Annotated in this window: 35 protein-coding genes (1 of these 35 cut by a window edge); 18 read left to right on the top strand and 17 right to left on the bottom strand. The window is 71.9% G+C overall.

Translation table 11 applies throughout. From position 1 onward, the window contains the following. Positions 1 to 388: 388 nt before the first annotated feature. Positions 389 to 1,378: an aldo/keto reductase gene (locus tag ACZ6A9_RS31785; RefSeq protein ID WP_468992868.1), complete on the bottom strand. Its 990-nt coding sequence runs from the start codon at positions 1,376 to 1,378 to the stop codon at positions 389 to 391. A gap of 875 nt (positions 1,379 to 2,253) precedes the next feature. On the opposite strand from ACZ6A9_RS31785, the gene ACZ6A9_RS31780 reads away from it, so the two are divergent. From ACZ6A9_RS31780 to tpx, 4 genes are all read left to right on the top strand, one after another. Next, on the top strand, positions 2,254 to 3,096 hold the full coding sequence (locus tag ACZ6A9_RS31780; RefSeq protein WP_468992863.1) for a ParB/RepB/Spo0J family partition protein: 843 nt from the start codon (positions 2,254 to 2,256) through the stop codon (positions 3,094 to 3,096). A gap of 26 nt (positions 3,097 to 3,122) precedes the next feature. Then, the gene (locus ACZ6A9_RS31775) at positions 3,123 to 3,890 is read left to right on the top strand and encodes a helix-turn-helix transcriptional regulator (RefSeq protein ID WP_468992860.1); all 768 of its coding nucleotides are present in this window, start codon (positions 3,123 to 3,125) and stop codon (positions 3,888 to 3,890) included. 125 nt (positions 3,891 to 4,015) lie between these two features. Continuing rightward, complete coding sequence (locus ACZ6A9_RS31770; RefSeq protein ID WP_468992854.1) at positions 4,016 to 5,254, top strand: class I SAM-dependent methyltransferase; 1,239 nt, start codon at positions 4,016 to 4,018, stop codon at positions 5,252 to 5,254. 131 nt (positions 5,255 to 5,385) lie between these two features. Beyond that, a complete protein-coding gene (tpx, locus tag ACZ6A9_RS31765) occupies positions 5,386 to 5,934 on the top strand; it encodes a thiol peroxidase (RefSeq protein ID WP_468992850.1) in 549 nt (182 codons plus the stop codon). Between the two features lie 394 nt (positions 5,935 to 6,328). Here tpx and ACZ6A9_RS31760 read toward each other — a convergent pair whose 3' ends face one another. The 5 genes from ACZ6A9_RS31760 to ACZ6A9_RS31740 form a co-directional block, all read right to left on the bottom strand. Next, positions 6,329 to 7,450: an abortive phage infection protein gene (locus tag ACZ6A9_RS31760; protein ID WP_468992847.1), complete on the bottom strand. Its 1,122-nt coding sequence runs from the start codon at positions 7,448 to 7,450 to the stop codon at positions 6,329 to 6,331. Between the two features lie 33 nt (positions 7,451 to 7,483). Next, a complete protein-coding gene (locus ACZ6A9_RS31755) occupies positions 7,484 to 8,878 on the bottom strand; it encodes an FAD-dependent oxidoreductase (RefSeq protein ID WP_468992843.1) in 1,395 nt (464 codons plus the stop codon). 47 nt (positions 8,879 to 8,925) lie between these two features. Next, positions 8,926 to 9,942, bottom strand: a complete 1,017-nt coding sequence (locus ACZ6A9_RS31750; protein ID WP_468992840.1) for an alcohol dehydrogenase catalytic domain-containing protein — start codon at positions 9,940 to 9,942, stop codon at positions 8,926 to 8,928. A gap of 231 nt (positions 9,943 to 10,173) precedes the next feature. Beyond that, positions 10,174 to 11,169 carry an NAD-dependent epimerase/dehydratase family protein gene (locus tag ACZ6A9_RS31745; protein WP_468992836.1) on the bottom strand — a complete coding sequence of 332 codons (996 nt, stop codon included), beginning with the start codon at positions 11,167 to 11,169 and terminating at the stop codon, positions 10,174 to 10,176. Further along, positions 11,166 to 12,572: a nucleotide sugar dehydrogenase gene (locus tag ACZ6A9_RS31740; RefSeq protein WP_468992832.1), complete on the bottom strand. Its 1,407-nt coding sequence runs from the start codon at positions 12,570 to 12,572 to the stop codon at positions 11,166 to 11,168. The genes ACZ6A9_RS31745 and ACZ6A9_RS31740 overlap by 4 nt, the downstream gene beginning before the upstream one ends. Positions 12,573 to 13,228: 656 nt before the next feature. On the opposite strand from ACZ6A9_RS31740, the gene ACZ6A9_RS31735 reads away from it, so the two are divergent. After that, positions 13,229 to 13,831 (top strand): dihydrofolate reductase family protein, encoded by a 603-nt coding sequence (locus ACZ6A9_RS31735; protein WP_468992829.1) that lies wholly within the window; start codon positions 13,229 to 13,231, stop codon positions 13,829 to 13,831. A 210-nt stretch (positions 13,832 to 14,041) separates the two neighbouring features. Here ACZ6A9_RS31735 and ACZ6A9_RS31730 read toward each other — a convergent pair whose 3' ends face one another. The 3 genes from ACZ6A9_RS31730 to ACZ6A9_RS31720 are packed head-to-tail and all read right to left on the bottom strand — an operon-like array spanning position 14,042 to position 17,550. After that, positions 14,042 to 15,274 (bottom strand): cytochrome P450 family protein, encoded by a 1,233-nt coding sequence (locus ACZ6A9_RS31730; RefSeq protein WP_468992824.1) that lies wholly within the window; start codon positions 15,272 to 15,274, stop codon positions 14,042 to 14,044. A gap of 53 nt (positions 15,275 to 15,327) precedes the next feature. Further along, on the bottom strand, positions 15,328 to 16,881 hold the full coding sequence (locus ACZ6A9_RS31725) for a 4-hydroxyphenylacetate 3-hydroxylase N-terminal domain-containing protein (protein ID WP_468992820.1): 1,554 nt from the start codon (positions 16,879 to 16,881) through the stop codon (positions 15,328 to 15,330). A gap of 3 nt (positions 16,882 to 16,884) precedes the next feature. After that, a complete protein-coding gene (locus ACZ6A9_RS31720; RefSeq protein ID WP_468992815.1) occupies positions 16,885 to 17,550 on the bottom strand; it encodes an O-methyltransferase in 666 nt (221 codons plus the stop codon). Positions 17,551 to 17,748: 198 nt separating this feature from the next. On the opposite strand from ACZ6A9_RS31720, the gene ACZ6A9_RS31715 reads away from it, so the two are divergent. The 7 genes from ACZ6A9_RS31715 to ACZ6A9_RS31685 all read left to right on the top strand — a co-directional run bounded on the left by ACZ6A9_RS31715 (position 17,749) and on the right by ACZ6A9_RS31685 (position 24,817). Continuing rightward, positions 17,749 to 19,197 carry a nucleotide disphospho-sugar-binding domain-containing protein gene (locus ACZ6A9_RS31715; RefSeq protein ID WP_468992812.1) on the top strand — a complete coding sequence of 483 codons (1,449 nt, stop codon included), beginning with the start codon at positions 17,749 to 17,751 and terminating at the stop codon, positions 19,195 to 19,197. 59 nt (positions 19,198 to 19,256) lie between these two features. Then, on the top strand, positions 19,257 to 20,438 hold the full coding sequence (locus ACZ6A9_RS31710; protein ID WP_468992809.1) for an acyl-CoA dehydrogenase family protein: 1,182 nt from the start codon (positions 19,257 to 19,259) through the stop codon (positions 20,436 to 20,438). Positions 20,439 to 20,627: 189 nt separating this feature from the next. Continuing rightward, positions 20,628 to 22,220, top strand: coding sequence for an MFS transporter (locus ACZ6A9_RS31705; RefSeq protein ID WP_468992807.1), 1,593 nt, complete (start codon positions 20,628 to 20,630; stop codon positions 22,218 to 22,220). Positions 22,221 to 22,850: 630 nt separating this feature from the next. Continuing rightward, a complete protein-coding gene (locus tag ACZ6A9_RS31700) occupies positions 22,851 to 23,306 on the top strand; it encodes an SgcJ/EcaC family oxidoreductase (RefSeq protein ID WP_468992798.1) in 456 nt (151 codons plus the stop codon). A gap of 41 nt (positions 23,307 to 23,347) precedes the next feature. Further along, a complete protein-coding gene (locus ACZ6A9_RS31695) occupies positions 23,348 to 23,830 on the top strand; it encodes an SgcJ/EcaC family oxidoreductase (RefSeq protein ID WP_468992803.1) in 483 nt (160 codons plus the stop codon). A gap of 34 nt (positions 23,831 to 23,864) precedes the next feature. Continuing rightward, a complete protein-coding gene (locus ACZ6A9_RS31690; protein WP_468992798.1) occupies positions 23,865 to 24,320 on the top strand; it encodes an SgcJ/EcaC family oxidoreductase in 456 nt (151 codons plus the stop codon). A gap of 41 nt (positions 24,321 to 24,361) precedes the next feature. After that, on the top strand, positions 24,362 to 24,817 hold the full coding sequence (locus ACZ6A9_RS31685) for an SgcJ/EcaC family oxidoreductase (protein WP_468992794.1): 456 nt from the start codon (positions 24,362 to 24,364) through the stop codon (positions 24,815 to 24,817). Positions 24,818 to 25,528: 711 nt separating this feature from the next. On the opposite strand, the gene ACZ6A9_RS31680 is transcribed toward ACZ6A9_RS31685, so the two are convergent. From ACZ6A9_RS31680 to ACZ6A9_RS31670, 3 genes are all read right to left on the bottom strand, one after another. Then, positions 25,529 to 26,839, bottom strand: coding sequence for a cation:proton antiporter (locus ACZ6A9_RS31680; protein WP_468992791.1), 1,311 nt, complete (start codon positions 26,837 to 26,839; stop codon positions 25,529 to 25,531). Positions 26,840 to 27,597: 758 nt separating this feature from the next. Then, the gene (locus tag ACZ6A9_RS31675; RefSeq protein ID WP_468992787.1) at positions 27,598 to 28,677 is read right to left on the bottom strand and encodes a glucose-1-phosphate thymidylyltransferase; all 1,080 of its coding nucleotides are present in this window, start codon (positions 28,675 to 28,677) and stop codon (positions 27,598 to 27,600) included. A gap of 1,018 nt (positions 28,678 to 29,695) precedes the next feature. After that, complete coding sequence (locus ACZ6A9_RS31670) at positions 29,696 to 30,061, bottom strand: acyl carrier protein (RefSeq protein WP_468992784.1); 366 nt, start codon at positions 30,059 to 30,061, stop codon at positions 29,696 to 29,698. Between the two features lie 304 nt (positions 30,062 to 30,365). Between ACZ6A9_RS31670 and ACZ6A9_RS31665 the strand changes: the two genes are divergently transcribed. From ACZ6A9_RS31665 to ACZ6A9_RS31650, 4 genes are all read left to right on the top strand, one after another. Continuing rightward, positions 30,366 to 31,598, top strand: coding sequence for a helix-turn-helix domain-containing protein (locus tag ACZ6A9_RS31665; protein ID WP_468992781.1), 1,233 nt, complete (start codon positions 30,366 to 30,368; stop codon positions 31,596 to 31,598). Between the two features lie 227 nt (positions 31,599 to 31,825). Next, on the top strand, positions 31,826 to 33,385 hold the full coding sequence (locus ACZ6A9_RS31660) for an aromatic amino acid lyase (RefSeq protein WP_468992889.1): 1,560 nt from the start codon (positions 31,826 to 31,828) through the stop codon (positions 33,383 to 33,385). A 213-nt stretch (positions 33,386 to 33,598) separates the two neighbouring features. Next, positions 33,599 to 33,988, top strand: coding sequence for a hypothetical protein (locus ACZ6A9_RS31655; RefSeq protein ID WP_468992779.1), 390 nt, complete (start codon positions 33,599 to 33,601; stop codon positions 33,986 to 33,988). Positions 33,989 to 34,140: 152 nt separating this feature from the next. Next, positions 34,141 to 35,178 carry a carboxymuconolactone decarboxylase family protein gene (locus ACZ6A9_RS31650; protein WP_468992776.1) on the top strand — a complete coding sequence of 346 codons (1,038 nt, stop codon included), beginning with the start codon at positions 34,141 to 34,143 and terminating at the stop codon, positions 35,176 to 35,178. 180 nt (positions 35,179 to 35,358) lie between these two features. On the opposite strand, the gene ACZ6A9_RS31645 is transcribed toward ACZ6A9_RS31650, so the two are convergent. From ACZ6A9_RS31645 to ACZ6A9_RS31625, 5 genes are all read right to left on the bottom strand, one after another. Then, positions 35,359 to 36,663 (bottom strand): prephenate dehydrogenase, encoded by a 1,305-nt coding sequence (locus tag ACZ6A9_RS31645; protein WP_468992772.1) that lies wholly within the window; start codon positions 36,661 to 36,663, stop codon positions 35,359 to 35,361. Positions 36,664 to 36,858: 195 nt separating this feature from the next. After that, the gene (locus tag ACZ6A9_RS31640; RefSeq protein WP_468992769.1) at positions 36,859 to 37,662 is read right to left on the bottom strand and encodes a TIGR03084 family metal-binding protein; all 804 of its coding nucleotides are present in this window, start codon (positions 37,660 to 37,662) and stop codon (positions 36,859 to 36,861) included. A gap of 154 nt (positions 37,663 to 37,816) precedes the next feature. Further along, a complete protein-coding gene (locus ACZ6A9_RS31635; protein ID WP_468992884.1) occupies positions 37,817 to 38,287 on the bottom strand; it encodes an acyl-CoA thioesterase in 471 nt (156 codons plus the stop codon). A gap of 158 nt (positions 38,288 to 38,445) precedes the next feature. Next, entirely contained in the window at positions 38,446 to 40,104 is a 1,659-nt protein-coding gene (locus ACZ6A9_RS31630; protein ID WP_468992767.1) for an FAD-dependent oxidoreductase, read from the bottom strand. Beyond that, on the bottom strand, positions 40,101 to 40,631 hold the full coding sequence (locus tag ACZ6A9_RS31625) for a DUF5987 family protein (RefSeq protein ID WP_468992764.1): 531 nt from the start codon (positions 40,629 to 40,631) through the stop codon (positions 40,101 to 40,103). The genes ACZ6A9_RS31630 and ACZ6A9_RS31625 overlap by 4 nt, the downstream gene beginning before the upstream one ends. Positions 40,632 to 41,010: 379 nt before the next feature. Here ACZ6A9_RS31625 and ACZ6A9_RS31620 point away from each other — a divergent pair, with 379 nt between their 5' ends. Both ACZ6A9_RS31620 and ACZ6A9_RS31615 read left to right on the top strand, forming a co-directional pair. Continuing rightward, positions 41,011 to 42,081: a ParB/RepB/Spo0J family partition protein gene (locus tag ACZ6A9_RS31620; protein ID WP_468992761.1), complete on the top strand. Its 1,071-nt coding sequence runs from the start codon at positions 41,011 to 41,013 to the stop codon at positions 42,079 to 42,081. Then, positions 42,078 to 42,435, top strand: partial view of a helix-turn-helix domain-containing protein gene (locus ACZ6A9_RS31615; RefSeq protein ID WP_468992758.1) — the beginning only. It continues 416 nt past the right edge of the window; the window shows 358 of its 774 coding nt (coding positions 1-358); the start codon lies at positions 42,078 to 42,080; the stop codon falls past the right edge of the window. The genes ACZ6A9_RS31620 and ACZ6A9_RS31615 overlap by 4 nt, the downstream gene beginning before the upstream one ends.

The raw sequence follows: 42,435 nt of genomic DNA, 5'->3' as shown, positions 1-42,435 counted from the left end.
GGGGGCGGCGGCCCCGGAGATGAGGGGAGACCCGCGGCGCGTGCCCGGCCGTCAGTCGAGCACCCCCCCGCCGGCATGCGCCCCCACCGCACGCGGCAGTGACGGACCCCGGCAGACACCGGGGGCGGCTCCGCACGGCCCGGCCACGCCACCCCTTCCGGCACCCGCATCGGCAGCCGCACCCCCTCAAAGGGCCCGGGGGAGAGGGGCGGGGAACAGAGGGAGAGGGGGGAGGCCGTCGTCGTGGCGCGGGCGGCCTCACCCACCCGCGCGCCGCACTTCGCCCCCCGGCCGTGCCCGCAGCGCACTCCCCTTCACAGCCACCCGGCCGGGGAGAGCCGCCGCCCTGCGGCAGCGCCCGGCCCGGGACGCTGAACGGACCCGTGCCTCAGTCGATCCACGCGCGCGGCGCGGGCCCCCCGTGACCGACCGGCGGGAAGATCTCCTCCAGCTCCCGCAGATCCCCCGGCGACAACTCCAGATCGAGCGCCCGAAGGGCGCCCTCGACCTGGCCGACGGTACGCGGCCCGATCACCGGGACCATCGTGCCCGGCCGCGAGAGCACCCACGCCAGCCCGACCTCCGCGGGATCACGCCCCAACCCGGCACAGAACCGCTCGTAACGCTCCACGGCAGCCCGCCCGGCCGGCAGCGCCGACGCCGCACGCCCCTGCGCCGACTTGGCCGCCGTGCCCTCACGCGCCTTGCGCAGCGCCCCGCTCAGCAGCCCGCCGTGCAGCGGCGCCCACACCATCACGGCGAGACCGTGCGCCCGCGCCGCGGGCAGGATCTCCAGCTCCGGCTGCCGGGTGAGGAGGTTGTACGCGCACTGCTCGGACACCAGCCCCACCAGACCGCGCCCACGCGCCGTGTGCTGGGCGTCGGCGATGTTCCACCCGGCGAAGTTCGACGACCCGACGTAGCGCACCTTGCCCTGGCGGATCAGCTGGTCCATGGCCTGCCACACCACCTCCCAGCACACGTCCGGGTCGTAGCGGTGCATCTGGTAGAGGTCGATCCTGTCGGTGCCCAGACGGCGCAGTGACGCCTCACAGCCCCGGATGATGTGGTGAGCGGACAGCCCCCGGTCATTGGGGCCCTCACCCATCTGCTCACCGACCTTGGTCGCGATCACCACGTCGTCACGCCGGCGGGGCGAGCGGGCCAGCCACCGCCCGATCAGCTCCTCGGTGTAGCCCCGGTGCACACGCCACCCGTACATGTCGGCCGTGTCGACCACGTTCATGCCGTTCGCCAGCGCCGCGTCGAGGATCCGGCACGCCTCGGGCTCGTCGGTGCGCCCGCCGAAGTTCACGGTGCCGACGGCCAGCCGCCCGACCCGCAGCCCGGTACGGCCGAACGGGACCTGCCGCCTCACGCCGCCGTCACCGCCACCCTGCCCGGGCCCGGTCGCGTATACGACGGGACGGCGTGGCCGCCGGCACGCCCGTCGACCTGAAGCACGCTCATGCCGCCGCCTCCCACGCCGCCGGTCGGATGTCCGCCCGCCAGTGTGGGCCCCGTTTTGGTGCGGCCGCATCTCGCTGCGTGCTCCGGCCGCCCCGCCCGCACGCCGAGGAACACCGGCCCCCGGGCGACAGGGGCGCCCGGCACGGACAGCCACGGCCCCCGAAGCGGGGCGACGCCGGCCGTGACAACACTGCGCGAGCGCAGCCGGCGCTCCCACGCAGCGAGGGGCCCCGGCCACCCGGGGCGCCGGGCCCCCGGGGGGAACGGCGGCGCCCCCGCGCCGGCCGGTGACCGCTCCCGCCCCCGGCATCCCGCCCTGCCGGCCCACCTGCCGCGATGCCCGCCGGCCGCCGTCCTCTCCGGATGATCCGCCACTCCCGCACGTACCGGTCCGGAACACCGGGCCGGTACATTCACCCCGGGCCCCGGGGCGAATCCGCCCGAGCAGCCGGCCGGCCTTCCCTCCGAAGAACTGCCAAAGTCTCCCTGTCTATTCGACGGGCGCTTACGGGAAAACGGCCGACCGGTAGGCTTCTGGCCGATTCATCGCCCATCTGTAGCCCGTCCGCACCGGAAGCGGATCGGTGCCCCTGCATGGAGGGCCTCATGAAAAGCTCTACCGACGGCGCCATGGGACTTCCGCCCCACTTCACTCAGCCCGTACCGGTCGCGGATCTTTTACCTGCGGATTCCCCTCGTCTGAGCGGGATCGACGAATCTCACGCACAACGACTTGCCGAAGTCTACGCATTGCTCCCGCCGATAATGGTCCACCGCCCCACCATGCGGGTGATCGACGGGATGCACCGCCTCAGAGCCGCGGCCATCGTCGGACGGGACGTCATCGACGCCCAGTTCTTCGACGGAGCCGAGGACGAGGCGTTCATCCAGTCCGTCACCCGCAACATCGCCCACGGTCTGCCTCTGTCGCCCGCCGACCGCAGGGCGGCCGCCGGCCGCATCCTCGCCGCGTTCCCGGCCATGTCCGACCAGAGCCTGGTCGTCTACACCGGACTTGACAGCAAGACCGTGGCCGAGGTGCGCCGGCGTCAGGCCACCCGCCCCCCGCGGCCGAACACCGGCGGCGCGAGCACGGTGCGTCCGCCCGGCCGCGTATCCGACCGCGGACCGGCCGCCGAACGCACGGCGCGCCGGCCGGAACCGGAGGCGGGAGCCGTCGCCCGGGAGCCCGGGCCGGCACCGGGCACCGCCCGGGACGAGGGCCGGCCGCCGCACCGGGGCGAGGAACCCATGACCCCGGTCCGGCACGGCACCCCCGCCCCGCAGCGCCCCGCCGGCAGTCGGATTCCTCCGCCGGCGGCGGGAAGCACCTCGGGCCCGGCGCGGCCCGCGGCGACCCGCGGTTCCCTGGACCTCCTGCGCCGCCTCGCCGCCGATCCGTCCCTGCGGGACTCCGAAGCGGGCCGCGACTTCCTGCGCTGGCTCCACGCCCACTTCTTCACCGACGAGGCATGGCGCAGACGCATCGACGCCGTGCCCCCGCACTGCACGGACACCGTCGCCGAAGTCGCCCTGAAATGCTCGGACATCTGGCTCCGGTTCGCCCGGGAATTGTCCGACCGCCGGAAATTCGCCCCCGCACCCCCCGTACGGACCCGCGACTGAACGCATCGGCCCCTGAAGGGATAACCATGAACACCGCCTCCGTCGAGAAAGCCGTCCGTCTCGTCATAGACGAAATGCACATCCAGCTCGGTCAGGATCTTACCCTCGACGACATGGCTCGCACCGCGATGTTCAGCAAGTTCCACTTCACCCGGGTCTTCCGAGAAGTCACCGGGACCTCCCCGAGACGTTTCCTGTCCGCGTTACGGCTGCAAGAGGCGAAATACCTCCTTCTCAACACCGAGAGCAGTGTGGCCGATATCAGCAGCCAGGTCGGATACAGCAGCGTCGGCACTTTCAGCTCACGCTTCAAATCGTGCGTCGGCGTCTCACCGAGCAGGTTCCGGGAACACAGCGGCAACGTCACAGCCCTGACGGCGGATCCGCCCGCCGTCACCGGCCACCCCATCGCGCTGCGGGGCCGCATCGTGCTTCCCGGCGACCGGCCCCTGGGCCAGGTCTTCGTCGGTCTCTTCCCCGGCTCCATCTGCCAGGGCCGCCCCGTGCGCCACACGCTCCTGGACGGGCCCGGCCCCTTCGAACTCCACGACGTACCCCCGGGGACGTGGCACGTACTGGCCCACTCCGTTCCCTACGGCAGCCCGTCCGCCCCTGCCGGCCGCGCCGGCCAGGGCGGCAACGCCCTGTCCGTCGGCCGGTACGGGCCGATCAGCGTACGCACCGGTGTGCTGATGATGCCCGCCGACATCGTCCTGCACCCGGCCGACCTCCTGGACCCGCCGGTCCTGATCGCCCTGCCCGCCGGCAGCGCCGGTGTCCCGGCGGCGGCCTGAGAGACGAGCCGAAGTCCCGCCACGGGAGCGCGCGGACACGCGGCAATCGCAGAGATGCCCCTGCCACGGCGGACGCCGAACAATCGGAGGTCCGTACATTGGTCGGCCGGTGTGAGGAGCCCGCTGTGAGTGACGGTACAACGTTCTGTCAGACGTGCGAAAACGTCGCGGTCAGCAAGTTCCTGACCCTGGGTATGCAGCCCGCCTGCCTCTTCCCGGAGAACACGGCACAAGCACAGAGCGAACCGTCCTGGCCGCTCGACCTGGGGTTCTGCCCGCAGTGCAGCCTGGTCCAGATCATGGAACCGGTCGACGAGCGGATTCTCTTCTCCGGCGACTACCACCACCTCGCCGGACTGACCGGCGGCTACCGCAGGCACCTGCAAGAACTCGCGGACGAACTGGCGACACTCCACGATGTGCGCCCCGGCCCCACCCAGCGGCGCCCCTACGTCATCGAGATCGGCAGCAACGACGGCAGCCTGCTGGACGAGCTGGCCGAACGCGGCTTCGACGTCCTCGGAGTCGACCCGAACGGCACCGAGACACCGGGCGGATCGCCGGTCGTCAGGGAGTACTTCAGCTCGCAGACAGCGGCACAGCTGCTGTCGGACACCGAACCGGCGGACGTCGTCGTGGCGCTCAACACGTTCGCCCACATCACCCACCTGCACGACTTCCTGGACGGGGTGGGCTCGATCCTCGGCGATCAGGGGATGTTCGTCTCCGAATCGCACTACCTGCCCGACCTCCTCGACACCCTGCAGTACGACTTCGCCTACCACGAGCACTCGCGGTACTACTCGCTGACAGCGCTCCAGGAGGCCTTCAGGGTCCATGGACTCGAAGTCTTCCGCATCGAACGGATCGCCACCCACGGAGGATCGGTCCGCGTGTACGCCGGCTTCGAGGGCGCCCACGAGGTGCACCACTCCGTGACCGAGCTCCGCGCTCACGAGGACACCCTCAAGCTCACCGACGAGGCGGTCTACCGGAGGTTCGCCGCCCGCGTGGAAGAACACCGCGGACGACTGCGCGACCTGCTGGACGCGCTGACGAGGGACGGCTCGCGCGTGGCGGCCGCCTCGTCCCCCGCACGAGCGGTCACGCTGCTCAACTACTGCTCGCTGGGACCGGACGAGATCGACTTCATCTCGGAGATCAGCCCGCGCAAGATCGGCAAGCTGTCCCCCGGCACCCACATCCCGATCGTCCACCAGGACCGGCTGTGCGGCCCCGAACAGCCGGAGTACGCCCTGCTGCTCTCCTGGCACATCGCTGACGAACTGATCTCCCGGCTCCGCGAGGAGGGGTTCAAAGGGGACTTCGTCGTCCCGCTCCCGGAGCCCCGGGTGATCAAGTGATCAAGTGATCACGGGATTGGCCGCGCCGCCGCCACGGACGTGCCCCGACTCCGGGACCACGTCCGCACCGCCTCCGCCGGCAGCCTCACCACGTGCGCCACGGACGGGACCACACCGCTGAGAGGGAGAACATGACGAGCATCGAACGCACAGGCGTCACCACGTTCCGGGGAACCCCGGTGACCCTGCTCGGCCCGGAGGTCGCCGCCGGCGACCGGGCGCCGGACTTCACCGTCCTGGGCCACGACATGGCACCGGTCCGGTTCTCCTCGCTGAGCGGCACCACACGGGTGATCTCGGTCGTCCCCTCGCTGGAGACACCCGTCTGCGATCTGCAGACACGCCGTTTCCACGAGGCCGTGGCCGGACCCGGCGGGGTGCCGGTGCTGACGGTGTCGGTGGACCTGCCGTTCGCCCAGGCCCGCTGGTGCGGCGCGGCGGGGGTCGAGGGCGTGCGGACCCTGTCCGACCACCGCGACCTGTCGTTCGGCCTGGCCTACGGCGTGGTGATCAAGGAGTTCCGCCTGCTGGCCCGCGCGGTGTTCGTGGTGGACGCCGCGGACACGGTGGTCCACGCCGAGTACGTCCCCGAGGTCGGGCAACTCCCGGACCTCGACGCCGCGATGACCGCGGCCCAGAAAGCCGCGACCGCGCGCAGCTCCGCCGGCCGCACCGCTTGACCACCCCTTTCCGGGCGGTCCTCCCGCGAAGGCCGCCGCACGGGCCCTCCCCCTCCCACCCGTGCGGCGGCCTTCGCCTGCGACGCCACCCCGCCCGGGGCACGGCCACGGGCGGGGCCGCAGCGCATCCGGCCGGACGCAACCCGCGCGGGCGGACGACACGGAAGAGCAAGAGCACCGGGACCACACCCCGGGCCCTGGCGAAGCCGTCACCGCCCCCTGCCTCACGGCAGGCGGAGCACGCAAAGACCGCCGCCTCCCGCGAAGCGGCGGTCACACACGCCTGCCCGCACCCCGGGCGGGAGCCGCGTGGAAGACGGACACCAGCGGCCGCAGCCGCGCCCGGCGCGGCCGGACCGACCGATGCGATCGGACGGCGGCCGCGCCGTAGCGGTCAGGCCGCGGCGCTCTGACGGCGCTCCCGCTCGGCCACCGCGCCGTAGTAGCGGGCGATCGCGCGGAAGGACTCCTTCGGCTCCACCCGGTAGGCCGACAGGTGGTCGAAGGGGTCCTCGCGGATCGACTTCGTGATCGTCATCGACGCGGTGTCCAGGTCGTGCTTCGGGTCCGGGGAGTGCGGGTGCGTCGGGTGGACCAGCTCGGTCACCGCGACGCTGTAGATGCCCAGCTCGTCGAAGAGGCGCAGCGACTGAAGATGGAAGTCGGCCTGGGCCTGCTCGTCGCGGACGAAGCCGGGGAACACCGTCGGGGGCTCCACCGTGCGGTCCACGATGTCGAAGCCCAGCAGCCCCTTGGTGTGGCTGTCCTTGTACGTGAACGACCCGTACTCGGAGATCATGACGGGCTTGCCCCACTTGAGGTACGCGTTGAGCTCCTTCGCGTAAGCCTCCCGGGACGGGTGCGGATAGTAGTACTCGACCAGGCCGATGTAGTCGACCAGCGACCAGTCGACGTCCTCGAAGGGTCCGCCGGAGTAGGTGATCCCGCCCTTGAACGCCGCCCGTCCGACCGCCGCGGCCTTCGCGAGGAAGGAGTTGAGCTTGCGCGCGATGTCCTCACGGTCGAGGGGGCCGGCCGGCTTCAGGAAGTGGTGGTCGGCGTCGGGAAAGGCGTTGCCCATGCGGTTGTGGTAGAACTCGCCGGGCATGATGCCGGCGGTCTGGATCGAGTGCGTGCAGCCGATGCTCAGATGAATGTCCGCTCCCCGCCTGCGGAACGACTCGCCCAGCTCACCGACTTCGCCGATGAAGTCCAGCACCTCCTGCTGCGTGCCGTCCATGAGCCGCGGCTGCAGCCACACGTGCAGACTGCGGTCGAGCGCGTACGCCACCGTCGCCCGGAGCCGGTCGAGCGCGGTGCCGTAGACGGTCACCGAATTGGCGTTGAGCTCGTCGGCCACCAGGTCGATCTCCGACCGCATCAGCTCGTCGCTCCACACCATGCGGGACAGGTCGCCCTGACCGGTCTGGTGGTTGGAGCCGACGTCGTAGGCGACCCCGCGGTAGTGCAGCCCGCTGCCGTTCGGCGCGAGTATCGTGCGGTCCTCGTTCGCCACAGTCATCTCCTTTTCTGCTGGTTCCCCGCCGTCCTACGCGGCGTCGGGGAGTTTCCTGCCGGACGGCTGGGGTGGCGTGACGGGCACGCCGCCGTCCGGAGTCGGCATGCCGCGGGAGGCCTTCAGGACGCGAGCCATCATCCGCGGCCGCATGAGGGCGGTGGGCGGGTCGATGAGTCCGGCGACCCGCATGAAGCCCCTGGCGACCTCGGGGTCCTTCGTGGCCGCGTACTGCACCCGGCCCACATAGGCGTTGCCCATGCTGCTCTTGGCCGTGCGCCTGCCCTCGACCCCGGGGAACGCCAGGTCACCGCCCGCGGACACCTCCCAGGGGTTGTCCACGACCTTGCCGAGCGCCTTGAGGTAGGCCCCCGGCTCGAACCGGCCCCCGCGCAGGTGCTCGCGCAGCGTCATGACCTCCCAGGCCGCCACGCTCATGCCCTGCCCGTACACCGGGTTGAAGCTGCACACGGCGTCGCCGAGCACGGCCAGACCGGCCGGGAAGCGGCGCATCCGCTCGTAACGGCGCCGGACACTGGCCGGGAACCCGAAGGAGGCCGGGGCGTCGATCGGTTCGGCGTCCTTGATGCCCTCGTACACGTCCGGTACCGGCAGCGACCGGGCGAACTCCAGGAAACCCTCGGGGTCGGTCGGCGGGTGGTCGCCGAGGATCCCGGTGAGCGACACGATGCACATGTCCTCGGTGGACAGGCCGAAGAACGCGCCGCGCGGGTGGGCGGGCGAGGCGACCGGGTTGATCGACCACGTGTCCTGGAACGAGCCGGGCACCCGGTGGTAGAAGCGCGTCGTGTAGGCGAGCCCGATCTTCACCCGCTCCTCGGAGGGACGCTCGTAGCCCATCTCCGCCAGCCACACCGGGGTGCGCGAACCGCGGCCGGTGGCGTCCACGACGAGGTCCGCACCGAGCACCACCTCCTCGCCCGTGCCGTCGACAGGCCGCACCCGCACGCCGACGACCCGCCCGTTGTCCGGGGTGGACACCAGGCCGAGGATGCCGTGGCGCTCCAGGTAGGTGACGCCCGGCAGCGCGGCGACGCGGGTGCGGATCTCGTGTTCGAGGACCGGCCGGGGCGGGGTGACCGAGAGCAGCCCGGTCTTCGTGTACGGCAGCCGGCGGCCGTTGAAGTACCAGCGCATCTCGCCGAGGTCGCCGACCGGGTAGCCCTGCCGGCGCATGTCCTCGGTGAAGCCGGGGAACAGCTCCTCGAGGATCAGGTGCCCGCGGGCGTGCAGGCCGTGCGCGTGACGGGTGTGCGGGGCGCCCTTGCGGGTGGTCGAGACGCCGAGGACGGTGTCCCGGTCGACCACCACGACGTCGTGGTAGAACTCGGCGAGCACCCGGGCGGCCAGACTCCCGGCCACGCTCCCGCCGAGAACGACGGCGCGGGTTCCGACGTGGTCGCGCATGCGTGTTCCTCCTGCTTCTCGCCCCGCTCGCCGGGGTGTTGGATGGGTCAGTAGCGGACGACCGCGCGGAACCGGACCTCGCCCTTGTCCACCTTGGCCACCGCCTCGGCGATGTGCTCCGCCTCGAAGGTCTCGACGACCGGCCGCACCGCGCCGGCCGCGACCTGCGCCAGCGCCTCCTCGAGCACCGGCGTCCCCTCGTGCGTGGCCCCGACGATCCGCTGCCCGAGCCCGAAGAACGGCAGCGCCGGCGGGAGGGTGAACACACCGGAGGTGTCGATGCCGGCGAGGACCAGCCGCCCACCGGGACGCAGACCGGCCATCGCGTCGGCCGCCGCGGCGTAGGAGGGCGCCGTGGCCAGCACGACGTCCGCGCCGCCCGCGGCGAGCAGGCCGGCCCCGTCCGCGACGACCTCTCCCGCGCCGAGCTCCACGGCGACGTCGTGCTTGTCGGGAGAGGAGGTGATCGCCACCGTGTCGTGGCCCGCGGCGCGGGAGTACTGCAGCGCCAGGTGGCCGAGCGCGCCGACACCGAGGACCGCGACACGCTCGTGCGGGCGGGCCTGCGCGGCCCGCAGGGCACTGAGCGCGGTGTAACCGGCGCACAGCACCGGCACGGCCTGCTCCGGGCTCACACCGGCGGGGACAAGGACGGTCTCCCCGGCCCGCACGGCAAGATACTCGGCCTGCCCGCCCGGCACGGTGAACCCGGTGGAGACCGGCGCCGCGCACAGGAAGGCGGCCCGTGCGGACAGCGGTGCGCCGAGCGCGCAGTAGGCGCACTCTCCGCAGGTGCCGCGGATCCAGGTGGTGCCGACGAGGTCGCCGACCGACCGGCTGGTGACACCGGCCCCCACCTCCACGACTTCACCGACCGGCTCGTGGCCGGGGATGGCCGGGTCGGTCGACGGGAACGGCAGGACGCCCTTGCCGGCCAGCACGTCGTTCGAGCACACTCCGCTGGCCAGCACCCGCACGAGGACCTCGCCCGGACCCGCAACGGGCGTGGGGACCTCACGCACCTCCCAGGGGGCGCCTGCCTCCGGGATCACGACTGCCTTCATCGACAACCACCTCGTCCTCCGTCGAACCGGGCGCCGGCGCGACCCGCGAGGCGACGCTCGCATCCGCGGGCGCCGCCCCGCACCTTCGGGCGTGCGGCATCACCGGCCCTCGCCAGCACCGGCCCACCCCCTGCGTACGGCGGCACCGGCTCGACCGCCTCCGGCCGCGGGAACGGCGCACGGCCCTCCCCGCCGGGAACCCGCCCCGGGATCCCGCCCCCCGGGATCTCTTCACTGAGCCCCGCTGTCGGGCAGGGCGAGCCACCAGCGGCTGGCCCGCGCCCACTCGATCGTCCTGACCAGCCCGTCCCGCAGGGACGTCTCCGGCCGCCAGCCGAGGACCCGGCCCGCCTTGGCGTTGTCCGGCACCCGCCGCTCGAGGTCCTCGTAGGACTTCCCGAGCACGGTGGCGGTGTCGACGTCCACGACGGACGACGTGCCGGTGAGCTCGGCCACCAGGCGGACCACCTCGCCCACCGTCGTCTCGGCCATGCTGCCCAGGTGGAACACCTCACCGGCCGCGGCCGGCTCGTCCGCCGCGCGGATCGTGCCGGCCACCGCGTCGTCGACGAACGTGAAACAGCGGGTCTGCCGGCCCTGGTCGTACACCACCAGCGGGCGGCCGTTGAGGGCGCGGTGCACCGAACGGCTCACCACGTACGCGGGACGCTGGCGCGGCCCGTAGACGTTGAAGTAGCGCACGATCGTCGCCTCGAGGCCGTGCTGGCGGGCGAAGGCGAACGTGAGGTGCTCGGCCAGCGCCTTGCTCGAGGAGTAGGACCACCGGTCCGACGCGGTCGAGCCGAGCACCCGGTCACTGTCCTCCGACCACGGCACCGCCGGGTTCTTGCCCAGCACCTCGCTGGTGGAGGCGAGGACGAACCTGGCACCTGCCCGGGCGGCGACGTCCAGGACGGTGCGGGTGCCCGAGAAGTTCACGTCGATGACGTCGAGCGGCCGCGACAGGTACTGGTCGACGCCCACCACCGCGGCGAGGTGGTAGACCACGTCCACGCCGCGGCCGGCCCGCTCCAGCGCGCTGTGGTCGCGCAGGTCGCCCTCGACGACCCGCACTCCGTCCCGCGCGGCGCCGCGCGGGACCACCGCGTCGAACACGGTCACCTCGTCGCCCCGCTCACGCAGCCGCTCCACCAGGTGGTGGCCGACGAACCCGGTACCGCCGGTGACGAGGACACGCTGAGGTGTGCGGTGTGCGTGCCCGTTCACCGGACCGCCTCCGCCGCGTGGGCGGCGAACCCGCCCGACGGGCCGGCCACGGCCGGACCGCGGCCGATCCCGCGGTAGACGTACCCGGCCGCGGTGAGCTCCGCGATGCGCTCCTTCGGGTAGTAGGCGCGGCCGTCGAACAGCACGCAGTCCGGCGCGACCGGCAGCGCCGCGTAGTCGATGCCGGCGAAGTCGCGGTGCAGCGCGAGGACCGCGACGCAGTCGGCGCCCAGGACCGCCTCCTCGACGGTGGCGCTGAGCGGGATCCCGAACATCGCCTCCGCCTCCTCGGCGTCCACGAGCGGGTCGTGCAGCCGTACGGTCACCCCCGCCCGGGTGAGCGCCCGGACCGTGTCGAGCACCGGCGTCGCGCGCAGGTCACCGGTGTCGTTCTTGAACGCCAGACCGAGCACGGCCACCGTCGCCCACGCGCCGGCCTTGCCCTGCGCGGCCAGTGCGTCGGTCATCAGACGCGCGGCGTACTCCGGCATGCCGGAGTTGACCTCCCGGCCGGCGCCGGCGGTGCGGATGTCCACGCCGAAGCGCCGCGCGGTGTTCCACACCATCCACGGGTCCTTCGTCAGGCACGATCCGCCGACCCCGACGCTGGGCAGCATGATGTTGACGTTCCCCGTCCCCTTCTGGATCGTGTTCGCCGCGGCGATGACGTCGAGCACGTCCACGCCGTAGGGCGCGCAGAACTGGGCGAGCTCGTTGGCCAGCGCGATGTTCAGGTCGATCCACCAGTTGCTGGCGAGCTTGACGATCTCGGCGGCCTCCAGCGAGTCGCACGGGATCACCTCGACCCCCAGGGCCCGCTGCCAGAACGCGGTGGCGGCGCGCACGCTGTCCTCCTCGTACCCGCCCGCCACGATCGGGAAGGTGCTCAGCTCCCGCAGCGCCGTCCCCTCCGCGAGCCGCTCCGGGGTGAACGCCAGCCCGAAGTCGACGCCCCCGGTCAGTCCGCTGCTCTCCAGCAGCGGCAGCACGACCTCACGGGTCGTGCCCGGCGGCACCGTGCTCTTGACCACCACGAGCTGGCCGGGGCGCAGATGCCCGGCCAGGGCGAGCGAGGCGCCGCGCAGTTGCTCGTCGGCCAGCGACCCGTCGTCGCGGACCGGGGTGCCCACGGTGATCAGGACGACGTCGGCGGCCGCGGCCGCGCCCATGTCGGTGGCGACCCGCAGCCGGCCCGATTCCAGACCGGCGAAGATCTTCTCGGCGAGCCCGGGCTCCTCGAGCCGGAAGTGCCCGCGCTCGACCTCGTCGACGAGCCGCGCGTCGGCGTCCACGGCGACCACGTCGAACCCGCGGTCGGCCAGGGTCGCCGCGATGCACGAGCCGACGTATCCGAAACCGATCACGGCGACCGTGGGTTGACCGCTCTCAGGCAGGAATCGCATTCCCGTCTCCAATCCAGTGTTGCCGGACGCGGGCCGGGCCCGCCCGGTGGCCCCTGGACCCATCGTGGACAAAGGGCACGGCCGGTGGCGTCTTCTCCCGTGCCGGGCCGGGCGGGGCGGCCACGCCCTCGATCCGGCGGCCCACGCGGCCACCGCACCGGGCGCCCGGGCGCGTCCGTCGAATATCCGCACGGACAGCGGGAAACCGAGGGGAAGTCACACGCGGTGGCCGACGTGTCCGCCGGCCCCCCCACGCACCGGGACACACGTCAGGAGGAACACAACCACCATGCCCGCTCATATGTGCTGGTCGGCCCCCTCGTGGTCGCACGAAGGAGTGACCGGCGCGCCGCTACGGGGGACGCCCACCGGGCCGTTGGTAGGTTCACCGTGCGTGACCTCGAAAGCGGCAGGTTCCGGACGCCCGTACCCGGCCACCGGCGCACCGGCGGCAAGCCCGCGCCGGGGTACGTCCTGGTTCCCGTCCGCCGCTCTCGCTGACGCCTGCCTTCGCTGACCGGGGCGCGGACCTGGTGGACCCGCACGCACCGCACCCGGTCACCGGCGGCACCCGTGGCCTTTCACCGCACGCGCCGGGGCAGCCCCGGCCGCAGCCCGAGCCGCACGGCCCCTCACACCGACACGAAGGACACGAAGTGACAGCGCAGACCGACGGCCGCCGGGTCGTCACCAACATGTCCCTCTCCCTCGACGGCCACTACGCCGCACCGGACGACCCGCTGGACATGGGCTGGGTGATGCCGTACGCCGTCACCGACGTCGCCCGCGACCACCTGACCGGCCTGTGGCAGACGGCGACGACGGCCCTGCTCGGCCGGGTCAACGCCGAAGGGTTCCTGAAGTTCTGGCCCACCGTCATCGGCGCGGAGGGCACCGACCCGCGCGACGAGGGCTTCGCGAAGTGGCTCGTCGACGTCGACAAGACCGTCCTCTCCTCCACCATGGAGAAGGCACCGTGGGAGCGGACGACACTCGCCGACAAGCCGGCCGCCGAGGTGGTCGCGGACCTGAGGGCCACCGAAGGCGGCGACATCCTCGTGCTCTCCAGCGCGAGCGTCATCAAGGCGCTGCTGGCGGCCGACGAGGTCGACCGGCTGGCCCTCACCGTCTTCCCGGTCTTCCTCGGCGGCGGGCCCCGCCTCTTCGACGACGGCCTGCCCACGGGACGGTGGACGCTCGCCGAACAGGCCGCGGGCGAGCACGGCACCCTGTCCCTCGTCTACGACCGGGTCCGCTGAGCACGCGCGCAGGCCAGGGCGCACCCAGCGGGCCCGGCACACCCCTGCGCCTTTCGGCCAGGCCGCCCCGCCCCGGCACCCCGGACCCTCGTACGCGACCACGCCACCGCGCCCGCACCTCCGCCGCTCCCCCCCGGGGGAGCGGCGGAGAGCAGCGCGCACCGTACGCGGCGGACCGCGTGATCCGGCGGGCGCCGAGGACCGGACGGCTCAGGCAGCCGCTCGGACCGCGGAGGCGGTGTAGCGGATCGGCAGGGCCTGCAGGCGATGCACGAAGTAGCTCGGCTTCCACTCCAGGCTCGACTCCGGCACCGCCAGTTCGATGTCCTTCAGGCGGTCCAGCAGCGTGGTGAAGAAGACGTCGCCCTCCAGCCGGGCCAGCGGGGCGCCGAGGCAGAAGTGGATGCCGTGGCTGAACGACAGGTGCGGCTTCTGCCGGTCGATGTCGAACCGGGTGGGCTCCGGGAACTCGCGGGCGTCGTAGTTCGTCGCCGGCATCGAGATCACCACGTGCTCGCCCGGCTCGACCACGACGTCACCGATCGCCACGGTGTCCTTGGCGAAGTGGTACGCCACGGTCACCACCGGCGGGTCGATCCGCAGCATCTCCTCGACCGCCTGCGGAACCAGCGAGGGGTTCGCGCGCAGCCGGGCGGTCTGCTCGGGGTTGCGGATCAGCGCCAGCAGACCGCCTGCGATCATGTTCACCGCGGTCTCGACCGACCCGGTCAGCATCAGGAAGATGTTCGCCCGCAGCTCGATGTCCGACAGCGTGGCATTGTCCTCCTGGCCGTGCACGATCGCGGAGATCATGTCGTCCCCGCCGCTGTCGACCTGCCGGTGCTTGATCAGCTCACCGAGATACCGGTCGAAGTACTCGCCCGCCTCGGCCAGTTCGTTCTCGTCCGAGCTCACCGAGAGGCCCGTCACGACGCCGCAGTAGTACCGGAACTCCTCCCGGTCGGACATCGGCACACCGAACCAGTCGCAGATCACCGAGTTCGGCAGCGGCACCGCCAGCGACTCGATGACCTCCGTCTCGCCCGCCGACGCGACCGCGTCGATCAGGTCGTCGGTGATCCGCTGGACCTTGGGCCGCAGGTTCTCCAGGTACCGCGGGGTGAAGGCCTGGGAGACCAGCTTCTTCATACGGGTGTGCCGCGGCCGGTCGTTGAAGACCATCGAGTGCCGGAAGAACTCGTTGTTGTACAGCGCGAGGTACTTCTGCAGGCTCTCGTCGGCGTGCACGTTGCTGCGGGCCAGCCGGGGGTCGGACAGGGCGCGGCGGGCCTCCTTGTACCCGGTCACCAGCCAGCCCGGCATGCCGTCGGGCAGCAGCACCCTGTGCACCGGCTTGTCGCTGCCGAGCCTCCCGAGCAGGGCCACCGGGTCGGTCATCTCGGGCGCCGTCAGCGCGATCGGGCAGCCGTCTCGCTCAGACATCGTTCTCTCCTAGGCGTGGATCTCAGTCTCGGGTCACAAGAGGGGGGAGGGGGCTAGCGGGACAGGTCCGGCACGGTCCACCCGTCAAGGTCGTACTCGGCCAGGCACCTGTCGACGAAGGCGCGGTAGTCGTCGATCTGCCCGGACGCCAGCTGGCTGAACAGCAGCTCGATCCGGGTGTTCTCGTGGTTGCCCGCGTAGTTGCGCTCGTACAGCTCGTGCCGGCCCGCGAACTCCGTGCCCACCGAGTCCCACAGCAGCTTCATGACCTTGGCGCGGGTCACCGCGTCGATCCCGTTGGAACCCCGCAGATACGTGTCGAGGTAACCGCGGATGTCCGGGTTGGCGAAGTCGTCCGTGCTGGAGTTGACGTAGATCAGCGCGCTCGCCACGTCCTGCAGCACGATCTCCCGCACCCGCGGGTAACCGATCTGCGTGAACCACCGGTAGGCCTGCCCGTACTGCGAGTTGGGCAGCAGCGCCCCGTTGCGCCACGGCACCGGGTTGCGCGCGGCCGCGTCCGACAGGCCCCAGAAGAGGTTCCGCCACGCCAGGACCTCACCGACCCGCGTCTGCACACCGCGGAAGTCCTCGGTGCCGGTGATCTCCAGCGCCTTGGACAGCAGGCCGGCGATGAACTCGAGCTTCACCGCCAGACGCGTGCAGCCCTGGAACGTCGAACGCTCGATGAAGCCCGACTGGCCCGTGAACGTCTGCGCCTTGCCGATGTCGCCGTAGACGAACACGTTCTCCCACGGGATGAGCACGTTGTCGAGGACGAGGATCGTGTCGTTCTCGTCGAGCCGTGAGGAGAGCGGGTAGTCGAAGGGCGAGCCCGTCGCCGACGCCTGCTTGGTGTAGGACGGGCGGCAGATGAGCTTCATCCCCCTGGCGTCCATGGGGATCGTGGCCACGAGCGCGAACTCCCGCTTCTTGACCGGGAGCCCGTAGTGGGCGATGAAGTTGTAGTGGGTGAGGGCCGAACCGGTCGCGACGACCTTGGCGCCGCTCACGACCAGGCCGGCGTCGGTCTCCCTGTGCGCGTGGACGAAGACGTCCCCGACCTGGTCCGGCGGGAGCCTGCGGTCCACCGGCGGGTTGACCAGCGCGTGGTTCCAGTAGAGGACCTTCTCCTGCGACTCGCGGTACCAGCGGCGCGCGTTGTCGTCGAACGGCTTGTAGAACTCGGCGTTCGCACCGAGCGTGCCGAGGAACGAAGCCTTGTAGTCGGGACTGCGGCCCATCCAGCCGTAGCCGATCCGCGCCCACTGCGCGATCGCCTGCTGGTCGGCGACCATGTCCTCGACGCTGTGCGGCGTGCGGAAGAACCGGTGCGTGTAACCGTCGCTGCCGGTGTCGGTGGGCGCGGTCAGCAGGTCCTTCGTGGCCGGGTCGTGCAGGGCGTCGTACAGGCGTGCGGTCATGCGGACCGGGTTGCGGAACGCCACGTGGTCGGTGACGTCCTTGATCCGCTCGCCGTCGAGGTAGACCTCGCGGCCGTCACGCAGACTCTCGATGTACTCCTCGCCGGTCAGCGGGCGGGTGCGCCGGCGCTCGCCCGCCCCGTGCGGGTCGCGTTCACTGCCGTGGGATGCGGTGGTGGTCATGGCTCAGAGCTTCCGCGCCAGCGTCACGCCGTCGGCGAAGGGCAGCATCACGGTGTCGAACCGCTCGTCCACGGCGAGCTTCGCGTTGACCTCGCGCAGCGTCTCGGCCGCGTAACGCCGCAGGTCGTCCTCGACCTTCTCCGGCGCGAAAACCGTGCCGTTGAGCAGGACGTTGTCCAGGATCAGCAGGCCACCGGGGCGCAGCAGCCGGGCGGCGGTCTCCACGTAGTGCGGGTAGGACAGCTTGTCCGCGTCCACGAACACCAGGTCGGCCTCGCCGTCGCGGACGAGCTGGTTCAGCGTCCTGCGCGCGGGCCCGAGCACGAACCGGATCCGGTCGGAGACACCCGCCGCGTCCCAGTGCTTGCGCGCGATGTGGATCCAGTCCTCGGTCACGTCGAAGGTGTAGACCCGCCCGCCCGGCGCGAGACCGCGGGCGAAGCACAGCGCCGACAGCCCGGTGAACGTGCCGATGTCGACGACCGTGCGCGGCGCCATCGTCTTGGCGAGCGTGGTCAGGAAACCGGCCTGCTCCACCGGGGTCAGCATCTCGTACAGGTCGCCGAGCTCCTGGGTGTCGTTGATCACCGCCGCCACGACCGGGTCGGGCTGCGTGCACGACGAGACGATGTAGTTGCTGGCGTGCTCGTCGACCCGAAACGTACTCATGCGGCCTCCCACGGTGCCGGTCGGATGTCCGTTCGCCAGTGTCGGGCGGCCTCTGACACGGCCGCATCTCCTTGCGTGCACTGCCACCACGGGTCCGCACGCGGGGAGATGCGGGTGCGGGGCGGCCGCTCACAGGATCGGAACGCTCACCTGCCCCGTGGGAAGTGGTGGGGTCCCGCCGCCGATTGGAGAACGCCCATGCGTGTCCTGTTCACCATCTACCCGAACTCCCTCGCCCACCTGTATCCGGTGGTGCCGCTGGCGTGGGCGCTGCAGAGCGCCGGCCACGAGGTGCGGATCGCGACGCACCACAGCTCCGCGGAGATGATCCTGGGCACGGGCCTCACCCCTGTTCCGCTCGGCAACCCCGAGCAGGTTCCCGTCCGGCTGACCGAGGACTGCAGCCAGCCCGCCCACCCGGACCTGGTGCTGAAGTACGCCGACGTGATGGGGCTGAGCAAGGAGGACCGCGAGCACTGGATCGTGTTCTTCCAGTACCTCATGAACCCCATCTCCGACTACGTGCGAGTGGACCGCGAGGAGGCGAGCGACCTCGTCGACTTCGCCAGGACCTGGAAGCCCGACCTGATCCTGTGGGATCCCACCCACCCCGCCGGCGGTGTCGCGGGCAAGGTGTCGGGCGCCGCCCACGCGCGCCTGCTGATCAGCCAGGACCAGTTCGGCTGGTCCCTCGACCGGCTGGCCGAGAGCGCCGACGCGCTGCGCGCCGCGGGTCTGGATGAGAACCCGCTCGCGAGCCTGCTGGCGCCGCTGGCCGAGAAGTACGGGCTGGAGGTCGACCGGGAACTGCTCGTCGGGCAGTGGACGGTCGACCCGATGCTGGAGGACTTCCGCCTGCCGACGACCACGAAGAAGCTGGCGATGCGGCAGGTGCCCTACGTGGACCCGCAACTGGCTCCGGGCTGGATGTACGAGCGGCCCGAGCAGAGCCGCTGCGACTGCTGCGGCCGCCGGGGCGCACGCCGGGTGGCACTGTCGCTCGGCGAGTCGACCCGCCGGTTCATACCGGGTGACTGGGACCGCGCGCCGAAGATCCTCAAGGCGTGCGAGGGCCTGGACGACATCGAGTTCATCGCCACCCTCGACAAGATGCAGCTGGCCGACGTCGAGAAGGTGCCGAGCAATGTGCGCACGTTCGACTGGGTGCCGCTGCCCGCGCTGATGCCGACCTGCTCGACCCTCATCCACCACGGCGGCAACGGCACCTACGCCGCCGCCGTCGCCCACCAGGTCCCGCAGCTCGTCTGTGACATCGCGGGCGAGTCGGTGCTGCTGAAGCTGATCGAGGACAAGCCGGACGAGCTGCGCACCGGCACGTACCGCAACGGCTACGAGGCGGGCGTCCGCGAGGACACCGGCGCGGCCGGTATGCACTGGGAGCTGCCGGCCAAGAAGATCGAGGCGACCCCGGTGTCGGACTTCGTCATCGCCAAGGGCGTGGGCGGCCGCCTGGACCACCGTGCGCAGAGCGTCGAGGAGATCCGCGAGCTGATCTGGCGGACCGCCCACGACCCGGCCTTCCACCACGCGGCGGTCAACCTGCGCAACGAGTGGCTCGCCATGCCCAGTCCGAGCGACATCATCCCGGACCTCGAAAAACTCATCGTGCAGAACCGCCGCATCTGAAACACCGCCACCGTCCCGCACCGACCCCCGTGTCGCCAGGCGACACCTCCGGAGGCACCGTGTCGACCACGCAGAAACCACAACGCGAAGAACTCGTGGCCCGCGCCGCCGCGCTGGTACCGCTGCTGCGGGCGAGCGCCGACCGCGCGGACGAGGAGCGGAGACTGTCGCCGGAGGTGATCGAGGCCCTCGCCGACGCCGGCGTGTTCCGCCTGCGCGTGCCGGCCCGCTACGGCGGCTACGAGGCGGACACCCGCACACTCGTCGACGTCACCACCCACCTCGGCCGCGGTGACGGCTCCGCCGCCTGGGTCGCACAGGTCTACTCCATCCCCGGCTGGATGGTCGGCATGTTCCCGGACGCCGTGCAGGACGAAGTGTTCGCCCTGCCCGACGTGCGGGTGTGCGGCACGCTGAGCCCGTCCGCGACCGCCGCTCCGGCCCCCGGCGGCATCGTCGTCAACGGCGAGTGGGGCTTCATCTCCGGCGCCCACCACGCCCACTGGCAGGTCATCATCTCGGTGCTGTTCCCCGAGGAGGGCGAGCCGCACCCGGTGATGGCCCTGGTGCCGATGTCCGACCTGGCCACCGTCGACGACTGGTACGCCAGTGGCCTGAAGGGCAGCGGCAGCATCACGACGACGGCCCGGGACCTGTTCGTACCGGCCGAACGCGTCGTGCCGCTGCCCGCGGTCCTGCAGGGCCGGTCCGCCTCGGCGGCCGGCGCACGGATCCCGATGTACCGGACACCGCTGCTGCCGGTCGCCACCGCCTCCACCGCCGGCACACTGCTCGGTCTCGCCAAGGCCGCCTGGGAGGTCTTCCACGAGCGCCTGCCCGCCCGCAAGATCACCTACACCGGCTACGACAGCCAGAGCGCCGCACCGGTCACCCACCTGCAGGTCGCCGACGCGGCGCAGAAGATCGACCAGGCGGAGTTCCACGCGCTCCGGCTCGCCGGGACCGTGGACGCCAAGGCCGCCGACAACACGCCGTGGAAACTGGAGGAACGCGCCCGCGCCCGCGCCGACGTCGGCACGGTCTGCTCCCTCGCCCAGTCGGCCGTGGAGACCCTCGCGGCGGCGAGCGGCGGATCGTCGGTGTACCGGCACGTGCCGATCCAGCGGATCGCGAACGACCTGCGCGCCGCCGCGCTGCACGCCCTGATCAACCCGACCACCAACGCCGAACTCTACGGCCGGGTCCTGTGCGGGCTCGAGCCGGACACCCCCTACATCTGACAGCGGCCCAGACGCCTCGATGCCCGTCCCCCCACCGTCCAACCATGCCCAACGAGAAACCGCAATAAGGAAGTTGTCGCGTCCACCGTGAGCCTGAAATTCTCACGGAACGTGCCCGTCGGTTTCCGCGGCACGGATGTGGATCGTCCGGATTTCGAATGGCTAGCACCATTTGGTTAGGAGAAAACAATGACCGTCACAGGCGTAGCCCCACCCAGCGCCGGACGGCGGCAGTGGTGGGCGCTGGTCGTTCTCGCGCTGCCCACCTTCATGGCGGCCATGGACATCACCGCCTTATTCCTCGCACTGCCGCACATCTCCGCGGACCTCCACACGTCCAGCACGCAGGAGCTGTGGATCACCGATATCTACGGGTTCCTCATCGCGGGCTTCCTGGTCACGATGGGCACGCTCGGCGACCGGGTCGGCAGGCGCAAGGTCCTGCTGGTCGGTGCGACGGCATTCGGCATCCTGTCGGTGGTCGCCGCGTACTCGACGAGCCCGGAGATGCTGATCGTCGTCCGTGCCCTGCTGGGCATCGCCGGCGCCACGATCATGCCGTCGACGCTGGCGTTCATCATGACGATGTTCCAGAACCCCAAGCAGATGAGCGCGGCGATCGGCGTGTGGGCCACCTCGATGCTGGCCGGCATCGCCATCGGCCCGGCCATCGGTGGCCTGCTGCTCGGCGCCTTCTGGTGGGGCTCGGTGTTCCTGGTCGCCGTACCCGTCATGCTCGTCCTGCTGGTGACCGCTCCCAAGCTGCTGCCGGACATCAAGAGCCCCATGGCGGGCAAGCTGGACCTGCTGAGCGTGCTGCTGTCCCTGCTCGCGATCCTGCCGGTGATCTACGGCCTCAAGGAGACCGTCACCCAAGGCTGGTCGGCCCTCCCGGTCCTCGTCTTCGCCCTCGGCGTGGCGTCCGGCGTCGCCTTCGTCATGCGCCAGCGCCGCCTGGAGAGCCCGCTGCTGGACCTGAGCCTGTTCGGCATCCGCACCGTCAGCGGCGGCCTGGTGCTCGGACTGCTGTTCGCCATGATCCAGGGCGGTATGGGCCTGCTGGTCACCCAGTTCCTGCAGATCGTCGGAGGCTACTCGGCACTGCAGACCGCCCTGTGGCTGCTGATCCCCGCCGGCGTCATGGTGATCGGCATCCAGCTGACCACCCCGATCAGCCAGAAGGTACGCCCGGGTGTCGTCCTGATGACCGGCCTCGTCATCGCCTCGATCGGCATGTTCCTGCTGACCCAGGTCGACGTCGTCGGCGGCACGGCGATGCTGGTCATCGGCACCAGCATCGTCTACCTCGGCGGAAGCCCCATCGGCGTCCTGGTCAACCAGGTCGTCATGGGCGCCGCACCGCCGGAGCGCATGGGCTCGGCCGCTTCGCTGCAGTCGACCGGCGGCGAACTGGGCGTCGCACTGGGCATCGCCACGGTGGGCACCATCGCCACCGGCTTCTACGCCAACGCCCTCGACGTGCCCGACAACGTCCCCGCGGAGGCGGCCGACGCCGCGCAGGAGAGCATCGCCGGCGCGGCCGCCACGGCGGACAACCAGTCACCCGACGTCGCCGACGGCATCCTCACCGCCGCACACGAGGCGTTCACCACCGCCCTGAACTCCACCGCCGCGATCTGCGCCATCGCCTTCCTCGGCCTCGCGGCGCTCGCGTACGCCACCATCCGGCACGTCCCCGTCCCGACGCCGCCGCCCGCACCGCCGGCCGATGACGCCGCGGCCGACACCGAGAAGGCCGACGAAGGCGCCGTACACACCTGACAGACGGGCATCACGCCCCACACCACCCGACCACAGGCCGGCCCCCGTGACCACGGGGGCCGGCCTGCCCTCTGCCCGCACACCAGCGGGCGCGCTCCTCGCCGATCCCGTTCCCGACCCCCCGGTCCCGACCGCCGCGCCCACCGGCCCCGGCGGCGCGGTGAGTCGCCCAGAAACCCGGCAGCATCCCGGAACCGGCCGCCCACCGGGCCCACACACCCCCAACCCGGGCCGGAGTACGGAACCGGCTGGGCGAGACCGTGCCGCACCGGCCCGACGACGCCGCGGCACCGGACACACCGTCTCCCGGCTGCCGTCGGCTCCCGCCCCGCCGGAGGGCGGCCCCCCGCGACTCCCCGGTCCTCCCCGCCGCCCTGTGCCGCCACGAACGATTCCCCCGCCGCACCCCGCCCGCCACCGCCCCCCGGGGATGCGCCCCGGCACCTGAACGCGCGCGCACGCCGCCCGCGGGACGTGCCCCTCTCACACCGACGAGCCGCCGCCCGCCCCGCGCCGGCACCGGGCGGCGGAGGTAGGCAACTTGAAAGATGTCCAGGCCGTCAGGGAGGAGCAACTCTCTTCTAGAAGCGTTCGCCAGGCCTGTCCGAGTCCGTTGACGTGGAGGTTGTGATGTCTGTGGTGGTTTCCGAATTGGACGCCTATTACGGCTCGTTCACCAGTGAGCGGGAGAAGGAGGCCCTGGGCGTTCCGCTGCGCCTGGTCGCCGCGTGGTCGAGGAACGACGCGGACGGGGTGGCGGAGCAGTTCACCGAGGACGGCATTCTGATTCTTCCCGGTGACGTGCTGAAGAAGGGCCGTGAGGAGATCCGCTCGTTCATGGCGGCCGCCTATGCGGGGCCGTTCAAGGGGACGGGTGTGACGGGCCAGCCGGTCGACGTGCGGTTCGTGAGCGACGAGGTCGCCCTGCTGCGGACGCACGGGGGGATCCTGGCGCCCGGGGAGAAGGAGATCGCCCCGGAGCTGGCGGTGCGGTCGACCTGGGTCGTGGTCAAGCGCGAGGGCGAGTGGAAGCTGGCGGGCTACCAGAACAGCCCGCGGGGCGCCGGCGCGACCCTGCGCTGGTGACGACCGGATCCCATCCCCACCCACACACGAGGAGAACACACATGTCCACTGCGGTGTCCACATGGGGTAACGCCTCAGAACTGCTTTCCGCCGACGGAGTCGAGGAAGACCCCGCGTACTACCGGGAGTTCACTGCCGAGGACGAGAAGGCCGTCCTCTCGGTGGCGATGCGGATCCAGGCCGCCTGGGCGGCCAACGACGCGGACGCGTTCGCCGACCTGTTCACGGAGAACGGCAGCCTGCTCATGCAGGACGAGCAGCTCACCAGCCGCGAGCAGATCCGTGCCTTCATGGCCGCGGGTTTCGCCGGCCCCTACAAGGGCGCCCGCGTGAGCGGCGGCCCGCTCCTGGTGACCTTCCTCAGCGACGACGCCGCCATGGTGATCACCGAGGGAGGGATCATCCCCGCAGGCGGTACCACCGTCTCCCCCGAGCACGAGATCCGGGCGATGTGGGTGATCGTCAAGGACGCCGACGGCACGCCCCGGCTCCTGTCCCACCAGAGCAGCCCGGTCAAGGGCTGATCCGGGCCGGATCCCCGTCGACGTGGAGGTTGTGATGTCTGTGGTGGTTTCCGAATTGGACGCCTATTACGGCTCGTTCACCAGTGAGCGGGAGAAGGAGGCCCTGGGCGTTCCGCTGCGCCTGGTCGCCGCGTGGTCGAGGAACGACGCGGACGGGGTGGCGGAGCAGTTCACCGAGGACGGCATTCTGATTCTTCCCGGTGACGTGCTGAAGAAGGGCCGTGAGGAGATCCGCTCGTTCATGGCGGCCGCCTATGCGGGGCCGTTCAAGGGGACGGGTGTGACGGGCCAGCCGGTCGACGTGCGGTTCGTGAGCGACGAGGTCGCCCTGCTGCGGACGCACGGGGGGATCCTGGCGCCCGGGGAGAAGGAGATCGCCCCGGAGCTGGCGGTGCGGTCGACCTGGGTCGTGGTCAAGCGCGAGGGCGAGTGGAAGCTGGCGGGCTACCAGAACAGCCCGCGGGGCGCCGGCGCGACCCTGCGCTGGTGACGACCGGATCCCATCCCCACCCACACACGAGGAGAACACACATGTCGACGAAGGCGGCGGCGCTGGTCGGCCAGGCCAAGCAGTGGGCCGGCTACTACGGTCCGTACTCCAACGGAGAGGAAGGCGCCGCGTACACCGCGCCCCTGCGCGTCCGGGCCGCATGGGAGTCCCAGGACGCCGAGGCGGTCGCCAGCATGTTCACGGAGAACGGCAGCCTGCTCCTGGGGGACGAGCAGCTCACGGGCCGACAGCAGATCAGGGACTTCCTGGAGAAGGCATTCCAGGACCAGTACCGCGGCACGCGGATCCCCGAGGAGCCCCTGGAGGTCAGGATGCTCACCCCGCAGGTCGCGCTCGCCGTCACACGGGGCGGGCAGGTGGCCGAGGGGGCCGAGACCTGGACGCCGCAGGACGAATACCGGGCGATGTGGGTGCTCGCCAAGCACGACGGCGACTGGAAGGTCGTCTGCCGCCAGACCAGCCCGGTCAAGGGCTGACGGCCGTCCGGCGCGTTCCCTTCCCGCACCGGCCGCACGCACCGCGGGGCAAGCGGCGCGTGCACGGCCGTGTGAGCGTCGGACGGGACCGCTGCCCCCGGCTCTCTCCCCCGAAGACGACGCGGCGGCGCAGGCACACCGGTTCGGGGCGGACGGGACGGCACCTCGGCAGCACGGGCCACCGTGCGGCACCCGGCCGCGGACCCACCCAGCAGCAACGCGTGAAGGCGCCCACCGGCACCCGGTAGGTGCGGCCGGCAACAGAGCCGGCCGCACCTACCGGGTGCCATCGGCGTTGCCGCCGCCCGGCACGCGCCGCGCCGCCCGGCCACCGTGGCAGACCACCGGCCCGGCCCCCGGCCGCGGGCAACCGCTCCGGCGGACCGCGCCGGCTCCTCCTTCTCCACGCCGCGCGTGCGCGGCCGCGCACGCGAGACCGCCCGGCCGGCTCCGCCGGCTTCCCCGCAGCGGCCGGGACGGCAGCACGCGAGCCGCCCTGTCCCGGCCGCCCGTCCGGCGAGCGCACGGCTCCACCCCGGGCCCCCGATACCCGCCGGCCTCGCGGACGGCGGGCCGGGACCCACGCCTGCGGGGCGCGACAGCCGGGGAACCCGAAGACCCTCCGGGCGCCCGCCACGCGCGGCTCGCCCGCCCGGACACGGCGGGGCCCGTCACAGCCTCTCGGCCCGCGGACCCCGCCCAGGGCGTCCCTCAGCTCCGCTGCCCGTCGAGGACCTCGCCCCGCGCGTGCAGGCGGAGGTGCTCCTCCTGGGAGTACTCGACGCGGCTCATGGCCAGGCGCAGCAGTGGCGGCGCCATGATCGAGGTCACCACGGCGACGAGCACCACGATGGTGTACGTGGCGGTGTCCAGGATCCCCAGTCGCAGGCCGACCATGGCGACGATGATCTCGATGACACCGCGGGCGTTCATCCCGGCGCCGAGCGCCAGCGCCTCCCACTTGCTCAGTCGGCTCAGCCGGGCTCCGAGGTAGGCTCCGGCGAATTTGCCGGCGACCGCGACGACGAGCACGGCCAGAGCGGCCGCCAGCACCTCGGGCCGGCTCAGCGCCCTGAGGTCGACCCTCAGCCCCGCGGTTGCGAAGAACAGCGGAGCCAGCACGGCGAGGACGACCGTGCGGAGCCCGGCCGTGCGCTCCGCGGTGAACTCCTTGGCCGAACCGATGAGGATGCCGCAGACGAACGCCCCGAAGACCGCTTCCAGTTCGAGGGACTGGGTGCCGGCGGCGGCGAGCAGGACCAGCACGGTGAAGATCGCGACGATCCGCTCCTGGGAACCGGCGTTGAGCCGCATGGCGGTCCGCACGAGGGGACGCCCGACCACGACCGCCAGGAGCAGGACGAGCAGCATGCGCATCAGGGTGAGGGCGATGTCATCGGTTCCGAGACCGCCCACGGCCATCGCGGAGACGATCGACAGCAGGAACCAGCCGAAAGCGTCGTCGATCATGCCGGCCATGAGGGTCAGCTGGCCTACGTTCCGGTGGATGAGATTCATGTCCATGAGCGTCTTGGCGATGACCGGGATCGCGCTGACGCACATGGCCACGCCCAGGAAGAGCGCGAAGACCGTGGTGCCGGACCTGCCGGGGGAGAGCACCTGCGCCAGCGGGTAACCGATGGCGATGCCGAGCCCGAGGGGAATGATCAGCCCGGACAGGCTGATCCGTAAGGCGGTGCGGCCCCGGCGGCGCATCAGGCCGAGGTCCATCTCGGCCCCGGTGAGCCCCACCAGGAGCAGGACGGCGATCTGCCCGACCGCGTCGAGCAGGTGGAGCTGCGCCGGATCGGCCGGCAGCAGCCAGCCGGAGAGGTCCGGGGCCATCCATCCCATCAGCGATGGCCCCAGGAAGACGCCCGCGGTCAGCTCCCCCGTGATCGGAGGCATTCCCATGCGCACGGCGAGGCGGCCCAGCACCACGGCCAGGAGAAGCAGCACGCCCACCTGGAGCAGGAAGACGAGCAACGAGTGGGAGTCCAAGGACTCCACCGGGGCTACCATCAGAGAAACTCCTCGGTGATGTTTTCCACCCGTCCGGCCGGCACTGTCAGCGGTGGGGGTGTGGCCGAACGGCCTGGAGAGGGGGATCCAGCTTTCGTCGTCGCGAAGGCGGGGCCGGACACGGTGCCGGGACGGGCGGCGTCGGTGCGCGCGCCGGCGGAACACCGTGCGCCCACACGCGTGTTGCCGCCGCCCCTGTCCGGGCGGTGGGGCGCGTCGCCGCGCACCGCCGCCTGTCGCCGCCGCGGGCGGCCGGGCACTGCGCGGGACGGCTCGCGACGCGTACGCGGCCTTCGGCGGCGACCGCCCGTCGTGTGCTCGACAGCCGGATCGTCCGGTGGGCCCCTCGCTCGGCATCGTTCAGCGGACCATGGACATGTGCCCGGCCTCCCGCTTGGGCCGGTGCCCGGCGGCCTCCCGCCGCACAGGTGGCCCGCGGTCCTTCGCCCGGGCGGGACGGATGTCCACGTCGTGCGGTGTGTCGGGCCGTCTCGGCCGCGTCCGTCCCGTGCGGGGAGCGGAACCCGGCGGGCTCATCGGGGAACGCGGCATCGGGACCGGCCCGCCGGGTGCCGGCCGGTTTCACGGTCCCGGCGGCCGCCGGGACGTCCCGCGCAACGCTCCCCGGCGGCAGCCGGAGCGGCGGCGGGTGAGCCGGGACGCCCCGGGCCGGCCACCACCGCGGCGGGGTGCTCCGGCGTGCCGGCGTCCTGGGGCGGCCCCTGGCCACCCGTCACGGGTGTCTCCCGGACCGCACCTCAGGCAACGGTCATCTCGATCCGCGCGTGGTCGCCGATCACGAGGCGGTGGCCCAGGTCGCCCTCCTCGCCCGGGCCGACCGCGGCGAACCGGCCGACGAGGGAACCGCGCAGACCTCGGGGTGTGCAGATGTAGGCACCCTGGAGCACGACCGAGTCGGACACATGGGTGTTGCGCACCACGCAGTCGTGTCCGATCGAGGTCCCCGGCCCGATCCAGCTGTCCTCGACCAGCGTGCCCGCCCCGATGATCGCCGGTCCCTCGATACGGGAACGGACCACCCGGGCACCCGGCTCGATGACGACCCGGCCGTGCAGTTCGCTGGCCGCGTCGATCTCACCCCTGATGTCGGTGCGCAGCTCGCCGAGCAGCCGGCGGTTGCACTGCAGGACGTCGTCGGCCCGGCCGACGTCCTTCCAGAAGCCGTCGTACCGGCGGGCCACGACATCGTCCCCCCGGCCGATCAGCCACTGGACGGCGTCGGTGATCTCCAGTTCGCCGCGGGCGCTGGGCGCGATGGCATCGGTCGCCGCGTGAATGTCCGCCGTGAAGTAGTACAGGCCCACGACGGCGAGGTCGGTGCGTGGCTGCGAGGGCTTCTCCACCAGACGCAGCACCGAGCCGTCCGTGTCCACCTCGGCCACACCGTAGGCACGGGGGTCCGCCACCTTCTGCACCACGAGGCCGGCGGCCGGACGCCGCTTGCGGAACTCCTCGATGATCGTGGTGACCGCCTCGTCCGTGTCGGCGAGGATGTTGTCCCCCAGATACATCAGGAAGTCGTCGTCGCCCAGGAACGGACGGGCCGTCTGCACCGCGTGGGCCAGGCCCAGCGGCCGGTCCTGCCGCAGATAGGTGAGGTTCACGCCGAAGCGGGAGCCGTCACCCATGGCCGCGGAGATCGCCTCCGTCCAGTCACCGGTGAGGAGGCAGATCTCCGTCACACCCAGTTCACGGATGTGGGCGATCACGTGCTCCAGAACCGGTCTGTTCGCGAGCGGGATGAGCTGTTTCGGCGTGGAATACGTGAACGGACGGAGGCGGACGCCGAATCCGCCCGTCAGCACCAGAGCCTTCACCGGCCATCGCCTCCTGGTCTCATATGAGTAGGCGGTTCAACACCGGTCCCATCCCACCTCGCGGACCCCGGGCTGCTCATCTTCCGAAGTGCCGTGAACGGCAGTGCGGCGCGCGGCCGGCCGGCTCGGCCGAACCGGGGTGCGGTGCCGTCCGTCCGACGGCTGCGGCGCGCGGCCCTGCCGGAACCGGCTCCAGGGGCGGCGGCCGGATCACGGTTGCGTCAGGGAGCGGGCAGGGCCCGCGGGTTCACCCCGTGCCGGCAGTGTCTCGTCGAGCGGTGCGACGCATGCCCGGCCACACGGTCGACGGTGGCCGGACCCCGGGCGGGAATCCGGACGGGCCCGGGGGGCGGAGCCTGTGGCGAACAGTGGGGTGCTCCCCTCACCGGGGGAGCGGAGCGGCCGCTGCGGCGCACGGGGCCGTGGGTGATGCGCCCCCACCGTCTCGTCGGCTCAGGGCCAGTCCAGCTCGCCGGGATCGTCGGGGCCCTCGAGGGCAGGGCTGCCCGGGGCGGCGTGCCGGACGGTGAGCGGGGTGGTGCACATGAGGCCTCCTCGGAGATGAGCGTAAGCGACCACTGGCGCTGGGTTCCGTGCTCGTTCGGAAGCTGAAACTAGCGAGCTGACCTCGCGTTTGACAAACGCTTGTCAAACTTAGGCAACTTGCCAGTATGGGCGGGATCTTGTCCCGCGCAGCGGCCCGTTCCGTGCGGTGGAAGGCATGGCGGCGCACGGACGGGGAGGTCGCCCCGGGCCGGTCTCCGGGCACGCCTCGCCGCGAGCGGATCGTGGTGGTGCGTGTCAGGTCCTGCCGTGATGAGGACCGGGCCCACGCGGGGAGATGACGGTGCACCGGCCGGCGCCGGCGAGAAGGGACCGCCACGTTCGCACGCGGGACGGGGACGGGGGAGGGGACGGCACGCAACGGCGGCGAGCGGCGGCAACGCGACAGCCGGGTGCCGTGCAGCCTCGCCTGCGGTCTCCTTGCCCGGAGCCTCCTTCGGCCTGGCGGGCCGCCTCAGGAACGGGTCACGCACCGGGTGGCCGGCCGGTCACCGGCCGCACCCTCCCGGCACTCCCTGGCCCGCGCACTGTGCACCAGTGCGACCTGATCGCCCAGGTTCCGCCATGACATGTCGTACGGCGACACCGTGACGTCGAACTCCTGCCCGACACGCCTCACCAGGCGGGAGAACAGCAGCGAGTCCCCGCCGCGGACGAAGAAGTCGGAATACTCGGTGAGGTCCGAGCGGCCGAGCAACTCGCTCCATGCCCGGACCATGAAGTCCCTCACGTCATAGGCCGGGTCGGTGGAGTGACCGGGGCCCGGGGCGTCGTACGCGGTGGCCGGCGCACCTGCTGCTTCAGAGGGATCAGGGGCCATTTTCGCTACTCCTGTCGGCTGCACAGAGCGACGGTGGCCGGGCGCGCCCGCACCTCCATGTTGCCAAGCAGCGTACGTCAGACACGCCCGTGTTGGCAGTGGACTTGCCTATGGATTTGCCAAGCTTCCATGAGTACGCGGTGGGTCCGCGTGGGCGGGAGGCATACCCTGCGAGCGCCTCGGGTTTGCCAAAGAAGGTGGTGGGGCGGTGTCGTTTGGCACGCCCGGTGAGGAAGCTGTGACACACTAGTGGCAAGTGGTCCGGCTGGAACCTCCGCAGTCCATCCACCATTGGGGCAATCACGTGCTGGAACAGTCATCCTTCGGCCGTCGACTCAAGCAGCTGCGGACCGAACGGGGCCTCTCGCAGGCCACCCTCGCCGGCGACGGCATGTCGACCGGATACCTGTCGCGCCTGGAGTCCGGAGCCCGACAGCCCACGGACCGCGTCGTGGGCTATCTGGCCGAACGGCTGGGTGTGAGCCCTTCGGAGTTCGAGGAGCCCCGGGCGACCTCGCTGGCCCGGATTCTGTCGATCGCCACCTCCCTCGATTCGGACGAGACCAACGAGCAGCTCGCCGAGGCACTGGAGTCGGCACGGACGCAGGACCCGATGCTGCGCTGGCAGGCCCTGTGGCGGCTCGCCGCGTGGAAGCGCCGGCACGGTGAGAACGCCGCCGAGCGCGCTTACCTCCACGAACTCGTCGTGCTCAGCGAGGAGACCGGTCTGGCCGAACTGCGGTGCAGAGCGCTGACCCGGCTCGCCAGGTCGCTGCGCACGGCCGGCGAGATCGCCCCGGCCGCCGACGCGGCGGCCACCGCCCACCGCCTGGCCCGGGACAACGAGCTGTCCGCCCAGGACCTGGCCGCGGTCCTGCTCGTCCTGGTCTCCGTGGAGGCGGAGACGGGCAGGCTCCCGGACGCCCGGCAGCACGCCGACGAGTTGGCCGTCCTGGTCGAGGGCCGCAGCGACGCGCTGTGGGCCGAGGCCATGTGGACCGTGGTCGCCGTACGGGTGCGCCAAGGCGACTTCGGGCCCGCGCAGGAGCTCCTGGAGCAGGCCCTCGACCGGTTCGACAGCGGCGAGGACGTGACGCTGTGGCTGCGGTTGCGGCTCATCGCGGCCGATCTGCACCTGCAGAAGTTCCCGCCCGAACCGGAGGTGGCCCAGCGGTACATCGAGGACGCGGAGGCCGCGCTGCCCTTCTGCGGCACCTCCGCGATAGACCACGAGCTGACCGCCCTCAGAACCCACCTCGCCTTCCACGAGGGCAGGTTCGAGGACGCCCGGGCCCTGCTCGACCGGCTCGGCCGGTCCGATCGGCGGATGTCCTACCGCAGCCGGATCAGGCTCGAGGTCCTGGAGAACCAGCTGCGCATCCTCGAGGGCGACGAGGACGCGGGCGTGGCCGGGCTGCAGCGGCTCGCTCTGCAGGCCCAGGAGTCCTCCAACATCCACCTCGCGGCCACGATCTGGCGGATCGCCGCGGAGTGCCTGCTCAAGTCCCGCGGCAAGGTGCCGGGCGCCACGGCCTGACCCGGTTCTTCGCCCACCGGACACACCAGCCTGCTCCCACTGCCCGCGGTCCGACTGCGCACGGAAGGAGACGCGGCCGGATCGGCGCGAGGCCGAGAATGAACTGTCGCGGCGGGCAGGCGCGGTCCGGCCCGACGCCGCCCGGCCGGGTCAGGCGACCGGCACGGCGCAGCCGCCGACGCATCCGCCGGGAGCGGTGGCACGATGCAGGGAGTGAGGCGTTGTCCGTGCTGCAGAGCGACATGGTGCCCGTCTTCGCCGACGGCGAGACCCTGACCGTCGGCGGAGTGCGCCGGGTCGCCGAAGAGGGCGCGGCGGTGAGCCTCAGCCGGAGCGCGATGGCCAGGGCGCGCGCCAGCAGGCAGACCCTGGAGGACCTCGTCCGCCGGGACGTGCCGGTCGACGGAGTGACAAGCTTCGACCGCGGCGCAGCGGTGCGGGTCGGCGCCGGCGAGGTGGCCGAACACCAGGCCAACCTGATCCGCAGCCACTGCACCGGCGTGGGACCCCTGTTCGCCTCGGACGAGGCCAGGGCCGTCGTCGTGACCCTGCTGAACTCACTGGCCAAGGGATACTCCGCGGTGCGTCCCCTGATCCTCGAGCGCCTGGCCGCATATCTCAACGGCGGGCTCACACCGGCCGTCCCCGAAATCGGTTCCCTGGGCGCCGGCGGGGACACGACGCCCCTGGCCCACGTCGCGAGCACCCTGATCGGTGAGGGACACGTCCTGCTGGACGGCAAGCGGGTGGAGACGGCGCGGGTCCTGCGGGAGCGGGGCGTGCGGCCGCTGCGGCTCAGCTTCAAGGAGGGCCGGGCGCTGACCGGCGGCACGTCCGCGATGACCGGTCTCGGCTCGCTGGTCGTGGCGCGGGCGCTCGACCAGGTACGGCAGGCGGAGGTCGCCACAGCCCTGGTGACCGGGGCGCTCGGCGGTCCGGCGGACCACTGCCTCACCGCGGGGCACGACCTCGCCCGCCCTCACCAGGGACAGATCGACACGGCCGCGAACCTGCGGGAGTTGCTGCGCGGCGGCGCCACGACGCCGTCCGCGGGCGGCGCACCGAGCGGGTCACGCGCCCCGTGGGCGCATGCGCTGCGCGCCGTCCCGCAGGTGGTCGGAGCCGTGCGGGACACCCTGTACCAGGCGGTGAGCACCCTGGAGAGCGAGCTCAACTCCGCCCAGGACGATCCGCTGTTCCTGCCGGACCAGGACGCCTTCCACGGGGCGGACGGCCACGGTCAGCCGGTCGCCTTCGCCCTGGACTTCGTGACCATCGCGCTCGTCCAGCTCGGTGTCCTGGCCGAGCGGCAGTTCCAGCAGGTGCTGAACGCCGGGCCCGGCCACGGGCTGCCCCCGTTCCTCACCGCCGCCGACCCGGCGCTGCACAACGGCCTCGCCGGGATGCGGTTCCCGGCGGCCGCCCTGGTGGCGGAGAACCGCACGATCGGCCCGGCCAGCACACAGGGCGTGCCCTCCACGGGCACGGTCCACGATGTCGTCGGCATGGGCCTGGTCGCGGTCCGCGGGGCACGGAAGGTACTGGAGAACAACAACCGGATCCTCGCGATGGAGTTCCTGGCCGCCGCCCAGGCCGTGGATGTCTCCCGCCGGTTCGGCGACCTCGCTCCGGCGGCGCAGGCGGCCTACGACGCCGTGCGGTCCCTGGTGCCGATGCTGGGCGTGGACCGTCCTCTGGCCGAGGACGTCGAACTGATGGCCACCGCCCTGGCACAGGGTGAGGTGCTGCGGGCGATCGGCCGGTACGCGAACGTCGTGCCGCGCTGAGGCTTCCCCGCCCGCCGCGCGGGGCCGTCGCGAGCAGACCGGTCACGCCTTCCACCCACTGCACGACGGACGTGACGCCCGGCTCTGGTGAGAGAGGTGAGGAAGATGAGCGACAGACGGCGAGGAGGAAGCCCGAGAGCGAACGACGCATCGGGAGGCCACGGCGGCGGGTCCGGCGCACCGGCCGCAGGCACCGCCGGCGAAGCCCCGGCCGTGGCAGTCCTGAGCGCCACGGCACGCGCGTCCAACGCCTACACCGCGTCCGCCGCGCAGAGCGCCGCCACGGCACTGGTGCGGATGTTCGTCGGCCAGGGGACCTTCGCCCCCGAACTCTGGGAGCCGCCCGAGGCACCCGGCACGCTCCCGGCCGGCCCCGTGGACACCGACGCCCAGCCGGCCGGCCCGAGGCCGGCCCCCGCCGCGGCCGGACCCGCCCCCGAGGACGGAAGGCCGGACGGCCACCGGACGGCATACACACACGCCGTGCGCACGGTCCGCACCCCGTTCCGCAGCAGCCCGGAGGATGCGGCGGACGGTGAGGACCGGGGAGGATCGCTCACGCGCCCCCGCCGGGTCGTACACGCCGACGGCAGCAGCCGGTGACACCGTGTCCGCCGGTGTCCGCCCGTGTGCGCCCGGCCGCGGCAGGGGCCGCCACACCGTGAGCACGGCCCGGTCACGGGCCGGAACCGGTGGTCCGGCGGTCGCGGACGCGGTCCCGAACCGGGCCGCGCGTGATTCAGGAGGTGTGTGACATGAGGCCCGTCGTCAAAACGGTGCTGCGGGGTGCGCTCAAGGACGTGCGGCACGTACGGGCCGTCCCTCCGGGGCGTGCCCGGGAGCCGGTGGCCCGGGTGTACGCACAGATCGAGCGGGACTTCGGGGTGCTCGCCCCGCCACTGGCCCTGCACTCGCCCGCACCCCCGGTACTCGCCGCGAGCTGGCTGCTGCTGCGCGAGACCCTCCTGGTCGACGGGCGGGTGGGCCGCGCGGCCAAGGAGGTCGTCGCCACCGAGGTGTCACGGGCCAACTCCTGCCCGTACTGCGTGGACGTCCACCACAGCACCCTGCGGGAACTCCCGGACCTGCCGGCCGCCGCCGACCGCGACGCCCTCGGCGCCTGGGCGGGTGCCGGCGGACTCCGTCCGGCACCGGGACAACCGCCTGCCAGGCCGCCGTTCGGCCCGCAGGAGGCACCCGAGCTCTACGGCGTGGCCGTCACCTTCCACTACATCAACCGCATGGTCAGCATCTACCTCCCCGACTCACCCGTGCCCGACCGGGCGCCCGGGTTTCTGCGCGGTCCGATCCTGCGCGCGGCCACGCGGTCGATGCGGCCGGTCGGCGACGTCCCGCTGCGGCCCGGCGCGTCACTGGACCTGCTGCCCGAGACACCGCTGCCGGCCGGCCTCGAATGGGCAGCCCCGAACGGGGCCGTGGCAGCGGCGCTCGGCCGGGCCGCCGGCGCGGTGCGGGGCGCGGCGCACTGGGTGCCGCAACCGGTGCGGGACCTCCTGGACGCACGCCTCACCACGTGGGACGGCGGCCCCATGGGCCTGCGCCGCGCCTGGCTGGAGGAGGCCGTCCAAGGCCTGCCCGCGGCCCAACGGCCGACGGCGCGGCTCGCGCTGCTCAGCGCGTTCGCCTGCTACCAGATCACCGACGCCGACGTCTTGCTCTTCCGCGAACAGCACCCCACCGACCGGGAGCTGATCGAGCTGACGTCGTGGGCGGCACTGTCGGCCGCGCTCTGTGTGGGCCGCCGCTTCGCACCGGCCCCCACGCCCTCGTGACGCGGGCGTCCACCCGAACCTCGCCCTGAGCCGCGCCCGCCCCGCAGCGGCCGGCACGACGAACGCCCCCTGCGGGTACGCGCGGCCGCCCACGCGACCCCTTCGCAGGCCCCCGCACGAACGTGCCCCGCGCCGTTTCGGGAACGAACGGCGCGGGGCAGCCGGGGCGGAGCGCCCCGCTCAGCCGGCGAACCGGTGGATGCGCGGGACCGGCCCCGACGGCCTGCCGGGACGCACCTTCAACGGCCCGTGCTGCGCACGGCGCGGTGCCAGGTGCGCGGGGACGGACCGGGTGCCGGAGAGCGGCAGGATCCACCCGTCCAGTCCCGCACGCTCCGCCTCGTCCCCGGGCGGCCGCCGCCCGCGGCCTCCGTCCGGATCCCCGCCCCCCTCACCGGCGGCGACATGCCCGGCGGCCGGAGCCCGCCCCGCACCGGCGTCGCCGGAGGCCGCCTCCTCACCCCTGGCCCCTCGACCGGCGGGGGGTTCTCCCCGGGCCCCGGCCGCCGCGCCGGTGCCGGCTCCCCGGGCGGCCGCGTCCTCCCCGGCAGCACCGCCCTGCGCCGGGTCCGTGGACGCCTCGCGCACCGCGCCACCACCGTCGTGCACCGCCTCCGGCGCCCCGCCGGCCGCCACGGCCTCGAGCAGGGCGGTCCGGCCGAGGTTCCCACGGCCGAGGAGATCGGAGACCAGGGCCGACCCGTCACTGCTGTGATCCCTCAACTCGCCCGACACGGCGGACAACTGCCCGGCGATGCGGTCCACCACGTCGGCCACCGCCTCCGGGTTCTGGGCGAAGATGTCGCTCCACATCCGCCGGTCGCTGCCCGCGATGCGCGTCGTGTCCCGCAGACCGGCGCCGGCGAGCGCGAGGACCTCACGGTCGACATCGGCGAGCTGAGCCGCCAGCACGGAGCAGACGAGCTGGGGGACGTGCGAGACCACGGCGGCGGCCTCGTCGTGCTCCTCGGGCGTCATGTCCCGCCGGCGCCCTCCGCACAGCGACACCAGCGCGTCGACCGCCTCCAGGGCCTCCGGCTGAACGGTGGGGTACGGGCACAGGATCCACGGCCGCCCGGCGAACAGGTCCGCCTGCGCCGCACCGGGGCCGGCCTGCTCCCGGCCCGCCATGGGATGCCCGGGGACATAGCCCATCAGGTCGCTGCCGCGCACCTCTGCCTCCGCCCAGATGATCTTCTTGGTGCCGGCGACATCGGTGTAGGCGCAGCCGAGCCCGCGGGCCTGCGCCGTGTAGAGGGCGTCGGCGACGGTGGCCGGCGGGGTGGCGATCACCACGACGTCCGCGGGCGGCGTGGCCCAGGTCAGCTCCCGCCCGGCCCCCCTGCGGCGGGCATGGTCCAGGGCACTTCGGTCACGGTCCTCCAGGGCCACGTCGACTCCGGCCCGGGTGAGTGCGAGCGCGATGGACGTACCGATCAGCCCGCATCCGATCACCGTAACGCGCCGCAGGCCGGTGCTGGTCATGGTCTCCTCCTTGACGAGCGTGTGTCTCGGGTGGGGTGCGGGCGCCACAGGCCCGGGCGGCGGGGGAGGGGAGGACGCGTACCCCGGCACGGGCCGCGGGACCGCCCGGACCGACGCCCCCCGGCCCCGCCCGCGCCGGGGCGGCCGCAGGCCCGCGCTACGCCCCGGCCGCCCGGTCCGTACGGTCGGTCCCCCTCACGCCGCCGGGGCCGCGAACTGACCCGGCTGCCGGCCCTCGCCGTGCGGACCGCGGTAGGCCTGGGCGATGTCCAGCCACTGCTCCGCGTCAACGCCGGTCGCCGTCAGGGCGAGGTCGTCGCGGTGCCGGCGGCGGGTGACCAGGAGGCAGAAGTCGTGGGCGGGCCCGCTGATCGTCTGCTCGGCGTCCTCGGGGCCCACGGTCCACAGCTCGCCGGAGGGAGCGGTGAGTTCGAAGCGGAAGTGCTCGGAGGGCGGAGTCAGACCGTGGGACTCGTAGCCGAAGTCGCGCGTCAGCCAGGCGAAGTTGACCAGGTGGAGCAGGCGGCCGGTGGGCTCCCGGCGGACGCCGAGCGTGTCGGCGATGTCCTGTCCGTGGGCGAAGAGCTCCATGATCCCGGCGCAGGCGAGGACGACCGGCGGCAGCGGATTGACCAGCCACGGCACGAACGAGTCCTCCGGCACCCGGCCGAGCGCCTCCACCGAGGCCTCCCCACCGGCCCGGAAGCGGGCGAGCAGTTCCTCGGGCGGGAAGGAGTTGAACTGCTTCAGGGCCGAGTTGACGGCGCCGTCGAAGTTCTCCGAGGCCCCGGAGGTCATGGCCTTGAAGCCCTCCGGGTCGGCGGCAGCGGACCTGGCCAGGGTGAAGACGAAGGTCAGATGGGCGATCTGGTCCGCGACGCTCCAGCCCGGGGCGGGCGTCGGGGCGTTCCAGGCCTCGTCGTCGATGTTCTCGACCAGACGGGCGACCTCGTCGATCTCGGCGGACAGGTCCTTGAGCACGTCGTTCAGGGCGGTCATCTGCTTGCTCCTCTGCCTGTGAGGGGGCGGGTTCCTCGAAGCAACCCACTGGTCCGGGGAGAAGGACTCACTCATGCGGCAAGTCCTGCGGAAAGGGGTGGTGCCGAAGCCGGGCGAGTCCTGTGGAGCAACCCACCGGGCCGTAAGAAGAGCGCTAGGCGGCGTGACCGGCCAGCGGGAGGGTCTGAACGGTGGCCCGGGCCGTGTACGGCTCCAGCGCCCGGGCCAGCGCGCCCGGGATGAGGGCGGGGACCGTCGCGGTGTTCGGGCCGCGCATGCACGCGATCCGCTGCCTGCCGCGGGCGACCAGGACCTCACCGCCGTCCTCGGTCACCTTGACGTAGTCGAAGGTGAACTCCAGCTGAGTCTGCCCCAGTTCGGCCAGCCGCATCCGGATCGACAGCTCGTCGAAGGCGGTGATCTCGGCGAAGAACTCGCAGTCCACCTTCAGCGTGAACAGCTTGAGATCGTCCTGCACCTCGCGCAGCACCGCCGGCGCCTGCTGCTTGAGGAAGAGCTCCCGGCAGCGGCCCTGCCACCGCAGGTAGTTCACGTAGTAGACGTTGCCGACCAGATTGGTCTCCTCGAAGCCGACGGTGTGGCGGTACTCGAAGTAGTCGGACATGGTGTTCACCCCTCGTTCGCTGTGCGTGGTCTGTGACATGCGGTGTGTTTCTTCAAGCAACTCACTCGGTGGAGATGTCCGCCCCCGGGCGGTCCCCCCTCGCGGGCACGGGGGAACCGCCAGGGTGCGGTGGGTGCCGGGGTCCCGGTGGGGGAGGGCTACCTGCCGGTGAGCGACGGCAGCAGCGGCAGGACGTTCCTGCGCGCGCTGCGGGATCCGTCGGGCGCCGGCGCGCCGTAGGTCACGGCGACCCCCTTGCGCTGGGCCGCACGCACGATCCCGGGGATCGCGCGCTCGGCGAGCGCGGCGATGGTCATGGCCGGATTCACGGTCAGGGCACCCGGGACGGCCGAGCCGTCGGTGACGAAGATGCCGGGGTGGCCGCGCAGTTCGTTGCGGTCGTCGAGCGCCGAGGTGTGCGGGTCGTCTCCCATGCGGCAGGAGGCGAGGGGGTGCACCGTGTAAGCGCCGATCAGGTCGTTGGTCCAGGGCATCACCTTGGCCAGGCCGTCCTTCTCCAGGATCTCCTTGACCTCGGCGTCGGACTTCCTCCAGGCGCTCCACGTGTTGTGGGTGGGCTCGTAGCTGAGGCTTCCCCTGCCGAGCATCTGCTGCGAGATGCGGTGGGCGTTGCCGGTGGCGGGGGGCGGGCCGAAGACTCCCTCGTTGTCGTCCTCGATCATCGTGAAGATGGTGAGCCACGACCTCCAGCGCTTGAGGATCTCCTTCTTCTGCGGACCGAACCACGCCGGCCCCGTGGCATCGGCCACCTGGGCGAGGATCGTCCCCAGACCCGGCGGGAAGTAGAGCTGCTCCAGGGAGTAGCGGGAGTATTCGGGCAGAGACGCGTCCAGCCGGTCCCAGTTGGCGACCGTGGGGCCCTTGCCTATGTGGTTGGCGGCGTAGGCCAGTCCGTTCCCGCGGTCCAGGCCCAGGATCTCGGCGGCCTTGTCCTCGTCGATGACGGCGGTGTTGAGCCGCTCGCCGTTGCCGGAGAAGTACCGGCCCACCGACCGGGGCATGGTGCCGAGCGTGGCCTCGCTGCGCTGCAGGATGACCGGTGTCGCGCCGGCGCCCGCCGCCAGGACCACGATCTTGGCCTCGATCGTCCCCTGTCCCACGTGGATGCGGTAGTCCTCCTCGTCCACGATGTCGAAGTGCACGCGGTAGTCGCCGGCCTCGGTGCGCGATATCCGCTGCACCTCGTGCAGCGGCCGTATCCGGGCACCGTGGGCGAGCGCCGCGGGCAGGTAGTTGACCAGCAGGGACTGCTTCGCCTCGAAGCGGCAACCGGCCATCATGAAGTTGCAGTTGACACACTTGGAGTTGTCGATGGCGACCGGCAGCGGATTGGCGGTCCGGCCGGCGTGATCGCAGGCCGCCGCCCACAGTCCGCCGGCGTAACTGACGTCGCTCCACTCCTGCTTGGTGATGGACAGCGATTCGGCCACCCGGTCGTACCAGGGGTCGAGGGTGTCGCGGCTGACGGCTTCGGGCCACATCCGCCGGCCGATGGAGCCGTGCCGTTCGAAGACGAAGCGGGGTGCCCGCGGCATCGCGGCGAAGTAGACGACACTGCCACCACCGACACAGTTGCCGCCCAGGACGCTCATCCCGTCGCCGACCGTGAAGTCGAAGGCCCGGGTGTAGGAGGAACCCAGCTTGTAGTCGTGCTCGAACTCGCTGCTCTCCAGCCAGGGGCCGCGCTCCAGCACGGTGACAGCGGCGCCGCCCGCGGCGAGGTGGTACGCGGCGATCGCGCCGCCGAAACCACTGCCGATGACGAGTACGTCCGTGCGTTCGGCTGTGCCGGTCATGCGGGGCTCCCGGTGGACGTCGTGTCGGGGTGCAGTCGGGCGAACGCGCGGCCGTAGCCGAAGTCGCGGAAGCGGTACAGGCCGTCCGGGTCGGGCCTGCCGATGCCCATCGCGGTGAGGCCGGGGTGGCCCTCCTCGACCGCTCGGGCGGTCGGCAGATGCGCCGCCGAGTCGAAGGCCATGTTGCAGAACAGCGCGAGCATCACCCAGAACTCCTTCTCCGGGTGACCGGGTTTCGTCAGCCGCACGACCAGCTCGGCCCGGTCCTCGTACCCCAGCGCCACGAAGGGGGGCACGTCCTGGTCGAGCGTGAGGCCCCGTTCCTTCGCGTAGGCCTCGGTGTGGCCGTTCAGCAGCCGAGTCAGCTCGTCGAGTCCGTCGTGGACCCCGGTGGCGTCCCAGGCGAGCAGGTCGAGCGCACCGGCCTGGACCGCGCCGCCGCCGGTGGCGACACCGGCGACGGCACGGTCCCCGGCCCAGCGCTTCTCACCCGGAACGATGGTGTCCGCGTACGCCTCGAGAGTCATGGTGCGGTACTCACCACTGAGCGCCACATGCGTCCCATGGTTACTCAACTCGGCCTCCATTCTGCCGCTTTGTAGGGGAACGCCCTTGCGGCGCAAAAGGAAGTTACGTCGATTCGGTGCGTTCAAGCAACTGCCCTAAGTCGCAGCGGGAGCGAATTGAACTACCCATAGTTGACGCGTCGGTTCCGCATGATTTCTTACGCCTGGCCCACGGTCACTAGGCTGCCCCTCCGGATACATTCCTCAGCCGCACGTGACATTTTCCTGCGCTGGCATCCGCGCTCGCGGAAGTGCATCTCGGTCTCATGTTGGAGGAAACATGAAAGGCGTCGGCGGTTCACAGCCCGTACCGGAGCACTCCGCGCGCACCACGCACCGCGTGCGGATCGATGACCTCGTCCCCGCGGACTCACCGCGTCTGAAGGGCATCGACAAGGCTCATGTGCGCCGGCTCTCGGCCATCTACCCGCTGCTGCCGCCCGTGCTCGTGCACCGCCCCACCCGGCGGGTGGTGGACGGCATGCACCGCATCGGTGCCGCCGTGCTGCGGGGCCTGGACACCGTCGACGTCCAGTACTTCGACGGCGCCGAGGACCAGGTCTTCCTGCGATCGGTGACGGCGAACATCGCGAACGGCCTGCCCCTGTCCGTGGCCGAACGCAAGACGGCCGCCTGGCGGATCCTCGCCTCGCACCCGAGCCTGTCGGACCGCGCCGTGGCCGCCTACGCGGGCCTCGACGCGAAGACCGTGGCATCGGTCCGGGAGTGTTCAACCGCGGGATCTCCCGCACTGAACACCCGCACCGGCACCGACGGCAAGGCGCACCCCCTCGACCGCACCGCCGAGCGTCTGCACGCCGCCGAGCTGATGACGAGCGATCCCGAACTGTCACTGCGGGCCGTCGTCAAGGAGACCGGCCTCTCGCTCGGCACCGCCCACGACGTGCGACGACGGCTCCTGCGCGGCGAGAACCCGGTGCCGCCCGGACGGCAGAGCAAGCCCGTACGGGCCGCCGCGCGCAGCACACCGACCCCAGCGCCCAAGACACCCGGCACAGCCGCACCTGCCGTCCCCGACCGCCCCCGCGCCGCCGTGCCCGCCCGCACCCCCAAGGCCGGCCTGATATCCCCCCGCTCACGCGGACCCCTGGACAGCCTGCGCAGCCTCGCCAACGACCCGTCCCTGCGCCACTCGGACAGCGGACGCGACTTCATCCGCTGGCTGCACACCCACTTCATCGTCGACGAGGCCTGGCAAAAACGCGCGGACGCGGTCCCCCCGCACGCCACCGAACCCGTGGCCGAACTCGCCCGGCACTGCTCGGACGCCTGGCGCCGCTTCGCCGAGGACATGTCCCGGCGCAAGCACACCGTCGACACCCGCGCCACGGACATGCCCGACTCAGCCACCTCGGCGTTGACGCCGCGCCACCCCGGAGGATCACGGTGACCACGACGACCGTCGAGCACGCTGTCCGCCGAGTCATCCGCTATATGCACATCAACCTCGGCCAGGACCTGACGATCGATGACCTGGCGCGCACCGCGATGTTCAGCAAATTCCACTTCACCCGCATATTCAGGGAAGCGACGGGGACCTCCCCGGGGCGTTTCCTTTCCGCCCTGCGGATGCAGGAAGCGAAAAGACTCCTACGGGACACGGATTTCAGTGTGGCCGATATCAGCAGCCTGGTCGGTTACAGCAGCGTCGGCACCTTCAGCTCCCGTTTCAAGGCCTGTGTCGGGATCTCGCCGCGCGCTTACCGCGAACTCGACGCCTCCTTACCGAAATTACCCGCCACGA

The sequence above is a fragment of the Streptomyces sp. NPDC041124 genome (assembly GCF_055592385.1).
Note: the sequence above shows the minus strand (reverse complement) of the source record. Positions and strands in the feature narration are given on the sequence as shown.

Excerpts from the sequence above, each read along its gene's own strand:
- ACZ6A9_RS31640 (WP_468992769.1), bottom strand. The coding sequence starts at position 37,662 with ATGACCGCCCTGAACGACGTGCTCAAGGACCTGTCCGCCGAGATCGAC.
- ACZ6A9_RS31700 (WP_468992798.1), top strand. The coding sequence starts at position 22,851 with ATGTCTGTGGTGGTTTCCGAATTGGACGCCTATTACGGCTCGTTCACC.
- ACZ6A9_RS31630 (WP_468992767.1), bottom strand. The coding sequence starts at position 40,104 with ATGACCGGCACAGCCGAACGCACGGACGTACTCGTCATCGGCAGTGGT.
- ACZ6A9_RS31715 (WP_468992812.1), top strand. The coding sequence starts at position 17,749 with ATGCGTGTCCTGTTCACCATCTACCCGAACTCCCTCGCCCACCTGTAT.
- ACZ6A9_RS31670 (WP_468992784.1), bottom strand. The coding sequence starts at position 30,061 with ATGGCCCCTGATCCCTCTGAAGCAGCAGGTGCGCCGGCCACCGCGTAC.
- ACZ6A9_RS31645 (WP_468992772.1), bottom strand. The coding sequence starts at position 36,663 with ATGACCAGCACCGGCCTGCGGCGCGTTACGGTGATCGGATGCGGGCTG.
- ACZ6A9_RS31725 (WP_468992820.1), bottom strand. The coding sequence starts at position 16,881 with ATGACCACCACCGCATCCCACGGCAGTGAACGCGACCCGCACGGGGCG.
- ACZ6A9_RS31780 (WP_468992863.1), top strand. The coding sequence starts at position 2,254 with ATGCGGGTGATCGACGGGATGCACCGCCTCAGAGCCGCGGCCATCGTC.
- ACZ6A9_RS31705 (WP_468992807.1), top strand. The coding sequence starts at position 20,628 with ATGACCGTCACAGGCGTAGCCCCACCCAGCGCCGGACGGCGGCAGTGG.
- ACZ6A9_RS31730 (WP_468992824.1), bottom strand. The coding sequence starts at position 15,274 with ATGTCTGAGCGAGACGGCTGCCCGATCGCGCTGACGGCGCCCGAGATG.
- ACZ6A9_RS31680 (WP_468992791.1), bottom strand. The coding sequence starts at position 26,839 with ATGGTAGCCCCGGTGGAGTCCTTGGACTCCCACTCGTTGCTCGTCTTC.
- ACZ6A9_RS31635 (WP_468992884.1), bottom strand. The coding sequence starts at position 38,287 with ATGTCCGACTACTTCGAGTACCGCCACACCGTCGGCTTCGAGGAGACC.
- ACZ6A9_RS31625 (WP_468992764.1), bottom strand. The coding sequence starts at position 40,631 with ATGACTCTCGAGGCGTACGCGGACACCATCGTTCCGGGTGAGAAGCGC.
- ACZ6A9_RS31775 (WP_468992860.1), top strand. The coding sequence starts at position 3,123 with ATGAACACCGCCTCCGTCGAGAAAGCCGTCCGTCTCGTCATAGACGAA.
- ACZ6A9_RS31695 (WP_468992803.1), top strand. The coding sequence starts at position 23,348 with ATGTCCACTGCGGTGTCCACATGGGGTAACGCCTCAGAACTGCTTTCC.
- ACZ6A9_RS31750 (WP_468992840.1), bottom strand. The coding sequence starts at position 9,942 with ATGAAGGCAGTCGTGATCCCGGAGGCAGGCGCCCCCTGGGAGGTGCGT.
- ACZ6A9_RS31650 (WP_468992776.1), top strand. The coding sequence starts at position 34,141 with ATGAGGCCCGTCGTCAAAACGGTGCTGCGGGGTGCGCTCAAGGACGTG.
- ACZ6A9_RS31685 (WP_468992794.1), top strand. The coding sequence starts at position 24,362 with ATGTCGACGAAGGCGGCGGCGCTGGTCGGCCAGGCCAAGCAGTGGGCC.
- ACZ6A9_RS31755 (WP_468992843.1), bottom strand. The coding sequence starts at position 8,878 with ATGCGCGACCACGTCGGAACCCGCGCCGTCGTTCTCGGCGGGAGCGTG.
- ACZ6A9_RS31740 (WP_468992832.1), bottom strand. The coding sequence starts at position 12,572 with ATGCGATTCCTGCCTGAGAGCGGTCAACCCACGGTCGCCGTGATCGGT.
- ACZ6A9_RS31720 (WP_468992815.1), bottom strand. The coding sequence starts at position 17,550 with ATGAGTACGTTTCGGGTCGACGAGCACGCCAGCAACTACATCGTCTCG.
- tpx (WP_468992850.1), top strand. The coding sequence starts at position 5,386 with ATGACGAGCATCGAACGCACAGGCGTCACCACGTTCCGGGGAACCCCG.
- ACZ6A9_RS31690 (WP_468992798.1), top strand. The coding sequence starts at position 23,865 with ATGTCTGTGGTGGTTTCCGAATTGGACGCCTATTACGGCTCGTTCACC.